This is a genomic window from Mesorhizobium sp. WSM4308, assembly GCF_002294905.1.
In the GTDB taxonomy this organism is placed as follows: Bacteria; Pseudomonadota; Alphaproteobacteria; order Rhizobiales; family Rhizobiaceae; genus Mesorhizobium.
This window is the reverse complement of sequence record NZ_NSFW01000003.1, coordinates 1-56,082: the sequence shown is the minus strand read 5'-3', so window position 1 is coordinate 56,082 and position 56,082 is coordinate 1. Positions and strand designations below refer to the sequence as shown.

At 64.2% G+C, this 56,082-nt stretch carries 53 protein-coding genes and 1 tRNA gene (1 of these 54 only partly in view); 29 read left to right on the top strand and 25 right to left on the bottom strand.

Going from position 1 to position 56,082, the window contains the following annotated elements:
- Positions 1-577: the 3' end of a PAS domain S-box protein gene (locus tag CK227_RS06005; protein WP_245318093.1), read on the top strand. Its footprint begins 1,385 nt before the window's first position; 577 of the gene's 1,962 nt are visible here — the last part of the coding sequence; the start codon falls outside the window, past its left edge; it ends in the stop codon at positions 575-577.
- Between the two features lie 96 nt (positions 578-673).
- Here CK227_RS06005 and CK227_RS06000 read toward each other — a convergent pair whose 3' ends face one another.
- From CK227_RS06000 to CK227_RS05970, 7 genes are all read right to left on the bottom strand, one after another.
- A complete protein-coding gene (locus CK227_RS06000; protein WP_015315562.1) occupies positions 674-1,552 on the bottom strand; it encodes a 3-hydroxybutyryl-CoA dehydrogenase in 879 nt (292 codons plus the stop codon).
- Positions 1,553-1,668: 116 nt separating this feature from the next.
- Positions 1,669-2,598, bottom strand: coding sequence for an electron transfer flavoprotein subunit alpha/FixB family protein (locus tag CK227_RS05995; protein WP_095772283.1), 930 nt, complete (start codon positions 2,596-2,598; stop codon positions 1,669-1,671).
- Between the two features lie 158 nt (positions 2,599-2,756).
- Complete coding sequence (locus CK227_RS05990) at positions 2,757-3,506, bottom strand: electron transfer flavoprotein subunit beta/FixA family protein (protein ID WP_095772284.1); 750 nt, start codon at positions 3,504-3,506, stop codon at positions 2,757-2,759.
- A gap of 203 nt (positions 3,507-3,709) precedes the next feature.
- Positions 3,710-4,510 carry a rhomboid family intramembrane serine protease gene (locus tag CK227_RS05985; RefSeq protein WP_095772285.1) on the bottom strand — a complete coding sequence of 267 codons (801 nt, stop codon included), beginning with the start codon at positions 4,508-4,510 and terminating at the stop codon, positions 3,710-3,712.
- Between the two features lie 39 nt (positions 4,511-4,549).
- Positions 4,550-5,131: a cob(I)yrinic acid a,c-diamide adenosyltransferase gene (locus CK227_RS05980; protein ID WP_095772286.1), complete on the bottom strand. Its 582-nt coding sequence runs from the start codon at positions 5,129-5,131 to the stop codon at positions 4,550-4,552.
- An 18-nt stretch (positions 5,132-5,149) separates the two neighbouring features.
- Entirely contained in the window at positions 5,150-5,341 is a 192-nt protein-coding gene (locus CK227_RS05975; RefSeq protein ID WP_095772287.1) for a twin transmembrane helix small protein, read from the bottom strand.
- 25 nt (positions 5,342-5,366) lie between these two features.
- Positions 5,367-6,233, bottom strand: a complete 867-nt coding sequence (locus tag CK227_RS05970; protein ID WP_095772372.1) for an SDR family oxidoreductase — start codon at positions 6,231-6,233, stop codon at positions 5,367-5,369.
- A 58-nt stretch (positions 6,234-6,291) separates the two neighbouring features.
- Here CK227_RS05970 and CK227_RS05965 point away from each other — a divergent pair, with 58 nt between their 5' ends.
- A complete protein-coding gene (locus tag CK227_RS05965) occupies positions 6,292-7,143 on the top strand; it encodes a YihY/virulence factor BrkB family protein (RefSeq protein ID WP_027047430.1) in 852 nt (283 codons plus the stop codon).
- A gap of 109 nt (positions 7,144-7,252) precedes the next feature.
- Here CK227_RS05965 and CK227_RS05960 read toward each other — a convergent pair whose 3' ends face one another.
- Positions 7,253-8,167, bottom strand: a complete 915-nt coding sequence (locus tag CK227_RS05960; RefSeq protein ID WP_095772288.1) for a DMT family transporter — start codon at positions 8,165-8,167, stop codon at positions 7,253-7,255.
- Positions 8,168-8,316: 149 nt separating this feature from the next.
- Complete coding sequence (gluQRS, locus tag CK227_RS05955; protein ID WP_095772289.1) at positions 8,317-9,192, bottom strand: tRNA glutamyl-Q(34) synthetase GluQRS; 876 nt, start codon at positions 9,190-9,192, stop codon at positions 8,317-8,319.
- A 75-nt stretch (positions 9,193-9,267) separates the two neighbouring features.
- On the opposite strand from gluQRS, the gene CK227_RS05950 reads away from it, so the two are divergent.
- Positions 9,268-9,909 carry a DNA-3-methyladenine glycosylase gene (locus CK227_RS05950; protein WP_095772373.1) on the top strand — a complete coding sequence of 214 codons (642 nt, stop codon included), beginning with the start codon at positions 9,268-9,270 and terminating at the stop codon, positions 9,907-9,909.
- 128 nt (positions 9,910-10,037) lie between these two features.
- Positions 10,038-10,595: an HNH endonuclease gene (locus tag CK227_RS05945; protein ID WP_010911702.1), complete on the top strand. Its 558-nt coding sequence runs from the start codon at positions 10,038-10,040 to the stop codon at positions 10,593-10,595.
- Between the two features lie 311 nt (positions 10,596-10,906).
- Here CK227_RS05945 and CK227_RS05940 read toward each other — a convergent pair whose 3' ends face one another.
- Together CK227_RS05940 and CK227_RS05935 are read right to left on the bottom strand one after the other, a co-directional pair.
- Complete coding sequence (locus CK227_RS05940) at positions 10,907-11,425, bottom strand: disulfide bond formation protein B (protein WP_095772290.1); 519 nt, start codon at positions 11,423-11,425, stop codon at positions 10,907-10,909.
- A gap of 28 nt (positions 11,426-11,453) precedes the next feature.
- Positions 11,454-12,038 (bottom strand): YqaA family protein, encoded by a 585-nt coding sequence (locus CK227_RS05935; protein WP_095772374.1) that lies wholly within the window; start codon positions 12,036-12,038, stop codon positions 11,454-11,456.
- Positions 12,039-12,314: 276 nt separating this feature from the next.
- On the opposite strand from CK227_RS05935, the gene CK227_RS05930 reads away from it, so the two are divergent.
- Positions 12,315-12,399 (top strand) — tRNA-Leu (locus CK227_RS05930).
- A gap of 21 nt (positions 12,400-12,420) precedes the next feature.
- On the opposite strand, the gene CK227_RS05925 is transcribed toward CK227_RS05930, so the two are convergent.
- The 5 genes from CK227_RS05925 to secA form a co-directional block, all read right to left on the bottom strand.
- Positions 12,421-13,593, bottom strand: coding sequence for a YncE family protein (locus CK227_RS05925; RefSeq protein WP_095772291.1), 1,173 nt, complete (start codon positions 13,591-13,593; stop codon positions 12,421-12,423).
- A complete protein-coding gene (locus CK227_RS05920; RefSeq protein ID WP_245318094.1) occupies positions 13,590-14,384 on the bottom strand; it encodes a creatininase family protein in 795 nt (264 codons plus the stop codon). Before CK227_RS05920 ends, CK227_RS05925 begins: the two co-directional genes overlap by 4 nt.
- Before the next feature lie 149 nt (positions 14,385-14,533).
- The gene (locus CK227_RS05915; protein ID WP_095772293.1) at positions 14,534-15,814 is read right to left on the bottom strand and encodes a GNAT family N-acetyltransferase; all 1,281 of its coding nucleotides are present in this window, start codon (positions 15,812-15,814) and stop codon (positions 14,534-14,536) included.
- On the bottom strand, positions 15,814-17,214 hold the full coding sequence (locus CK227_RS05910; protein ID WP_095772294.1) for a lipopolysaccharide biosynthesis protein: 1,401 nt from the start codon (positions 17,212-17,214) through the stop codon (positions 15,814-15,816). Before CK227_RS05910 ends, CK227_RS05915 begins: the two co-directional genes overlap by 1 nt.
- Before the next feature lie 401 nt (positions 17,215-17,615).
- Complete coding sequence (gene secA / locus CK227_RS05905; protein WP_095772295.1) at positions 17,616-20,348, bottom strand: preprotein translocase subunit SecA; 2,733 nt, start codon at positions 20,346-20,348, stop codon at positions 17,616-17,618.
- A 262-nt stretch (positions 20,349-20,610) separates the two neighbouring features.
- Here secA and CK227_RS05900 point away from each other — a divergent pair, with 262 nt between their 5' ends.
- Entirely contained in the window at positions 20,611-21,522 is a 912-nt protein-coding gene (locus CK227_RS05900) for a peptidylprolyl isomerase (protein WP_095772296.1), read from the top strand.
- Positions 21,523-21,590: 68 nt separating this feature from the next.
- Here the strand turns inward: CK227_RS05900 and CK227_RS05895 are convergent, their stop codons facing one another.
- On the bottom strand, positions 21,591-22,187 hold the full coding sequence (locus tag CK227_RS05895) for a TetR/AcrR family transcriptional regulator (RefSeq protein WP_095772375.1): 597 nt from the start codon (positions 22,185-22,187) through the stop codon (positions 21,591-21,593).
- Between the two features lie 259 nt (positions 22,188-22,446).
- On the opposite strand from CK227_RS05895, the gene CK227_RS05890 reads away from it, so the two are divergent.
- Positions 22,447-23,664 carry an MFS transporter gene (locus CK227_RS05890; protein ID WP_095772376.1) on the top strand — a complete coding sequence of 406 codons (1,218 nt, stop codon included), beginning with the start codon at positions 22,447-22,449 and terminating at the stop codon, positions 23,662-23,664.
- A 22-nt stretch (positions 23,665-23,686) separates the two neighbouring features.
- Here the strand turns inward: CK227_RS05890 and CK227_RS05885 are convergent, their stop codons facing one another.
- On the bottom strand, positions 23,687-24,916 hold the full coding sequence (locus tag CK227_RS05885; protein ID WP_095772377.1) for a caspase domain-containing protein: 1,230 nt from the start codon (positions 24,914-24,916) through the stop codon (positions 23,687-23,689).
- Between the two features lie 167 nt (positions 24,917-25,083).
- On the opposite strand from CK227_RS05885, the gene argJ reads away from it, so the two are divergent.
- The 5 genes from argJ (at position 25,084) to CK227_RS05860 (ending at position 28,345) form a co-directional block, all read left to right on the top strand.
- Complete coding sequence (gene argJ / locus CK227_RS05880) at positions 25,084-26,325, top strand: bifunctional glutamate N-acetyltransferase/amino-acid acetyltransferase ArgJ (protein WP_095772297.1); 1,242 nt, start codon at positions 25,084-25,086, stop codon at positions 26,323-26,325.
- Between the two features lie 29 nt (positions 26,326-26,354).
- Complete coding sequence (locus CK227_RS05875) at positions 26,355-27,107, top strand: GNAT family N-acetyltransferase (protein ID WP_019861363.1); 753 nt, start codon at positions 26,355-26,357, stop codon at positions 27,105-27,107.
- 8 nt (positions 27,108-27,115) lie between these two features.
- The gene (locus CK227_RS05870; protein WP_095772298.1) at positions 27,116-27,538 is read left to right on the top strand and encodes a (deoxy)nucleoside triphosphate pyrophosphohydrolase; all 423 of its coding nucleotides are present in this window, start codon (positions 27,116-27,118) and stop codon (positions 27,536-27,538) included.
- Between the two features lie 202 nt (positions 27,539-27,740).
- Positions 27,741-28,058, top strand: a complete 318-nt coding sequence (locus CK227_RS05865; RefSeq protein WP_095772299.1) for a hypothetical protein — start codon at positions 27,741-27,743, stop codon at positions 28,056-28,058.
- A gap of 107 nt (positions 28,059-28,165) precedes the next feature.
- Positions 28,166-28,345, top strand: coding sequence for a Flp family type IVb pilin (locus CK227_RS05860; protein WP_095772300.1), 180 nt, complete (start codon positions 28,166-28,168; stop codon positions 28,343-28,345).
- A gap of 24 nt (positions 28,346-28,369) precedes the next feature.
- Here CK227_RS05860 and CK227_RS05855 read toward each other — a convergent pair whose 3' ends face one another.
- On the bottom strand, positions 28,370-29,242 hold the full coding sequence (locus CK227_RS05855) for a methyltransferase domain-containing protein (protein ID WP_095772301.1): 873 nt from the start codon (positions 29,240-29,242) through the stop codon (positions 28,370-28,372).
- A 65-nt stretch (positions 29,243-29,307) separates the two neighbouring features.
- Between CK227_RS05855 and CK227_RS05850 the strand changes: the two genes are divergently transcribed.
- The 4 genes from CK227_RS05850 to CK227_RS05835 are packed head-to-tail and all read left to right on the top strand — an operon-like array spanning position 29,308 to position 31,706.
- Positions 29,308-30,108, top strand: a complete 801-nt coding sequence (locus CK227_RS05850) for a ComF family protein (RefSeq protein WP_095772302.1) — start codon at positions 29,308-29,310, stop codon at positions 30,106-30,108.
- A gap of 26 nt (positions 30,109-30,134) precedes the next feature.
- Positions 30,135-30,404, top strand: a complete 270-nt coding sequence (gene grxC / locus CK227_RS05845) for a glutaredoxin 3 (protein ID WP_095772303.1) — start codon at positions 30,135-30,137, stop codon at positions 30,402-30,404.
- Between the two features lie 10 nt (positions 30,405-30,414).
- The gene (locus tag CK227_RS05840; RefSeq protein WP_095772304.1) at positions 30,415-31,284 is read left to right on the top strand and encodes a carbon-nitrogen hydrolase family protein; all 870 of its coding nucleotides are present in this window, start codon (positions 30,415-30,417) and stop codon (positions 31,282-31,284) included.
- A complete protein-coding gene (locus CK227_RS05835) occupies positions 31,281-31,706 on the top strand; it encodes a DUF1178 family protein (protein ID WP_095772305.1) in 426 nt (141 codons plus the stop codon). The genes CK227_RS05840 and CK227_RS05835 overlap by 4 nt, the downstream gene beginning before the upstream one ends.
- Positions 31,707-31,709: 3 nt before the next feature.
- Here CK227_RS05835 and CK227_RS05830 read toward each other — a convergent pair whose 3' ends face one another.
- Positions 31,710-32,195, bottom strand: a complete 486-nt coding sequence (locus tag CK227_RS05830; RefSeq protein WP_095772306.1) for a MarR family transcriptional regulator — start codon at positions 32,193-32,195, stop codon at positions 31,710-31,712.
- Positions 32,196-32,312: 117 nt separating this feature from the next.
- Between CK227_RS05830 and CK227_RS05825 the strand changes: the two genes are divergently transcribed.
- Positions 32,313-33,221, top strand: coding sequence for a DMT family transporter (locus CK227_RS05825; protein WP_095772307.1), 909 nt, complete (start codon positions 32,313-32,315; stop codon positions 33,219-33,221).
- Between the two features lie 6 nt (positions 33,222-33,227).
- On the opposite strand, the gene CK227_RS05820 is transcribed toward CK227_RS05825, so the two are convergent.
- Complete coding sequence (locus tag CK227_RS05820) at positions 33,228-33,824, bottom strand: winged helix DNA-binding protein (RefSeq protein WP_179296397.1); 597 nt, start codon at positions 33,822-33,824, stop codon at positions 33,228-33,230.
- Between the two features lie 111 nt (positions 33,825-33,935).
- Here CK227_RS05820 and CK227_RS05815 point away from each other — a divergent pair, with 111 nt between their 5' ends.
- Positions 33,936-35,060, top strand: coding sequence for an LLM class flavin-dependent oxidoreductase (locus CK227_RS05815; RefSeq protein ID WP_095772309.1), 1,125 nt, complete (start codon positions 33,936-33,938; stop codon positions 35,058-35,060).
- A gap of 24 nt (positions 35,061-35,084) precedes the next feature.
- Positions 35,085-35,582 carry a flavin reductase family protein gene (locus CK227_RS05810; RefSeq protein WP_095772378.1) on the top strand — a complete coding sequence of 166 codons (498 nt, stop codon included), beginning with the start codon at positions 35,085-35,087 and terminating at the stop codon, positions 35,580-35,582.
- Between the two features lie 234 nt (positions 35,583-35,816).
- Here the strand turns inward: CK227_RS05810 and ubiG are convergent, their stop codons facing one another.
- The gene (gene ubiG / locus CK227_RS05805) at positions 35,817-36,566 is read right to left on the bottom strand and encodes a bifunctional 2-polyprenyl-6-hydroxyphenol methylase/3-demethylubiquinol 3-O-methyltransferase UbiG (RefSeq protein ID WP_095772310.1); all 750 of its coding nucleotides are present in this window, start codon (positions 36,564-36,566) and stop codon (positions 35,817-35,819) included.
- A 181-nt stretch (positions 36,567-36,747) separates the two neighbouring features.
- Between ubiG and CK227_RS05800 the strand changes: the two genes are divergently transcribed.
- Positions 36,748-37,317, top strand: coding sequence for a putative glycolipid-binding domain-containing protein (locus CK227_RS05800; RefSeq protein ID WP_095772311.1), 570 nt, complete (start codon positions 36,748-36,750; stop codon positions 37,315-37,317).
- Positions 37,318-37,335: 18 nt separating this feature from the next.
- Here CK227_RS05800 and CK227_RS05795 read toward each other — a convergent pair whose 3' ends face one another.
- Complete coding sequence (locus CK227_RS05795; protein WP_095772312.1) at positions 37,336-39,174, bottom strand: CHASE3 domain-containing protein; 1,839 nt, start codon at positions 39,172-39,174, stop codon at positions 37,336-37,338.
- A gap of 248 nt (positions 39,175-39,422) precedes the next feature.
- Here CK227_RS05795 and CK227_RS05785 point away from each other — a divergent pair, with 248 nt between their 5' ends.
- The 8 genes from CK227_RS05785 to CK227_RS05750 all read left to right on the top strand — a co-directional run bounded on the left by CK227_RS05785 (position 39,423) and on the right by CK227_RS05750 (position 51,175).
- Positions 39,423-40,676 carry an aspartate kinase gene (locus CK227_RS05785; protein WP_095772313.1) on the top strand — a complete coding sequence of 418 codons (1,254 nt, stop codon included), beginning with the start codon at positions 39,423-39,425 and terminating at the stop codon, positions 40,674-40,676.
- A gap of 81 nt (positions 40,677-40,757) precedes the next feature.
- Entirely contained in the window at positions 40,758-43,028 is a 2,271-nt protein-coding gene (ptsP, locus tag CK227_RS05780) for a phosphoenolpyruvate--protein phosphotransferase (protein WP_019861345.1), read from the top strand.
- 10 nt (positions 43,029-43,038) lie between these two features.
- Positions 43,039-44,118 carry a peptide chain release factor 1 gene (gene prfA, locus CK227_RS05775; RefSeq protein ID WP_095772314.1) on the top strand — a complete coding sequence of 360 codons (1,080 nt, stop codon included), beginning with the start codon at positions 43,039-43,041 and terminating at the stop codon, positions 44,116-44,118.
- The gene (gene prmC / locus CK227_RS05770) at positions 44,111-44,983 is read left to right on the top strand and encodes a peptide chain release factor N(5)-glutamine methyltransferase (RefSeq protein WP_095772315.1); all 873 of its coding nucleotides are present in this window, start codon (positions 44,111-44,113) and stop codon (positions 44,981-44,983) included. The genes prfA and prmC overlap by 8 nt, the downstream gene beginning before the upstream one ends.
- A gap of 310 nt (positions 44,984-45,293) precedes the next feature.
- Positions 45,294-46,262, top strand: a complete 969-nt coding sequence (locus CK227_RS05765; RefSeq protein ID WP_095772316.1) for a DUF4167 domain-containing protein — start codon at positions 45,294-45,296, stop codon at positions 46,260-46,262.
- A gap of 220 nt (positions 46,263-46,482) precedes the next feature.
- Positions 46,483-49,089, top strand: a complete 2,607-nt coding sequence (gene clpB / locus CK227_RS05760) for an ATP-dependent chaperone ClpB (protein WP_095772317.1) — start codon at positions 46,483-46,485, stop codon at positions 49,087-49,089.
- 59 nt (positions 49,090-49,148) lie between these two features.
- Positions 49,149-49,511 carry an MmcQ/YjbR family DNA-binding protein gene (locus tag CK227_RS05755; protein ID WP_095772318.1) on the top strand — a complete coding sequence of 121 codons (363 nt, stop codon included), beginning with the start codon at positions 49,149-49,151 and terminating at the stop codon, positions 49,509-49,511.
- Positions 49,512-49,660: 149 nt separating this feature from the next.
- Positions 49,661-51,175, top strand: a complete 1,515-nt coding sequence (locus CK227_RS05750) for a L,D-transpeptidase family protein (protein ID WP_095772319.1) — start codon at positions 49,661-49,663, stop codon at positions 51,173-51,175.
- Here CK227_RS05750 and CK227_RS05745 read toward each other — a convergent pair.
- Positions 51,149-51,781 carry a TMEM175 family protein gene (locus CK227_RS05745; protein ID WP_095772320.1) on the bottom strand — a complete coding sequence of 211 codons (633 nt, stop codon included), beginning with the start codon at positions 51,779-51,781 and terminating at the stop codon, positions 51,149-51,151. The two genes, CK227_RS05750 and CK227_RS05745, sit on opposite strands and share 27 nt — an antisense overlap.
- A 154-nt stretch (positions 51,782-51,935) precedes the next feature.
- Here CK227_RS05745 and CK227_RS05740 point away from each other — a divergent pair, with 154 nt between their 5' ends.
- Positions 51,936-53,510, top strand: coding sequence for an MFS transporter (locus CK227_RS05740; protein ID WP_095772321.1), 1,575 nt, complete (start codon positions 51,936-51,938; stop codon positions 53,508-53,510).
- Between the two features lie 100 nt (positions 53,511-53,610).
- Here CK227_RS05740 and CK227_RS05735 read toward each other — a convergent pair whose 3' ends face one another.
- Entirely contained in the window at positions 53,611-55,581 is a 1,971-nt protein-coding gene (locus tag CK227_RS05735) for a M23 family metallopeptidase (protein ID WP_179296398.1), read from the bottom strand.
- Between the last annotated feature and the right edge of the window lie 501 nt (positions 55,582-56,082).

Sequence of the window (56,082 nt, the reverse complement as noted above, 5' to 3'; positions counted from 1 at the left end):
CGCCCTGCAGCGGCAGCTTGCACACGCCGCCGCGCATGATGCGCTGACCGGCCTTGCCAATCGCTCGAGCTTCATCCGCACCATGGAGGAGCTGGTCGTTCAGGCCCGCAAGGATGCCGCCGGGGCTGGCAGCAGCCGCCATCAGTTCATGTTCATCGACCTCGACCATTTCAAGCTGGTCAACGACACCGGCGGTCACGCCGCCGGAGACGCCTTGCTGAAGCGGGTCGCACAGGCCGTGCGTGGCGTAGTCGGGCCCGAAGACCTCGTCGCGCGCCTGGGCGGCGACGAATTCGCGGTCATCCTGAAATCGGGCTCGACCGCCGGCGCCAGGGTCGCGGCGCGCTCCATCATCGATGCGATAGCGGGATTGGACTTCAGCTGGGATGACCGGCCGCATGCCATCGGCGCCAGCATCGGTGTTGCCGCAATCAACGCCAATTGCGGCGAAGCAGACGAGATCATCGCAAGGGCCGACGCCGCCTGCTATGCCGCCAAGGCGGCCGGCCGCGGGTGCGTCTGCGTGGCGCCCGACGACAAGTCGGAGCCGCAGGCGCCGCTTGCCGCGGCGTCGTGAACGGACGCGCTCTATCTCTTTGTTTTAACGCAATTCCCAAGCGAAAGCGCTTCGCGCTCTTCCCGGGAAACCGTTCACTCTTTTCGTGGAATTGGCCTAGCGCGTCGGAACGGGGTGCTCGCCGCGATAGTCGTAGAAACCGCGCCCGGTCTTGCGGCCGAGCCAGCCGGCTTCGACATATTTCACCAGCAGCGGGCAGGGGCGATACTTCGAATCCGACAGGCCGTCATGCAGCACCTGCATGATCGACAGGCAGGTGTCGAGGCCGATGAAATCGGCCAGCTGCAGCGGTCCCATCGGATGATTGGCGCCGAGCCGCATGGCGGTGTCGATGGCGTCGACGGAGCCGACACCCTCATAGAGCGTGTAGATCGCCTCGTTGATCATCGGCAGCAGGATGCGGTTGACGATGAAGGCCGGGAAATCCTCCGAGACCGTGATCGTCTTGTCGAGCTGCTTCACATAGGTCTTGGCGGCCTCGAAGGTCTGATCCTCGGTGGCGATGCCGCGCACCAGCTCGACCAGCTTCATCAGCGGCACCGGGTTCATGAAATGTATGCCGATGAAGCGCTCCGGCCGGTCGGTCTGCGCGGCGAGCCGCGTGATCGAGATCGACGAGGTGTTGGTCGCCAGTATGGCTTCGGGATTGAGCTGCGGACAGAGCTGCGCGTAGATCTTGCGCTTGACCGTCTCGTCCTCGGTCGCCGCCTCGATCACCAGATCGGCGCCGGCAAGATCGGCCATCGTCGGTGCGGAGGCAATGCGCGCCATCGCCTGGTTGCGCAGCTTCTCGTCGAGCTTGCCGGAGCCCACCTGGCGGGCCATGTTGCCGCTGATGGTGGCGATGCCCTTTTCAATGCGGTCGGGCGAAATATCGTAGATCAGCACCTTGTAGCCCGAAAGCGCGGAGACATGGGCGATACCCCCACCCATCTGGCCTGCGCCGATGATGCCGATCGTCTCGATCTTGCTCATTACACCGATCCCGTCCAAAGGCTTTTGCAGCCTGCTTTTTGTGCGGTGCAAACTAAAAGGGCGGGGCGACTTCGTCTACCCCACCCCAAGCATTTAATACGCTTTGCCAGAGAGCGTCAAAGCGCCTTCTGCAACTCCGGCAGAATGACGAAGAGATCGCCGACGAGGCCGTAGTCGGCAACCTGGAAGATCGGCGCCTCCTCGTCCTTGTTGATGGCGACGATGACCTTGGAATCCTTCATGCCGGCGAGATGCTGGATGGCGCCGGAGATGCCGACCGCGATGTAGAGGTCCGGAGCGACCACCTTGCCGGTCTGGCCGACCTGCCAGTCGTTCGGTGCGTAGCCGGCATCGACAGCGGCACGCGAGGCGCCGACCGCCGCACCGAGCTTGTCGGCGACCGGCAGGATGACCTCCTGGAACTTCTCCGACGAGCCGAGCGCGCGGCCGCCCGAGATGATGATCTTTGCCGAGGTCAGTTCCGGACGGTCCGTCTCCGAGAGCTTGTTCTCGACGAAGGTGGACAGGCCGGGATTGGCTGCGGCGTTGACCATCTCGACCTGGGCCGAGCCGCCCTCGGGCGCCGCCTGGAAGGAGGCGGTGCGCACGGTGATGACCTTCTTGGCGTCTGTCGATTGCACGGTCTGGATGGCGTTGCCGGCATAGATCGGGCGCTTGAACGTGTCCGGCGAGACCACTTCGATGATCTCGGAGACCTGCGCGACATCGAGCAGGGCCGCGACGCGCGGCGCGACATTCTTGCCCGACGAGGTCGCCGGCGCGATGATGGCGTCGTAACCGCCAGCAAGCGACACGACGAGGGCTGCCGTCGGTTCGGCGAGGCGCTCGGCGAGCTCGTCTGCTTCGGCAAGCAGCACCTTGCCGACGCCCTTGAGCTTGGCGGCAGCGTCCGCCGCACCCTTGGCGCCCTTGCCGGCCACCAGCACATGCACGTCCGAGCCGATCTGTAGGGCCGCCGAAAGCGCCTTGGCGGTCTGGTCGGAAAGGCTGGCATTGTCGTGTTCAGCGATCAGAAGAATAGCCATTGATGATATTCCTGACTTTCGTTTTCGAGGCTCCCTGAAATCCGGTCAGGCCGAGTCGAAAACGGTTGGTTTCGAGAACCGGAGCGGAGCGTACTTTTGTACGTGAGCACCGGAAGCGGAGAAACCGGCCGTTTGCAGGCCGGCCTCATCGGATTTCCTTACAAAACGCCGGCTTCGTTCTTCAGCTTGTCGACCAGTTCGGCGACGCTCTTGACCTTGACGCCCGCCTTGCGGCCGCCCGGCTCCTCGGTCTTGATGATCTTCAGCCGCGGCTTGACGTCTGCGCCGTAGTCGGCCGGGGTCTTTTCGTCGAGCTGCTTCTTCTTGGCCTTCATGATGTTGGGCAGCGAGGCATAGCGCGGCTGGTTGAGGCGAAGATCGGCGGTGACGATCGCCGGCATCTTCAATTCCACCGTCTGCAGGCCGCCGTCGACTTCGCGCGTCACCTTGGCCTTGTCTCCGTCGAGCACAACCTTGGAGGCGAAAGTGCCTTGCGCCCAGCCGAGCAGGGCCGCCAGCATCTGGCCGGTCTGGTTGGAATCGTCGTCGATCGCCTGTTTGCCCAGGATGACGAGGCCGGGCTGCTCTGCGTCGACGACGCCCTTCAGCACCTTGGCGACGCCGAGCGGCTCGGTCTGTTCGTCGGTCTTGACCAGGATGGCGCGGTCGGCGCCCATGGCGAGCGCGGTGCGCAGGGTCTCCTGCGCCTGCTGCGGGCCGATCGAGACGACAATGATCTCCTCGGCCTTACCGGCTTCCTTGAGCCGGATCGCCTCTTCCACCGCGATCTCGTCGAACGGGTTCATCGCCATCTTGACGTTGGCGAGTTCCACCGCCGAACCGTCGGCCTTCACGCGAACCTTGACGTTCGCATCCACAACCCGCTTCACGGGCACAAGGATCTTCATTTGCCTGTCACCTCTTCACGCTAGTTAGGCGCGCTATAACAGCTTGCGCCCCTTCTGAGTTGTCGAAAGCCGACATTCCGGATGGAAATTCTGGTCTTTGCCCGTCTTGGACTGCTCCTTAACAGCCTTGGGGCTCGGACGGAGACGTTTCCGTAGTTGCGGCAACCCTTGCCGTCAATACGCTGAAAGCGGCTCAAATCGGTTCAGTTTGGGCCAGGGGGGGTTCCCCGGCCCCAGCGCGTCGTGGTGGCCTGCGGTTCAGGCGCCGCTGGTTCGGCAGCAACCGGCGGCTGGTCGAGCTTGGGAGCCACGGCATCCTCGTCCGCGCCGGCAAAAAGCGGCACGCCGCGGCTGCGCAGGACCAGCACCAGCACCGCGCCGGCGATGATGCCGCCAATATGGCAGGCCCAGGAAATCTGGTCCTCGCCGCCGGCGGCGAACATGAAGACCTGGAACAGCACCCACAGGATAAGCGGGATGAAGGCCGGAATGCGCAGCGGGATGCGGGCAAAGGCCAGGACCCAGACCTTAACCCTGGGATAGAGGATCAGATAGGCGACGACCACGCCGGCGATGGCGCCGGAGGCGCCGATCAGCGGCACCTGCGAATCCCAGGCGACAAGCCCCTGGAAGGCGGCGCCGGCGATGGCGCACAGGAGATAGAAGATCAGGTAGCGGATGTGGCCGAGCGCGTCCTCGACATTGTCGCCGAACACCCACAGGAACAGCATGTTGCCGCCAAGATGAAAGATGTCCGCATGCAGGAAGGAATAGGTAAGGTAGCTCAGGCTTTCCGGAATGATGATGAACCGAGGATCAAGCTCGGCCGTGTTGTGAACCACGGACGGAATAAAGCCGAGGCCAAGCACGGCGGCATTGGTGAAGTTCTCGCCGCCGAGTGCCGTGGCGCAATAGACCAGCGCGTTGACCACGATCAGGCCGATCGTCACATATTGCAGGCGGATGTGGCGCAGCCTGTTTGTGTCGTAAAGCGGGATGAACATGCGTGCCTGGTCCCCTCCCGCCTTTTCGATCCGTTCAGCTCAGCGGTTCTTGCCGGGAACCCATAGCACGTCGGCATTTCCATTGTCATTGACCGCCCGGGCGGCGACAAACAGGAAATCCGAGACGCGGTTGATGTATTTCAACCCCTCAGGGTTGACGTGCTCGCCCGGGTCTTGAGCCAGCGCCACCATCAGCCGTTCGGCCCGCCGCGCCACCGTGCGGGCCAGATGCAGCGCCGCCGCCGCCGGCGTGCCGCCGTTGAGCACGAAGGATTTGAGCGGCTGAAGATCCTTGTTGAGGAGGTCGATGTCCTTCTCGACGCGGTCGGTCTGCGCGGCAACGATACGCAGCGGCTCGTAGCCAAGCGGCTTGCCGTCATCGGGCACGGCGAGATCGGCGCCGAGGTCGAAGAGATCGTTCTGGATGCGCGACAGCATGGCATCGATCGCCGGGTGGTTCGCTGCGGTATGCACGCGCGCCATGCCGATGCAGGCATTGGCTTCGTCGACCGTGCCGTAGGCGTCCACCCGCAGGTCGGATTTCAGCCGCCGCTCACCAGTGCCGAGACCCGTCGTGCCGTCATCGCCGGTGCGGGTGTAGATCTTGTTGAGCTTGACCATGTCGCCTCCCGAACGGCCTCACTTGCGGGTGAAATACACGGCCAGCAGGATCAGCAACAGCGCCACGGCCTGCAGCATGACGCGCGCCTGCATCAGCTTGTTCGAGGTGACGCTCGAACCGCCACGCATCATGTTGACGAGGCCTCGGATCAGCACGATCGCCACGGCGGCCATGACCAGAATGGCGAGGATGTTGAAGACGGTTGCCATTGTTGCGTTTCCAGTTGTTTCGCGTTCAGGCGCGTTTGGCCATCAGGCGGTAGAGCATCGATGCCGGCAGGATGCGTTTGAGCGCCGCGCCGATTCTGGCCGGCACAGTTACCACATAGTGCGGACGCGGGCGCGGCGACAGAAGGGCATGACGCAGAACCTTGTGGACCACTTCCGGCCCGGGCTTCAGCGCCGATTGGCTGCCGCCGGCGCGCAGCCGCTCCAGCTGCGCGGCATAGTCCGCCCTGTGCACGGAATTGTCGATGTCGATGTTTTTCAGGAACCAGGGCAGGCCGTTGCTGGCGATTTTCGATTTCACCGGCCCCGGTTCGATCAGTGAAACATGGACGCCGCTGCCGACCAGTTCCTGGCGCTGGCAGAGCATCAGCGCCTCGAGCGCATGTTTGGATGCCGAATAGGCGCCGCGAAAGCGCACCGGCACCAGACCGAGGATCGACGAGCAATGGACGAGGCGGCCGTGACCCTGACGGCGCATCATCGGAACCAGGCGGCGGGTCAAGTCATGCCAGCCGAAGAAATTGACCTCGAATTGCTGCTTGAGCGCGGCCACCGACAGATCCTCGACCGCACCGGCCTGGGCGTAGGCGCCGTTGTTGAACAGGGCATCGAGCCGGCCGCCGGTGCGCTCGAGCACCGCCGTTACCAGGGCTGCAATGGAGTCCGGTTCGCTGTAATCGAGATAGAAAGCCTCGATGCCGTCGCTTTCGAGGGCGGCGATGTCCTCGGGTTTTCGGGCTGTTGCAAAGACCCGCCAGCCTTCCGCCTTGAGTGCCCGGGCGCAATATGCCCCTATGCCGGACGAGGCGCCGGTGATGATGATGGTGCGCAATTGCTGCGCCGTCGGACTCGTGGTTTCGCCAAGGGTTGCCATTTGCCGCATTCACTTCCCATATTCGCGGCGTCGAGACAATCGAAGGGAACGCGGGTTCTTGTTGCGGAATATAGTCGCCCTGCGCCGCGTGCTCTACGACGCGCTCGGCCATTTCAACACCGATGACGGCTGGGCGATGGCCAGCCATCTGGCGATTACCTCGCTGATGGCGCTGTTTCCGTTCCTGATCTTCGCCACGACGCTGGGCAGCTTCCTCGGCGCCCAGGCCTTTGCCGACACGGCCGTGCACCTGGTCTTCGACACCTGGCCCGATCAGATCGCCAAGCCGATCGCGCATGAGGTGCTGAACGTGCTGACCGTCCGGCGCACCGACCTGTTGACCTACGGCGTGCTGCTTGCCGCCTATTTTGCCTCGAACGGCATCGAGGCGCTGCGCACTTCGCTCAACCGCGCCTATCGCGTCACCGAGACGCGCGGCATCATCTATCGCCGCGTGCAGAGCATCTTCTTCGTGCTGATCGCGACGGCCGGCTTCCTGGCGATCAGCGTGCTTCTGGTGTTCGCGCCCCTGCTGGCGCGGCTGGCGGAGGCGCATTTCGAATGGATAAAGCCCTATACCGGCACGATCACGCTGTGGCGCTACGTCATTGCCTCGGCCGTCATCATCGGCGGGCTGTTTGCCGTGCACTACTGGCTGCCGGCCGGCAAGCGCCGCTTCGTCTCGCTGGTGCCGGGCATCGTCTTCACACTGGCCGCATGGCTCATCGGCTCGACGATGTTCGCCACCTATCTCGATCATTTCTCGTCCTATGTGACGACTTACGCCGGGTTGGCCTCGATCATGATCGCGGTGGTCTTCCTCTACATCGTCTCGGCGATCTTCATCCTCGGCGGCGAGCTCAATGCCGCGATCAGTCGCTATCTCGAGGCGCGTGCCCGGGTCGGATGAGGCGGCGCCGATGAGGAATTGGGGAATTGAAGAACTGGAGAATTGAAGAAAAAAGCGGCCATATCTGGCGCCGTGTGCTTCTTCCTCAATTCCTCAATTCCTCAATTCCTCAATTCCTCAATTCCTCAGTTCTTTTCAATCCCTCAATTCTTCCCTTGGCAGGCCGCGCCGTCGCCAGGCCGACGCCGAAGGTGGTGATCGCCATGCCGACGATCTGCAGCGCGTTGAGCTGTTCGTCGAACAGGGCCCAGGCGATGACCGCCGTCACCGCCGGCACCAGGTAGAACAGCGAGGCGACTTTCGACATTTCACCGTCACGAATCATCACCATCAGCAGGAAGATGGCGCCGAGCGACAGCACCAGCACCAGCCAGGCCATGGCGAAGATCAGTTCGCCGTTGATGGTGACGGTGTGCGTTTCGAAGGCGAGCGCGGCCAGGATCATCAGCGAGGCGCCGCCGACATATTGCCACATGGTCGCGGCGACGAGGTCGCCGCCGGAAGCAAAACGCTTCTGCCAGATGGTGCCGGCGCTCATGCCGAGCACCGAGACCAGCGAGGCGGTCAGCGTCGCCGCGGTCACGCCACCACCGAGCGCGCCAAGCTTTGGCCACAGCACGATGACGATGCCGATCAGGCCAATGCCAAGGCCGAGCCAGTGGCGCGGCAGGATCGCTTCTCCCAGGAACTTGCCGGCAAGCACTGCGGTGATCAGCGGCTGCAGGCCGACGATCAGGGCCGAAAACCCGGCCGGCATGCCCCTGTGGATGGCCCAGAAGACGGCGCCGAGATAGACGCCATGCATCAGCACGCCGGCGCCGGTGGCGTGTAGCGCCTCCTTGCGGGTGGCTCGCTTCGAACCCAGAACGGGCATCAGGGCTGCCAGCAGGATGGCCGCTATGACGAAACGGGCGGCGAGGAAGGTGAACGGCTCCGCCCATGGCATGGCATAGCGCGCGCCGATGAAGCCCGTTGCCCACAGGACGACGAAGGTGGCGGGGATGAACCGCTTGATGCTTTGCATTTTCCGGAGACCGCCACGCTGGTGAAAAACTGACCGTGGCGCTGCTCTAATCCCGTTCTACCCGGCGCGCAAAACGAAACGATTGATCCATGCATCACCGGAATTCAATCGGTGGCGGATTCGTCACGCGTGCCCAGAGCTCCACCGGCTCAGAGACCGACCATCCGTCTGACGTCGTCAGGCGATGCGCCTGCCTCGCGCAGCTTGCCAAGGCCGATGTCGCCAAGGCTTTTCGACAGTTTCCGCCCGTCCGGCCCAAGGATGAGCCGATGGTGGAAATAGGCGGGTTGCGGAAGCCCAAGAAATTCCTGCAGCAGGCGCTGCACGCCGGTGGCGGAAAACAGGTCCTGCCCACGCACGACATGACTGACCGCTTGCAGGGCGTCGTCGACAATGACGGCCAGGTGGTAGCTGGTCGGGATGTCGCGGCGCGCCACGATCACGTCGCCCCAGTCGTGCGGGCGGGCCTCGACCGAGCGCGTCGCCGATAGCGTCTCATCGCTGAATTCGGTCCATGCGAGGTCCCTGCCTACGCGTGCAACAGCGGCATCGACATCAAGTCGCCAGGCGAAGGGCTCGTTTTCGGCGATACGCCGTTTGCGTTCCTTCAGCGGCAACGCCTTGTCGGACGGAGGATAGAGCGGCACGCCATCGGGATCGCGCGGCCAGTCACGCCCGCGCTTTTCGCTGTCGGCTATGAAGGCCCTGATCTCGCCACGGCTCATGAAGGCGGGGTAGACGAGGTCCTCGCGGATCAGCCGGTCGAGCACCGCCTGATATTCTGCGAAATGCTCCGACTGGCGGCGCACCGGCTCTTCCCAGCCAAGGCCCAGCCACTTCAGGTCGGCAAGCACGCCGGCTTCGAATTGCGGCGTGCAGCGCGTGGTGTCGATGTCCTCGATGCGCAGCAGCAGGCGGCCGTCGTGGGTCTGCGCGAGCTTCTGGTTGAGCAGCGCCGAATAGGCATGGCCGAGATGCAGTTCTCCGTTGGGGCTGGGCGCGAAGCGGAATGTCAGGAGCGTCATGTCTGAGGCGGCAATCGGGTTGTGCTGTGCTTTTGGCGGTTGCTACTTTGCTGCACATTGGCGGACAAGGATACCATGCAACGCATCGCGACACTGGACGACATTGCGCGGGGGCTCGATGCGCTTTGCATCATCGACCCGCGCCTGGAAAAGGTGCGCGGCATGGCCGGCGAGGTGCCGCTCCGGCTTTCGGAGCCGGGATTCAGGAGCCTGGCCTCGATCGTCGTCTCGCAGCAAGTGTCGCGGGCGAGCGCCGACGCCATCTTCGGCCGGCTGACGAAGCTCGTCGATCCGCTGACGCCGCAGGCGATCCTGGCCGCCGGCGAGGACATGTTTCGCGAGGCAGGCCTGTCGCGGCCCAAGCAGCGCGGACTGATCGCGGTTGCCCAGGCGGTGGCCGACGGGCTCGACCTCAATCACCTCTGTTCGCTCGACGCGACCGAGGCGATCACCGCGATGACGGCGGTGCCCGGTATCGGTCCGTGGACGGCGGAAGTGTACCTTCTGTTTGCCGCCGGGCACCCCGACATTTTCCCCGCGCGTGACGTTGCGCTGCAAGGCGCGGTCGGCCATGCGCTCGGTATCGACCCGCGTCCGCCGGAGAAAACACTGATCGCATTGGCCGAATCATGGAGCCCGTGGCGAGGTGTCGCATCGCGGCTTTTCTGGTCCTATTATCGCGAAACCAGGGGCAGGGATGCCGCGCCCCCGTCCTGAATCTACAAAAAAGCATAAAAATCGGGGTTTTTTGACGCTTTGGGCAAGCGACAATCCGCTTCACATCCCTGTCATGTCGGGCTTACAGTATCCGCGCCGTTCGGGTCTAGAACCAAGGAGGTAAACACGTGACGGTTGCCGTATCTCCGGATGGGCTTCCAGCACTGGTGCTGAACGCGGATTACCGTCCGCTCAGCTACTACCCCCTGTCGCTCTGGTCCTGGCAGGACGCCATCAAGGCGGTGTTCCTCGACCGTGTGAACATCGTCGCCGAATACGAGCATGCGGTGTCCTCGCCGACCTTCTCGATGAAGCTGCCGAGCGTGGTCAGCCTGAAGGCCTATGTGAAGCCGTCCAGGCACCCGGCCTTCACCCGCTTCAACGTCTTCCTGCGCGACCGCTTCCAGTGCCAGTATTGCGGCACGCCCGACGACCTGACCTTCGACCATGTCATCCCCCGCCATCGCGGCGGTGCGACGACCTGGGAGAATGTCGTCGCCGCCTGCTCGCCCTGCAATCTGAGGAAGGGCGGCATGATGCCGGCGCATGCCAAGATGTGGCCGCTGCAGAAGCCCTATCAGCCGACCGTGCATGATCTGCACAACAACGGCCGCCTGTTCCCGCCGAACCATCTTCATGAAAGCTGGATGGATTATCTCTACTGGGATGTCGAGCTGGAACCATAGTGTCGGTGAGCAGAGCCGATTGGCCGACGCATGTACAAGATCACCATCGAGTGCCATGACGTTGCGCCGACGCTAGGCCCGCGAGCCGCCGTCGATATAGAGCAAGAGTCCGCGCTGGCCGAACCTGGCACCGGCAGCCCAGCTGTACCTATGCCGACGGGAAACTTCTGCTTGTCGCAAGAAATGACTTTGACGCCGACGGAAAGGCGCTGCGCGACGAATTCTGGGACTGTCTCGCCGTGTATCTTGGAGAACACGGAGCCATGAACATCCTCAGCGTCGAGCAGGTCTGAAAATCGCCCCGATCCGCGTCAATCGCGGGCCAGCGCGCCGCGGAAGGCGACGGCGGCCAGGATGAGGCTGGCGATGGCGTTCCAGCCGGCCAGCGACAGGCCCAGGATGCGCAGAGCCGCCTTGTCGCAGGAGGGCGGCACGAATTTGTCGAGCGCGTCGAGCACGCCCTTGCCGCCGGTGTCGACCGGGCCGGCGCCCGCCGTGCAGTCGGTCGGACCGGCCCACCACTGCCATTCGACGCCGGAATGATAGACGCCGAGATAGAGGCCGTAGAGCATCAACAGGCCGCCAATGCCCAGCAAGCCGCGCGTCAGCCAGGCCGGCGCCCGCAGCATCGATGCGATCACCGCCAGCACCATCAGCGGCGCGCCGATATAATAGGGCGTGCGCTGCTCGAGGCAGAGATGGCAGGGGATATAGCCGCCAATATACTGGAAGCCGAGCGCCGAGCCGACGGTCGCGGCCATGGCGACGGCGAGAAACAGGGCGGTCCGTGTCCGCTGGCGTCCGGTGTCGGCATTCATGGTCGCTGTCATGGGTCTTTTGTCCGTTGGTCCGGCCCGCTTAGAACGCGTATTTGACGATGATATAGAGCAAAATCAGGGCAGCCGCCGCGGCGCCTGCGATCAGCCCGAGGCGCTTTTCGATAAATTCGCGGATCGATTCGCCATAGCGCCGCAGCAGCCAGGCCAGGAGCAGGAAGCGCGCGCCGCGGGCGACGATGGCCGAGATGATGAAGATCAGCAAATTGACGTGCAGGGCGCCGGCAAGGATGGTGACGACCTTGATTGGCGGCAGGTGCGCGAGACCGGAAGTAACAAGCAGCACCAGCATCAGACCGACGCCAGAATTCTGCCAGCGCTCGAAGGTCTCCAGGCCGCCGAAATGCTCCAGGATCGGACGGGCGATGGTGTCGTAGGCGAAATAGCCGATCATCCAGCCGGCGATGCCGCCCAGCACCGAGGCGGCGGTGGCGGTCAGCGCATAGCGGTAGGCGCGGTCGGGGCGTGCCAACGCCATCGGAAGATAGAGTACATCGGCCGGCACGAAGAAGAACGAGCTTTCAATGAAGGCGATGATGGCAAGCCACCATTCCGCGGATTTCCTGGCCGCCAGCGACAAGGTCCAGTCGTAAAGTCCGCGAAGCATCGGCACTCCTATGCGTGTCGCCCAAACGGTGCGCAGCGATTTCGGGGCAATGGCATGCACAAAACAAAAAACCCAAAGCGCGCCATCCATCCGCCGGGACGCGCCTCGCTTTGATGCGCCGCCTGTCTAGAAAGATTTTCCGCGACGCACAATGGCAGCGCGGTCACGAAATCAAAAGGCGAAGATTGGTCGCATCCCGGTGATCTCGAGATTTGGCCAGTTGACGAACAGGCCTCCGACCGTATAGTCCGCGCCCATCCAGGCCGCCCGGCCTGAGCCCCTATGGCGGAATTGGTAGACGCGCTCGACTCAAAATCGAGTTCCGCAAGGAGTGCTGGTTCGATCCCGGCTAGGGGCACCAATTTTTTCCGCAAACGCAACGCTACCGCATGTTGCCGGTATGGCCCTGCGAATATCTGCCGGGCTGCGGCCAGACCGTCAGGCCATGAGGCTCGACGCCGACCCGGATTTTCGTCACGGCGCCCGAGGTGGTGTCGATCATGTAGACCTCGCTGTCGAAGCGGCCGGACAACCACAATTGCCTGCCGTCGGCGCTGACATTGCCCATGTCGGGGCTGCCGCCACCGGGTATTGGCCATTGCGCGACGACCGAACGGGTGGCGAAGTCGATGACGGTCACGCTGCCCGGCCCCTTTGCACGGCCTTGCTCCATCTTGTGCGAGCCACGGTTTGAAACGTAGAGTTTTGTCCCGTCGCGGCTCACGACAAAGCCGTGCGTTCCGATGCCGGTGGCGATGAAGCCGATCTCGGAAAAGCTGTCTCCGTCGATCAGGAACACGCCGTCGTTCATCATGTCGGCGACATAGAAGACCTTGCCGTCGGGCGAAAGCCGGATGTCCTGCGGCATGCCCATCTTCGACAAAGCGAGGTGGCCGAGCACCTTCTGGTTTTTCAGGTCCACCTTCAACAGTCCGCCATCGCCGTATTCGCAGGTGAATATGGCGTAGGCATTGTCGGCGGAGAAATCGGCATGGTTGATGCCAGGGCAGGTCGGGGTCGGTATTGATGACTTCAGCGCCATGGTCTGCGGATCGCGCAGATCAAGCCGCTGATAGGCCTCATCGACGATGACGGCCGCACTTCCATCCGGCATGAAGTACATGTTGTAGGGGTCATCGACCGGGATTTCGTGACCCGGCCTGGCGGTCTTGGGGTCGATCGGCGTCACGCTGCCCTTGCTGGTGCCGCTGGCGTTGTTGGCTACCCAGAGCGTCCTGAGATCCCAGGCCGGCACGACGTGCTGCGGCTTGCGCCCGACAGGGAACCTGTCGACCTCCTTGAGCGTCGCGGGGTCGATGACCGATACGCTGTCGGACGAGCGGTTCGGAACATAGACGCGCGGCAGCGCGCCTGTCGTGGCCGGGCTCAAATGATCAGAGGTTGTCTGGTCGTAGATATTGACCGGAGAGCCGGCAGGCGGCGGCTCGCTGCAATCCTCCGGGCACGAGCCGGCCCAAGCCGATGCCGGCGAGAGGGCAAGCAACAAAACGAGCAGGGCGCGGAAGCTCGTGAACCGTGGATATGGCTTGATCATTTGGGCTGCTGTCTTGCGAATTCGCGGATCGCTTCGGTCGTCCCGTTGACGATCAGGTCGACGCCGAGTTGACCAAACTCGGCCGACGATCGTGTCGGGTCGCCACCATAGACGCCGTCGTCGGCGCCGAGCTTCGGCGCCGCCGCGAGGCGATCCTTGCGCACCATGGAAGGGTCGATGGCGAGCATCAGCGATGTGTCGGCCAATCCGGCGTGGGATCCGATCTCGGACTGCCTCGCGCCGGCCGACAGGAGCCTGTCGACATAAGCGCCCTGGGTGATCTGATAGTATTGCAGCGCCGCAAAGACCCGGACCGGGCTTTTGCTCCATTCGGCATTCAGACGATCGGCCACACGGCGCTCGTCGGCCTGATAGCCGCCATGGTCGCCGATCAGCACGATGGTCCTGAAGCCGTGCAGCTTGAAGCCGCGCGCCGCGGATTCGAGCAATTGCTCGAAAATCTTGTCGCTGATGGTAATCGTTCCGGGAAACCGCATATGGGCGCTCGGCGGGTCGATGGTTCCTTCCGGGACATAGGAGATCACCGGGGCGACCAAGGCGTTGCCGAGTTGACCGGCAATCTTCTCGGCCAGGAACTTGACCCGCACATTGTGCTTGCCCAAGGCCATGGCAGGACCGCTTTGTTCGGTGCCGCCTATCGGGACGATGATCGTCGTCGTCCCGGCGCTGATCCGATCGCGCAGTTCGGTCCAGGTCTGGTCTTCGAGGAAGACCGACGCATTGGCAGCATGGGCCGCCGAGGCAAGACCCGACAGAACCCAAAGGCCCACGATAATGCTCGCGAGCGTGAAATCGTGCCGTGCGATCAGCCTTCGGGCGATGCGTTGCACCGGACCGGATGTCGGCCGATTTCCTGCAGTCAATCCGGGGGCGGAGGTCGCGGCATGGCGTCGGCGGCCACGAAGGTTCGGGATCATGGCTATCGCCGTCTCAGCAGGCTCTTCATGCGGTTGCGCAGCAGGCGGGCCATGTTGCGGGTCTCGCGGTAGAGATGCAGCTGCGAGGCGGCCTGGCGGGCGAGCCGGTCGGCGTCCGGGGTCAGTCCGATCACCAGCGTGCCGATCGGCTTGCGTTCGGCCCACAGCCGGCTCATCACCGGATGATCCGGCACCGCGCAGGAATCGGTCATCATGATGTTGGGATCGTCGAGATGCTGCCGGGTGACCTCGATCATCAGCAGCGTGCCCGGCGAATAGGCGGCCAGCGTCTCGTCATAGGCCGTCTTCCAGGTATAGGCGACGCCGGCCTCGACGAAGACGATCAGGCAAGCGATGGAGCGGCCGTCGAGCGTCAGCGAATGGATGCGGCACATGTCCTGTTCGGCCAGCCGGTGCACTGCCTCGCGGGCAAAGGCGGCGCGGAAGCGGTCGATCGCCATGGCGGTGCGCTCACGGCCCTTCCAGCCGGAGGCTTCCAGCGTCAGGAAACCTTCGATGGCGTGGCGGATCTCCTCGGGGCCGCGCGCCACGACATGCTCCAGCCTGCCGAGGTCGGCAAGGCGCCGCTTCAGGCGGCGGAACTCGCGATAATGGTGCGGGCGCAGCGAAGCCTTGAGGTAGTCGTCGCCGTCGAGCTCGCTCTCCAGAACGGGGCGCGGGGTCTGGCCGGTGGTGACCAGCGTCAGGCCGCGCGTCTCGGCCACGGTGTCAAGCAGGCTCGCCACCGGACCGTCGAGCCTGATGTCGGGCAGCACGAAGACTTTCGGCAGCTTGAGGTGCGGGCGCGACAGCATCGAGAAGAAATCCTCGACGACGCCGACCGGATCGTCGCGGTCGATCAGCGGCGTGCCAAGCGGACCGAACGGGCTCGACCAGGTGCGCATCACCGGAACGCCGAGCGGCACCACCGGGCGTTCCACCGAGATCGGCACCAGCAGGCGCAGCCGGTTGCGGTATTCGTCGCCGTCGCGGATCACCGCCAGCCGCACCTCGCGATCCTCCAGCCGGGGCATGGCCGGCGCCAGGAAGCGCGGGTTGAAGAAGACGTTCGGCTCGACCGTGCGGGCGCACAGATAATCCAGCTCCTCGACCAGATCGAAGCCGGCGGACGCCGGGTAGATGGCAAGCTTGCGCTCCGGCCGGTTGTTGGCGAGGATTTCGATATGGGCGGGATCGGGATCGCGCGCCAGCCCGGCAAGGCCGGACACCATGGCGCCGGCGGTGCCGCCGCTGGTCTCCTCGAGCAACGGGATGGCGACCATCAGGCGGCTCCTTTGGCAGGCACGAAGATCGCCATGACGATGCCGAGCTTGCGCCAGACGGTGAAGGACAGCGCGCCGGCCTCGAAGATCATGGCGAAGGCGGTGGCCATGGCGGCGCCCCACAGGCCGAAATGCGGGATCAGCACCACGTTGAGGCCGATGTTGAAGGCCAGTGTCATGGCATAGACGGCGGCGCAGATGTTCTGGTTGCCGCTCATGGTGAGCAGGCTTTCGCACGGGCCGACAGCGGCGCGCGCCACGACGCCGAAGACGAGCAGGAACAGCAGCGGATAGCCCGACGTGAATTCGGGGCCGAACAGCACCAGCATGGGTTTGCCCAGCGCCAGCACCAGCAGCGCCATCAGCAGCGAGGGCCAGAAGGTCCACGACACCGTCTCGCGGGCAAAGACGGCAAGCTTCTCCGGGTCGCCATGGGTGAATTGCGCATAGCGCTGGGCGACACCGGCCTTGACGGCGAAATAGACGAAATGCACCAGCGCCAGCGTCTTGACCGTGGCGAAATAGACGGCGACGTCGTTGGGATCCATATAGGCGCCGACCATCAGCACGTCGGCATTGGTGAGCAGGAAGAAGAAGCTTTCGACCAGGAAGATCGGCAGCGAGACGATGAACCATTGCGCGAAATGCACCTTCATCGGCCCGGCCGGGATCTGCCTTTCCATGCGGTGCGTGACGCCGACCAGCTGGGCGAGCGTGGTGACATAGGTGGCGCCGATCGAGGCGAAGATCGCCGTCCTGGCATCGGCCGCGTAGCCGGCGAACAGCATCAGCGCCATGAACAGCAGGATCAGCACCGGCCGTATCAGATAGGTCGGCGACAGGGCAAACAGCGCCCAGCTGTTCGCCCTGGCCTGGCCCTGCAACAGATCCGACAGCGCGATCATCGGCAGGCAGATGACGCCGAGGATGAAGGGGATCACGTAATAGTTTTCGATCCAGGGTGCCGCCAGCCAGACGCCGAGCGCGCCGAGCCCGGCAATGATGGTGGAGGCGATCAGCACGAACAGGCGGCTGGCCACGACGATGCCGCGCAGTTCATCCATCAGGCCGCGCTCGCGGTATTCGGGGATGAAGCGGATGACCGAGGTGTGGAAGCCGAGGCAGGCGAGGTTGCCGACGATCACCATCGTCACCCAGACCAGCACGAAGATGCCGTATTCGAACGAGCCCATCCAGCGCGCCATCAGCACCTGGCTGATGAAGGCGATGACGGCGCTGACGATGCGGATGGAGAAGGCGATGACCGACATGCGGCCGGCCTCGCCACGCTCATCGGCGGTGAACAGCACGGCGTCGATGCGGCCAAGCAACGGCCCGACGCGCAGCGCCAAACGCTGCGGCAAGAACCGCCCGGCAGTCGTGGCCGCGGAAAAGCGCACCCCGATCTCTCTCCGTTTTCCGCCTCTTTTTCAGGCGTTGGTGTAGCGGAGACACATTAAGAAAACGTGGGTGGGCGTCCTTCGTCCCGTGAGCAGGAGAAGGTGCCGGCAGGCGGAAGAGGGGCAGCGCCGGCTTCGAGAATTTCTGCTGATGCGGGAAGTTCGGGAAGAATTATCTACGAACGCACCGGGCTTTGCCGGGCCCGGAATGTCATCTCATCAATTGGAAATTTGGGCAAATCACGGAGCTCAGCGCCGCCCCTCATCCGCCCTTCGGGCACCCGGCCCTTCGCTATCGCTCCGGGCGTTCGTCGTTCGAAAAGCCAGGCAATTGGCTTTTCGTCCGCTGCGCGGACCACGCCTCATCTCCGTTGAACGGGGAGAAGGAAAAGCGCTGCGCCTTAAGCAAAAGCGCCGTGGCAGTGCTTGTATTTCTTTCCCGAACCGCAGGGGCAGGCTTCGTTGCGGCCGACCTTGCCCCAGGTCGCCTGGTTGTTCGGGTCGCGGTCCTCGGGGGCGACGACGGCGCTCTGCTCCTGGCGCACCAGGACGGCGGTTTCGCCGCCTTCGAAATCGTTCTCGCCAGTGGTGCCGTCAATATGCGTGCCGAACATGTCGGGCGCTTCCGGCGGCGGGGCTTCGGCGGCCTGGCGGACCAGTTCGACGCGCATCAGCTGCGCGGTGACGGCCTGGCGCAGATTGCCCAGCATCGCCTGGAACAGCTCGAACGCCTCGCCCTTGTACTCCTGCAGTGGGTCGCGCTGCGCGTAGCCGCGGAAGCCGACGACCGAGCGCAGATGGTCGAGGTTGACGATGTGCTCGCGCCACAGATGGTCGAGCGTCTGCAGGACCACGGAGCGCTCGACATAGTTCATCACTTCGGGGCCGAAGCGCTCGGCGCGCTCCTTGGCGGCGGCGTCGGCGGCAGCCGTGATGCGCTCGCGGATGTCGTCCTCGGCGATGCCCTCTTCCTTGGCCCAGTCCTCGACCGGCAGGTCGAGATTGAGGAATTCGGCAACCTCGGCCTTGAGGCCGGCGACATCCCACTGTTCGGCATAGGCGTTTTCGGGGATGGCCTTGGCGACGATCTCGTCGATGACGCCCTCGCGCATCTCGGCGATGGTCTCCGACAGGCCTTCGCCGTCCATCAGCTCGATGCGCTGCTCGAACACCACCTTGCGCTGGTCGTTGGAGACGTCGTCATACTTCAGCAGGTTCTTGCGGATGTCGAAGTTGCGCGCCTCGACCTTCTTCTGTGCCTTTTCCAGCGCCTTGTTGATCCAGGGGTGGATGATCGCCTCGTCTTCCTTGAGGCCGAGCTTCTGCAGCATGCCGTCCATGCGCTCGGAGCCGAAGATGCGCATCAAGTCGTCCTGCAGCGACAGGAAGAATTTCGAACGGCCCGGGTCGCCCTGACGGCCGGAACGGCCGCGCAACTGATTGTCGATGCGGCGCGATTCATGGCGCTCGGTGGCGAGCACGTAGAGGCCGCCGGCCGCCAGCGCCTTTTCCTTCAGGCGCTCGACGTCGTCATTGATTTCCTTTTCCCGCGCCTCGCGCTCGGGCCCGGCCGGCATGTCGCCCAGCTCATCGGCGATGCGCATCTCGGCATTGCCGCCGAGCTTGATGTCGGTGCCGCGGCCGGCCATGTTGGTGGCGATGGTGATGGCGCCGGGCTTGCCGGCCTGGGCGACGATCGCCGCCTCGCGCTCGTGGTGGCGGGCGTTCAGCACCTCGAAATCCTTGAAGCCTTCCTTGCGCAGGCGCTCGGCCAGCTGCTCGGACTTCTCGATGGAGGTGGTGCCGACCAGCGTCGGCTGGCCCTTGGCGCTGGCCTCGCGGATCTCCTTGACGATCGCCTTGTACTTCTCCTCGACCGTCCGGTAGACCTCGTCGTCCTCGTCCTTGCGGATGACCGGCAGATTGGTCGGGATCTCGGTGACTTCGAGACCGTAAATGTTGCCGAATTCCTCAGCCTCGGTCAGCGCCGTGCCGGTCATGCCGGACAGCTTCTTGTAGAGGCGGAAGTAGTTCTGGAAGGTGACGGAGGCCAGCGTCTGGTTCTCCGGCTGGATCGCCACATGCTCCTTGGCTTCCAGCGCCTGGTGCAGGCCTTCCGAATAGCGGCGGCCGGGCATCATGCGGCCGGTGAACTCGTCGATGATGACGATCTCGCCGTTGCGCACGATATAGTCCTTGTCGCGCTGGAACAGCTGGTGCGCCTTCAGCGCGTTGTTGACGTGGTGGACGATGGCGACGTTCTCGACGTCATAGAGCGACTCGCCCTTCAGCAGGTCGGCATCGCGCAGCAGGTTCTCCAGCTTCTCGGTGCCTTCCTCGGTGAAGATCGAGGTCTTCTGCTTCTCGTCGATCTCATAATCCTGCGGCTGCAGCTGGATGATGAAAGTATCGATGGTGTTGTACATTTCCGAGCGGTCCTCGAGCGGACCGGAAATGATCAGCGGCGTGCGCGCCTCGTCGACCAGGATGGAATCGACTTCGTCGACGATCGCGTAATTGTGGCCGCGCTGGACCATCTGGGCGCGCTCGTACTTCATGTTGTCGCGCAGGTAGTCGAAGCCGAGCTCGTTGTTGGTGGCGTAGGTGACGTCGGACGCGTAGGCGACGCGGCGCTCCTCGTCGGACAGGCCGTGGACGATCACGCCGACCGAGAGGCCGAGGAATTTGTAGACGCGGCCCATCCATTCGGAGTCGCGGGTGGCGAGATAGTCGTTGACGGTGACGACATGGACGCCGTTGCCGGCGAGCGCGTTGAGGTAGACCGGCAGTGTCGCGACCAGGGTCTTGCCCTCGCCGGTGCGCATCTCGGCGATGCCGCCATTGTGCAGCACCATGCCGCCGATCAGCTGGACGTCGAAGGGACGCATGCCGAGCACACGGCGTGCCGCCTCGCGCGCGGTGGCGAAGGCCGGGACCAGAAGGTCGTCGAGGGTGGCGCCATTGGCGATGTCCTGGCGAAATTTTTCCGTACGCCCCGCGAGTTCGGCGTCGGAGAGCGCCCGCATCTCGTTTTCCATGGCGTTGATCGCCTCGACACGGGGCCGGGTCGATTTGACCCGACGGTCGTTGGAGGAACCGAAAACCTTACGGGCGAGACCGCCGAGACTGACCATCCAATGGTCCTTTCGATAGAATTCTCAATCTTGAGACAGGCGCCGGCCGGCCCCATCAAATCCGCGTGATCGCACCGCCTGAATACGGGCAAACACAAAAAGCGCCCGGAAAACGGTTCTGGACGCAAAGTCGTTGGACAGATAAGAGGGGGCTCAACTGATGTCAACGCCGCGCTGGCCCTGCCGGTCGCGCCAAATTCCGCCACAATCTGGCTGATCTGGAAGCCACCCCTCCTTACAATCCTCCACCGGAGTCATCCTTATGCCCTTGTTGTTCCGCCGTGCGTCGCTTGCCAGCCTTGGCCTGGCCTTCGGCCTGTCGGCTCTTTGCCTGTCGCCCGTCATGGCGCAGGAGGCCGCTCCTGCTGCTCCGGCCGCACCCGCGGCGGCGCCGGTCGACCCCAATGCCGTGGTCGCCACCGTCAATGGCCAGCCCCTGACCGAAGCAGACCTGGTGCTTGCCGAGGGCGAGCTGTCGCAGCAGTTCGCGCAGCTGCCGCCCGAACAGCGCCGCGCGGCTGCCCTTTCGGCGGCCATCGAGATCCGCGTCATGGCCGCCAAGGCCGTTACCGACGGCCTCGACAAGGATCCCGACTTCCAGCGCCGCATGGCCTTCCTGCAGCAGCGCGCGCTGCATGGCGAGATGGTCGAGAAGGGCGTCGTCAACAAGGTCACCGACGCCGAGATCCGCGCCCGCTACGACCAGGAAATCGCCAACACGCCGCCGGTCAACGAGGTGCATGCCCGTCACATCCTCGTGAAGACGAAGGAAGAGGCCGAGGCGATCATCAAGCAGCTCGACGGCGGCGGCGAATTCCAGAAGCTCGCCAACGAGCACACCAGCGATCCATCGGGCAAGTCCAATGGCGGCGATCTCGGCTGGTTCGGACCCGGCCAGATGGTGCCGGAGTTCGACAAGGCGGCCCTCGCGCTCGAGGTCGGCAAATATACCGAGCAGCCGGTGCAGACGCAGTTCGGCTGGCATGTCATCAAGCTCGAGGACAAGCGCGCCAAGCAGCCGCCGGCCTTCGACGACGTCAAGGACCAGGCCAAGCAGGCGGTCATCCGCGACAAGTATTTCGCGCTGGTCAAGTCGTTGCGCGCCGGCGCCAAGGTCGAGATCCCCGACGCCAAGCTGAAGCAGGCCGTCGACACGATGGAAGCCGGCAAGTAAGCCTGATTGAGTTTCAAAAGGGCGCGGCAGCCAAGGGTTGCCGCGCCTTTTTTTTGACCGGCATACCGCTATCTGCCGGCTGCTATGCCCTGCAGGAGATAGCGGACCATCTTGCGTATCGTTGCCTCGGGCTCGTCGAGCCGGTTGGTCAGGAGATGCCGCCAGGCGTAGGAAGCGATGAGATCGGCGACCACGCCCGCATCGATCTCGCTAGCGATCTCGCCCCGCGCCTTGGCGCGCTCGATGATCTGGCCAGTGTGGGTGCGACGCGCTCCGGCATAGCCGGCCAGGGCGGCCGCCGCGGTTTCATCCGACTGTGCCTCGGCGATCAGCGACTTGAAAACATTGCCCGACGATGTCTCGCGCCAGTGCGTGAACAGATTGACCAGGAAGCCGACGAGATCCTCCTCCAGGCTTCCCGTATCGGGAATGTCGACGCGCTTCTGGCGCTGGTAGACTTCGAGCAGCAGTGCCGCCTTGCTCGGCCACCAGCGGTAGATGGTCGGCTTGCCGGCACGGGCGCGGCGCGCCACCGCCTCGATCGAGAAGCCGGCATAGCCGGCCTCGACCAGCACGGCTTCGGCAGCCTCCAGAATGGCTTCGGCGCTGTCGGGATTGCGCCTGGCGCCAATCGATTTGCGTGCCGGATCGGCGATTTCGCCCATGAGCCGTTCCTCCTGAAGCGGTTGCGGGTCGGCTACGACAACCCAACTGCAACCGTTGCCTTCGCCCGCATTCGCCAGCTGGAGGCCGGCCATCCGGGAGCAAAAGCGGTCGTTTTCCTTGCAGCGTTCCTGCTGGCGCCAAATGAAGTCATTTGGCCGCAAAATACGCTGACGCCAAGAGACGTTCATACATCATCGCTTGACGAAACGGAACGGTTCGTTCTATTCAACGAAACGTTTCGTTCCGATGGACATCACCATGACAACCATTATCGCATCCGGCTCCGCACCCGCCGAGACGACAATTTCGAGTTGGATCACCTTCTTGCTGGCTGCCGCCTGCGGGCTGATTGTCGCCAATATCTATTACGCACAGCCATTGATTGGGCCGATCGGCGCCGAACTTGGCATGCCGCCGCATGCGGCGGGCCTGATCGTTACGATGGCGCAGATCGGCTACGGGGTGGGCCTGCTGTTCATCGTGCCGCTTGGCGACCTCGTCGAGAACCGCAGGCTCGTGCTTGGCATACTCGCCGTTGCGACGCTGGCCTTGCTGGGCGCGGCGATTTCAACGCAGCCGGCGGCTTTTCTGGCCGCGATGCTTTTTGTCGGCTTTGGCTCGGTCGCGGTGCAGACCCTTATCCCCTACGCGGCCCACCTGGCGCCGGAAGCCAGGCGTGGCCGCGTGGTCGGCAATGTCTCGGTGGGATTGTTGCTGGGCATAATGCTGTCACGGCCGTTTTCCTCCTTCATCACCGCGCTCTCGTCCTGGCATGTCGTCTACTTCACCTCTTGCGCCGTCATGATCGTGCTGACCGTGGTGCTGCGGTTCGCGCTGCCCAGGCGCGTGCCGACGGCGCGTCTGAGCTACGGCGCGCTTTTGGCGTCCATGGTACAGATTGCGCGCTCGACGCCGGTTCTGCGGCGGCGGGCTCTCTATCAGGCCTTCCTGTTCGCGGCCTTCAGCCTGTTCTGGACGACGACGCCGCTGCTGCTGGCCGGACCCGATTTTGGCTTGACGCAACGCGGCATAGGCCTGTTCGCTTTGGCCGGCGTCGCCGGCGCAATCGCCGCGCCGCTCGCCGGAAGGGTCGCCGACCGCGGATGGAGCCGCCCGGCGACAGCCTTTGCCATGGTGTGCGTCGCCGCCGCCTTTCTTGTAACCCATATCGCCCATAGCGGTTCGACGCTTTCGTTGGCGCTGCTGGTCGCCGCCGCCATCGTGCTCGACTTCGGCGTGCAGACCAACCTTGTCCTCGGCTATCGGGACCTGTTCGCGCTCGGCGCCGCGCATCGCAGCCGCCTGAACGGACTCTACATGGCGACGTTCTTCATCGCCGGCGCGATCGGCTCGGGCGTCGGCGGTTGGGCCTATGCGCAAGGCGGCTGGCCACTGGTGTCCTGGATCGGCCTGGCGCTGCCGGTTGCTGCACTGCTCAGTTTCGGCACCGAATTCATGTCGCGCCAAAGCCCGTGAATTCGCGCCCCGGGTCAGCGCATCATTGCGTCGCCTGCGAGGTTTCGGATTCGATGCGCCATCCCTCCACGGCCTTGACCAGCCCGAGCGTGACGCGCGCCTTGCCGGTCAGCCGTGCCGCCGACTTGTCCTTCGGCACGTAGTCGTAGCGCATGGCAAAGGCGGCGTCGGCGCGGTCCTCGCCATGCGGCGTGATCTCCAGGCTGCCGGGTTCCAGCCCGAGCGACCACGAGGCCCACTGCGCGAACCAGTCGGTCTTCACCTTGACGATGGCATCGGCGTCGTAGCGTGTGCCGAAAATGGTGGCCGACGCGCCGTAGATCCGCTTGACCGTTTCAGCCATCGTCTTGGTGTCCGGCGTCAGATAATCCCGGCGCAGGAATTGTTCGATCGAAGCCTTGTCGTCACCCACGGAGCGTTCAAGTGCAGCGACCTGTGGAGCCGGCGCCGGCTCGGCCGCCGGCTTGGGTTTCGGGGCAGGGCCTTCACCCGGGACGAATTCGAAGCGTTCGAGCAGCGAGCCCTGCTCCCAGGGGCGCTGGCCTTCGCGGGTTTGCGAAACGACGTCGCGGCGCACCGCGATCATCATGTCGTTGATGCTCTGGCCGGGCTCGGCGATGTGCCGCAACAGGGCGGCGGCAAAGGGCGAGTTGCGCCCGGTGCCGTCCATGGCGACCGCGCCCGGCGCCGTCGAGAAGGCGATGAAGGAGCCGCGCGTCGAATCGAACTGCGCCAGGCCGGCGAGCGCCGTCGCCGAGCGCGTGGTGGCGGTGCGGCTCAGGCTGCGCGCAAACGGGTTGTTGCGGCAGGCATCGAGAAACACCAGGCTGACCTTGGTCTGCTGTTCCATGATGTCGAGGACTTCGTCGATCGGCACGGCTTCGAGCTGCAGTTTCACCGGCATGTCGAGCCTGGCGTCGACCGGCACGATGTAGTTGCGCCCGTCGACCTGCAGGCCGTGGCCGGCATAGTAGAAAAGCCCGACGCCCGCGCCTTGGAGCGCATCGGAGAATTCGCCGATGCTGCGTTCGAGCTCGCGCTTGCCGAGATCGTTGCCTTCGATGACCTCGAAACCGATGGAGCGCAGCTTGTCGGCGATGTCGAGCGCGTCGTTGACCGGATTGGCCAGCGTGCCGGCCTCGGCATAGGTGCCGTTGCCGATGACGAGAGCCACGCGCCGCGCCGGCTCAGCGTCGGCGCTCAGCAGCAACAGTCCCAGAAATGCCCAAGCGAGGATCGCGAGCCTGCCCATGGGTGCGATCATAGCGTCACAGGGCCCGGCGATGCCAACAGATTTGAAATGCAGGCTTAATCCGGCGTGGTTCGCCGCCCCGGCAGGCGCGGCGAAAACGCCCTTGCGCCCGCGCGCCGTATCGGGCAAACCGGCCTTCCCTTGCGATTTTCCCGCCCGAGGTCCCCATGTCCACGACGATTTCGCCGCTCGCGCCGAAGAAGTACCCCAAGATGCCTGTCATTGAAGGGGTGCGCATCGCCACCGCCGAAGCGGGGATAAAGTACAAGAACCGCACCGACCTGCTGGCCATGGTGTTCGATGCCGGCACCGCGGTCGCCGGCGTGTTCACCAGGTCGAAATGCCCCTCGGCGCCGGTCGATTTCTGCCGCCAGAACCTTGCCGCCGGCAAGGCGCGGGTGCTGGTCGTCAATTCCGGCAATGCCAACGCCTTCACCGGCAGGAAGGGCCGCGAATCCACCGCGCTGACCGGCGAGGCGGCGGCAAAGGCTGCCGGCTGCACGGCAGGGGAGGTCTTCCTGGCCTCGACCGGTGTCATCGGCGAGCCGCTCGACGCGACCAAGTTCAGCCACCTGCTCGCCGGACTGGTCAGCGTTGGCAAGCCCGACCTGTGGACCGAGGCGGCGAAGGCCATCATGACCACGGACACCTATCCGAAAGTGGCGACGCAGACCGTCAAGCTTGGCGATACCGAGGTCACCATCAACGGCATCTCCAAGGGCGCCGGCATGATCGCGCCCGACATGGCGACGATGCTGTCCTTCATCGCCACCGACGCGCCGATCGCGGCCGCTGTGCTGCAGGATCTGCTGTCGCGCGGCACGGCCAAGACCTTCAACGCGGTGACTGTCGATAGCGACACCTCGACCAGCGACACGCTGCTGATCTTCGCCACTGGCAAGGCGGCGAAGCGCGGTGCGCCCGAAATCACCGACCCGAAAGACGCACGGCTCGGTCAGTTCCGCCGGGCGCTCGGCAAGGTGCTGAAGTCGCTAGCGCTGCAGGTGGTGCGCGACGGCGAGGGCGCCCGCAAGCAGGTCGAAGTCACCGTCACTGGCGCGAAATCGGCCCGCTCGGCCAAGCGCATCGCGCTGTCGATCGCCAATTCGCCCCTGGTCAAGACGGCGGTCGCCGGCGAGGACGCCAATTGGGGCCGTGTCGTGATGGCCGTCGGCAAGGCCGGCGAGCCCGCCGACCGCGACCGGCTGTCGATCTGGTTCGGTGACAACCGGCTGGCGCATGAGGGCGAGCGCGATCCGGCCTATTCGGAAGAAGAGACCTCGGCCTACATGAAGCGCGACGATATCCGCATCCGTGCCGATATCGGCATTGGCCGCGGCAAGGCGACGGTGTGGACCTGCGACCTCACCAAGGAATATGTCGCCATCAACGGCGATTATCGGAGCTGACGGTTTTGGCTTCCAGGCATCCGGCAAGCATGCTTGCGATCGTGCGCCGCTACGAGGCGGCCGGCTTTCGCGCCTGGCCGGCGGCCGCCGTCCATTATGACGGCACCTGGGTGGTGCGGCTCACCGCCGGCCATCCGGCGAAGCGGTTGAATTCGGTCAACCCGCTCGATCCCGGCGACATCCAGCACATAGCCGACCGCATCGGCCGCGCCAGCCGCCGTTTCGACGCCTATGGCAGGCCGCTGACGTTCCGCATGTCGCCGCTGTCGGGTCCCGATCTTGCCGGCCATCTCGACAAGGAGGGCTGGAGCCGGTTCGACGAATCGCTGGTCATGCGGCTGCCGCTGGCCGACGCCCAGCTCGATGCCGCCATGGATCAGATTCCGCTCAAGGACATCAGCCGCTTCATCGGCGCGTCGCTCAAGGTCAGCGGCTCGGATGTTTCGCTGCGGCCAGGCCTGTCGGAGATCATCGGCGCCATCCAGCCCGAGGCCGGGCTGTTCGCACTGGAAGATGGGGCGGAGGCGCTGGCGACGTTGATCTGCGTGCATGACGGCGATCTCGCCGGCCTGTTCGAAGTCGCCACCGACAAGGCGGCGCGCAACAAGGGCCATGGCCGCAACCTGATCCGGTCGGCGCTGAAATGGGCGCGGCTGCGCGGCGCGCGGGAAGCCTGGCTGCAGGTCGAGGCCGGCAATGTGCCGGCTCTGGCGCTCTATCGGTCGCTCGGCTTCGAGGAAGTCTATCGCTACCACTATCGCCGGCCGCCCGGTCATGAGTGAAATTGGGCATGAATGATCCGGCCAATACCGGCAAGCGCCTGCTCCTGGTCGCGGCCTGCGCGCTTGTCGATACCGACGGCCGCGTGTTGCTTGCGCAGCGGCCCGAGGGCAAGCAGCTTGCCGGCCTGTGGGAATTTCCCGGCGGCAAGGTCGAGCCCGGCGAGACGCCGGAACAATGCATCATCCGCGAATTGCACGAGGAGATCGGCATCGAGACCGAAATCCCGTGCCTGGCGCCGCTTACCTTCGCCAGCCATTCCTATGACGGCTTCCATCTGTTGATGCCGCTGTTTGTCTGCCGCCGCTTCCGCGGCATCGCCCAGCCCCGGGAAGGACAGGCGCTGAAATGGGTACGGCCGAAGCAGATGCGTGACTATCCGATGCCGCCGGCCGACGCGCCGCTGATTCCGTTCCTGATCGATCTGCTCTGAGGATTTGTCTTGACGCGATTCCCAAGGGAAGCGCTCCGCGCTTTGCCGGGAAAACCGCTCCACAAGTTTTCCTGGAGTTGCTCTGAGGAGCGGGCCACCGCCCATATCAGCCAGCGTTAATGGAAGATTTATCTCATCATGAAAAATTGATGCATGGCCGTGTCGTCGCGGCCGCGTCGCGGATTGGCTGGGGAGCGATAGGATGAGCCTGGACAGGGATTGGGATTCGATCCGGCCCGACCGCGGCTTTCGTGCCGCCGATGCGGGCATGGGCATCCTGCGCGTGACACTGCTGTTCGGCTCGGCCGCGGTGGCGCTGGCGCTGATCGCGACCCCATACCTCGACAGCCAGACGCGCTCGCAATCGGCGCGCGATGATTTTCCCGGTGGTCTCGACATGACGGCCACCGGCTCGATCGGCCATCGCACCACCTATACGGTGCGCCGCAGCGTGCTGCAGGCGCAGCCCGGTTCGGTCTGCATCATCGGCTCCGATGGCAGAACCAGCGGCGACTGCTGACATGGTTGGAATTTGCAAGAGGTGGCGGTTTCACCGCCTGTTAAGGCTTTGCCGTTAACCTTTCTTAACAGGTCGGCGGTAAGGTCCTCGGCGAGGGGATCGAGGTGATGAAACCAGTGCTGCTGCATTTTCTGAAAGACGAATCCGGCGCCACGGCGGTCGAATATGGCTTGATCATCGCTGTGTTGTCGCTGACCATCGTCGCCGGCATCGGTCAGGTGTTCAACTCGATCACCTGGCTGTTCAGCGACAATGGCAGCCGGCTTGCGAACGCGTTCGCACCCTGATGCGGCTGTCCGCGGCTGACCCGATCATTGCCCGTCGGGAGCTTCCAGTATCGTCTTCAGCGAGACTCTGGCGGAACCCGGCTTCAGCGGTTTCTGCTGCGATGCATCGGGCGCCCAGCCGGACATCCAGACCATCGAGAAACTTGCGCGGATCCGGCCGTCGGCGTCGGAAAACCGCTCGGCGTAGATTTCCGCGGCACGCGCAAACAGTCTGCGTGTGCCCGGCCGCCGGCTGCGATCGGTGAGGGCGCTGGTTTCGCCCATGGCGCGCAGATCGGCCATCAAGGCAAACAAATTGGCATAGCGCACCGTCACGGTCTCGACATCGGCGACCGGCAGGGCAAGACCGGCGCGCTGCAGCAGCGCACCGGCGTCGCGCACGTCGGTAAAGGGGATGACGCGGGGGCTGGCGCCGCCGTAAAGCTCGGTCTCGGCGGCAAGCAGGCTCTCACGCAACTCGCCGAGCGTGCCGGCGCCGGCGAAGGCGCCGAGAAAGAGCCCGTCCGGTCGCAGCGCGCGACGGATCTGGATTAGCATGCCGGGAATGTCGTTCATCGCCTGTAACGACAGAAGCGATACCGCCAGATCGAGGCTTGCCGGCTCGAACGGCACGGTTTCCAGCGGCGCGACCAGGCCGACGGCACCCATCAGGAAGACGGCGTCCGTCTCGACGCGGACGATCTCCGCCACCTTGCCGCTCGCGGCGAGCACATCGGCCACGGCCGGCGTCTGGCAAAACAGCACCGCCGCCTTGCCGAACCGCCGCTCGACGGCACCCAGCCGGTCGGCAAGGTCCTCGGCGGCACGGTTCATCAGGAAATCGGCGCCGTCGACAGGATGGCTGAGCGCGCGCCGCTTGTGCGCCAGCCACAAAGAGGTATCCATAATAGGCTGCAACGGGTGGATCCTTGTTTGTCCACGCCCTGATATACTTGGTACACTCGGTGCGGAGAACCAACCACGTGGCCGATCCGATGCCAGAGATCAAGTCCATCGGGATCAGGAACCTCGCCCGATCGGCCCTGGGCTGGCCGGCGCGCATGCTGTTTCCGCCGGTCTGTGCCGGTTGCCGCCGGCATGTCTCGCAGCCGGGCGTGCTGTGCGGCGCCTGCTGGCCAAAGCTGCGGCTCTTGGAACGGCCCTGGTGCCCGGTGATGGGCACGCCGTTCACCCACCATATGGGCGAGGGTTTTCTGTCGGCCGAGGCGATCGCGGATCCGCCGCCCTTCGAGCGGGCGCGGGCAGCCGTCGCCTATTCCGGCGTTGCCCGCCAGATGGTGCAAGGGCTGAAATACCAGGATCGCACCGATCTGGCGCCTTGGATGGCGCGCTGGATGGTGCGCGCAGGCGCCGATCTCATCGCCGAAGCCGATGTGGTGGTGCCGGTGCCGTTGCACTGGCGGCGTTTTTTCCGGCGGCGCTTCAACCAGTCGGCGGAACTGGCGCGTGCGGTTTGTGAGCTCAGCGGCCTGTCTTTCGCGCCTTCCGCCATGCGGCGCGTAAAACTCACCCGCCAGCAGGTCGGGCTCGAGCGGCAGGAGCGCGAGGAGAATGTGCGAGCCGCCTTCCGCGTGCCTGCCGAGGCGGAGATCGAGATCGCCGGCCGCAGGGTGCTTCTGATCGATGACGTCTACACCACGGGCGCCACCGTGCGCGCGGCCACCAAGGCGCTGAAAAAGGGAGGTGCCGCCGCCGTCGACGTGCTGACCTTCGCGCGTGTGCTGCCGGGGGACTTCCGGGCGGACGAGTCCGTGACTATATAAGTCGGCAACGGAAGCGGAAATTCGTCATGGTCGATGTCACGATCTATACGCGCATGATGTGCGGTTACTGCACGGCGGCCAAGCGGCTGCTGGAGCGCAAGGGCGTCACCTATACCGAGCATGACGCCTCGTTTTCGCCGGAACTGCGCCAGGAGATGATCTCGCGAGCCCACGGCCGAACGACCTTTCCGCAGATTTTCATTGGCGACACGCATGTCGGCGGCTGCGACGATCTCCACGAGTTGGAGGCCGAAGGCCAGCTGGACAGGCTGCTCGCCAACGGCGCGACGATCTAAGGGTGTGACGATGGGTGTTTTCAAGGCTGCGGCGGTCCAGATGCGTTCCGGTGAAAGCCCCGAGCGCAATGCGGTCGATCTCGAACGGCTGGTGCGGGAGGCGGCCGGTCAGGGCGCGACCTATATCCAGACGCCGGAAATGACCGGGGCGCTGATCCGCGACAAGCAGGCGCGCGCCGCCTCCTTCACCTCCGAAGACAAGGACATCATCGTCGCGACTGGGCGCGGACTGGCGCGCGAACTCGGCGTCTTCCTGCATATCGGCTCGACCGCCCTCCTGCGCGCCGACGGCAAGCTCGCCAACCGGGCGCTGTTGTTCGGTCCGGACGGCGCGACGCTCGCCACCTATGACAAGATCCACATGTTCGACGTTGACCTCGACAATGGCGAGAGCTGGCGCGAATCTGCGGCCTACGAACCAGGCACCGAGGCCGTCGTGACCGAGGTAGCGGGCGCCGCGAAGCTTGGCTTTGCGGTCTGCTACGACCTGCGTTTCCCGCAACTGTTCCGCACCGAGGCGCTGGCTGGCGCCGATGTTTTGACCGTGCCCGCCGCCTTCACCCGACAGACCGGCGAGGCGCACTGGCATGTGCTGCTCAGGGCCCGTGCCATCGAGAACGGCGCCTTTGTCGTCGCCGCCGCGCAAGGCGGCCTGCACGAGGACGGCCGCGAGACGTTTGGGCATTCGTTGATCGTCGATCCCTGGGGGCGCATCATCGCCGAAGCCGCGCATGACGAGCCAGCGGTCATCGTCGCCGAGATCGACCCGGCGCAGTCGCTTGCGGCGCGCAAGAAGATCCCCAATTTGAAGAATGCGCGGGATTTCACCATCAATGCCGGCGCGGTGGACGCGCCGCGTCTCAGGGGTGCTGCCTCTTGATCCGCTTTACCCTGATCTGCGAGAACGAGCACGAGTTCGAGGGCTGGTTCCGCAGCAATGACGATTTCGACACCCAGAAGAAGCGTGGCTTTGTCGATTGCCCGAGCTGCGGCTCGCACAAGGTAGAGAAGGCCCTTATGGCGCCCGCCGTTTCCACGGCGCGCAAGCATGAGACCATAGCGCTCGCCATGGGTGAGGCGCAGAAGCAGGCCCTGGCACAACTGAAGGCAATGGCCGAGAAGGTGCGCGAGAATGCCGACTATGTCGGCGACAAATTCGCCGAGGAAGCGCGAAAAATCCATTTCGGCGAAACCGACCCGCGCGGCATCTATGGCGAGGCGACGCTGGAAGAGGCCAAGGGGCTGGCCGAGGATGGCGTCGATTTCATGCCGATCCCGGTGTTTCCGGACGACCGCAACTGAGGTTCAGCTCACGCTGCCTATCAATTTCTCAAGCAGGTGCGCGAGCGTTTCCCGTTCCGCAGGCGTCAGGCCCGCGAGGATCTCGTGCTCATTGGCGGCGTGGGCGGTCAGGGCCTCGTCGATCAAGGCGAGACCCTTCTCGGTAAGCTGCACGACGATGCCGCGCCGGTCGTTGGGGTGCGGGCCGCGCAGGATCAATCCGGCCTTTTCCAATCGGTCGAGCCGGTTGGTCATGGCGCCTGAGGTTACCATGGTCGCTTCGTAGAGATCTGTCGGCGTCAGCGCGTAAGGTGAGCCTGAGCGGCGCAGCGTTGCCAGCACGTCGAACTCGCCGGCTTGCAATCCGAATTGCGCAAACAGCGGAGCCAGGCGATCACGCGCGATCAACGACGAGGCTTCGTTCAATCGCCCAAGCACGCCCATCGGCGAGACATCAAGGTCCGGCCGCTCCCGTTTCCACTGCTCGATCGCCTTCGCCGCGCGATCCATCTGTCTCACCGTTAAATATCTTGACGTTAAGAATCTTTGCGTTATCTTATCTTAAGGTACAGCACCGGCCAAGCGCCGCAAGTGCCAAATTTTACGATTGAGTGACGGGACCATCCGATGGAATTTCTCTGGGATTCGGCGCTCAGCCTGCTGGTCGTCACCGGCGGCCTGCTCGGCCTGACACTGCCCTTCGGCAAGCTCGCCACGGCAGCCGGCGTGCCGGCCATGGTCTGGGCTTTCGTCATTTCGCTCGGCGCCGGCGGCGTGCTTTTGTGCGTGCTTTTGCTGCGCGGGCAGCGTATCCGGCTCACCGCGCACAAACTGCGCTATTTCTTCGTCACGGCCGCCGTGTCCTATGCCGTCCCCAATCTCTTGATGTTCTCGGCCATCCCGCATCTGGGCGCCGGCTATACCGGCATCATGTTCACGCTGTCGCCTGTCGTCACGCTGGTGTTCTCGATCCTGCTGCGCGTCCGGCGCCCCAACATGCTGGGCATCATCGGCATAGCCGTCGGTTTCGTCGGCGCCGTGATGGTGGCGGCGACGCGCGGCGAGGCCGGCCAGCCGGCCGATCTGTTCTGGGTGGTGTTGGGGCTGCTGATCCCGGTCAGCCTTGCCGCCGGCAACATCTACCGCACCGTCGACTGGCCGGAAGGCACCGGCCCGATCGAGCTTGCCGTCGGCAGCCATCTGGCGTCGGCGACGCTGCTGCTCGCCGGCATTCTCGCTCTGTTCGGCATCAAGGCCTTCGCGCCGCTCGGAGGCGTGCCGCTGGTCGTCATCGCGCAGGTAGCATCGGCGTCTGCGATGTTTGCCTTCTTCTTCCGGCTGCAGGCGGTCGGCGGCCCGGTCTATCTCAGCCAGATCGGCTATGTGGCGGCCGCGGTCGGCCTGTTTGCCGGCACGATCTTCCTTGGCGAGCACTATCAGTTGCTGACCTGGGCCGGCGCCGCCATCATCACCGCCGGCGTCTTCATCACCACGAAGGCGCAGAGCCAGGTCGTCGCGGAGCCGCAGCCTGCGTAAACGTCGTCAGAGTTTTCCGCCGCCGTCGGCGTCGCCGCCGGGCTCCGGCCTTGGGTTCCGGCGGCGGTGCGTGGCGGCGGCCCGCGCCGCCTGTTCGTAGATGCCGGTCATCAGTTCGAGCGTGCGCGCGACATCTTCAAGCTTGTCGGCCATTTCGGGAATGCGCGTCACCGCATCGATGAGCAGGACGGAGCGGATGTCGGCATAGCGCTCGGTCACGCGTTGCCCGAGCGGCGTCACTTCGTAGGTGACGCCGGCCCTGCCGCTGCCGGTGCGGGTGATCAAACCGCCCTTCAGCAGTTTGCGCAGGCTGTACTGGATGTTGGGGATGTCGTCGCGGTTGGTCATCTGGGCAAGATCGCGCACGCTTTTCGGGCGGTCGTTCATGCGGATGATGTGCAGCAGCGCGTTCTCGGGTCCGCTGGCGGAAAATTCGATGACCGTGGCTAGGCATTCAGCCTGCCAATGGCCGAACGCCTCGTAGGAGCGCATCAGCGCGTACTCGACTTCGGTGACGTCGATCTCCAGCGGCGTGCGCGCCAGATGCCAGCCGCGATCCAGCAGTTCGGCCTGTGTTTCCAAAGATTTGCGCCGTTCGTTCATCTGCCTGTCCCCTGCCATCACCATGCGCTGATCCCGGTGATTGCGTCCACATGAATTTATGATAGACTTTCTATTATAAATTATAATCAAAAAATGAGGAGAACACCGCCGATGAGCATGCTCGACAAGACCGCGCCTCACGCGCAACCCTTCTTTCTCGGCACTTTCGCGTCCAATTGTTCCGGCGGCATGACCGTCACCAAGGTTCCCGAGCGCTGGGCCAGTTCCTGGGACAACAATCTGCGGCTGGCGCATCTGCTCGACGAGGCCGGCATCGACTTCATGCTGCCGATCGCGCGCTGGATCGGTTATGGCGGCGAGACGAATTTCCACGGCAATGTGCTGGAGACGATCACCTGGGCGGCCGGGCTCCTGGCGCTGACCCGCAACATCACGGTCTTCGCCACCACCCACACGGCGGCCAACCATCCGGTGGTCGTCGCCAAGCAGCTGGCGACCATCGACCAGATCAGCCGCGGGCGCATCGGCCTCAACATCGTCGCCGGCTGGAACAAGCCGGAATATGAGGCGCTAGGGCTGACACTGCCCGATGACCATGTCACGCGCTACGGCTATGCCCAGGAATGGTTCGATATTGTCCAGGCGCTGTGGGAGCGCACGGAAGCCTTCGACTGGGACGGCACCTGGTTCAAGCTCAAGAATGTGCTTGGCGACCCGCGTCCGTCGTCTCGGCTGCCGATCCTCAATGCCGCCGGGTCGGAGGAGGGCCGCAAATTCGCGGTCCGCAACGCCGATTTCCTGTTCACGCCGGCAATCGACCTGGCGCGCTCCAAGGATGAGATCATTGCGCTGAAGGAGCAGGCGAGGGCCGCCGGCAGCAATGTCGACGTGCTGACCTTTGCCCATGTCGTCTGCCGGCCGACCGAAAAGGAAGCCAAGGACTATCTCGAACATTTCGGCCGCGCCAACGCCGACTGGGCGGCGGTCGACAATCTGGTTCGGCTGCAGTTCGCCCATGCGCAGTCGTTCCCGCATGATCTTCTGGCGCTCATTCGCGACCGCATGGCGGCGGGCCATGGCGGCTTCCCGCTCACCGGCACGCCCGAGCAGGTCGCCGACGGGATCACCGCCTTGCACGCGGCAGGCTTTCGCGGCTCGACACTGTCCTTCGTCGATTATGTCGAGGAATTCCCCTATTTCCGCGACACCGTGCTCCCCATTCTCGAAGAGAGAGGCATCCGCATCGCACCGACCGCGATGCAGTCGGCGGCTTAGCAAAAAAGCGAAGAGGCAATGTCCATGACAGAAGCTTCGGTCAGCGTCGCCGACTTCCGCGCCGCCATGCGGCTCATCGTCGGCAATGTCAGCGTCATCACCGCCGGTGTCGGCGACGACCGGTCCGGCCTTGTCGTCATTTCGGTGGTCTCGCTGTCGGCCGAACCGCCAAAGGTGATCGCTTGCGTCAACCGATCGTCATCGACCTGGCCGGTTATCGAGCGCTACCGGCATTTCGGCGTCAATTCGCTGGGGCCCCGGCATCAAGCCGTGGCGGAGCGTTTCTCCGGCTTTGGCGGCATCAAGGGCAAGGACCGCTATGAGGGCGCCGAATGGGTGACGCTGAAGACCGGAGCCGCGCTGCTTTCGGACGCGGTGGCCACCTTCGACTGCAGCCTCGACGAGATGATCGACCGCGGCACGCACTCCATCGTCATCGGTTCGGTCGAGGCAGTGCGCACCCGCGATGCCGGCCAGGCGCTGATCTACTGGCGCGGAGGCTATCGGCCACTCGACGCCTGAGGTGTGGTGATATTCAGGTGATGCCGGCCTGCAAATGGCGGCTTCCTGCGCTTCCGGCCTCGCCGGCCGAAGCACTCGTGAATGGCGCGGCAGCTAAGGCTACGGCCCGCGCAGGCCGGTGCTCGCGTAGCCAAAAATGCGCTCCGCTCCGGTTCTCGGAAGCCACCATTTTCGACTCGGCCTGACCTCAATCCCGACACACCTTGGAGGAAATTCCAGGAAAAGTGCGCCGGATCAGACGGATCCCTTCTCCGCCAGCACCATGTAGTTGACGTCCATGTCCTTCGACCGCGCCCAGCGGTCGGCAAGCGGATTGTAGGTGACGCCGGTGCGGTCGATGACCGTCAGGCTGGCGCCGTCGAGCGCCTTCTCCAGTTCTTCCGGGCGCACCAGCTTGCCGAACTGGTGAGTGCCGCGCGGCAGCCAGCGCAGCACATATTCAGCACCGATGATGGCGAGCCCCAGCGCCTTCAGCGTGCGGTTGATGGTGGCCACGAACATGATGCCGCCGGGGCGGACCATCTGGCCGCATTTGGCGACGAACAGATCGATGTCAGCGACGTGCTCGACCACTTCCATGTTGAGGATGACGTCGAATGTTTCGCCGGCGTCGGCAAGATCCTCGGCAGTTGTGGCTCGGTAGTCGACGATCACATTGCCCTCGGCTGCGTGCAGTTTCGCCACTTCGATGTTTGTCTCGGAGGCGTCCGCTCCCACGACCTCGGCGCCAAGACGCGCCATCGGCTCGCACAAAAGACCGCCGCCGCAGCCGATATCGAGGATGCGCAGCCCCTCGAACGGCCGCGCGGCACGCGGGTCACGGCCGAAGCGCGTCGCTATCTGGTCGCGGATATAGGAAAGCCGGACCGGATTGAATTTGTGCAGCGGACGAAACTTGCCGTTCGGGTTCCACCATTCGGCGGCAAGGGCGGAAAAGCGTTCCACTTCTCCGGCATCGATCGTCGATCGTCGGGCTTCTGGCATTGGTTGGTCTCCTCGAACGCTAGGAAGTCGGGCGTGTAGGCGGGAAAGTCAAGGCAACAATTTTCCTCTGCCGACAGGGCGGAGCATCCTGTCAGGGCATGTCAGTTGTCGACCGCGGCGGTGAAACACAATTGGCCGGCTGGCGAATGAGGGGCATCGTTTGGATTCGAAGGAGTGCACGATGAAGGTCATGACGGCTTCGATCCTTTGGCGCAGGCTGGATGTGGAGGGCCACGACGCCTGCCTGCTGTCGCAAGCCGATGGCGGGCACAGCCTCCAGGGACAGGCCATCTTCGTCCAGGACGGCAAGCCATGCTGCCTTGCCTATGAGGTGATTTGCGACGCCGGCTGGTGCACGCGATCGGCGCGGGTCGATGGTTTTCTCGGCATGCGCGAGCTGCACTATGCCATTGAACGACGTGCCGACGGCGAGTGGATGCTGAACGGCGAGCCTCAGCGGGGCGTTGCCGGCCTTGTCGACGTCGACCTCGGCTTCACGCCGGCATCGAACCTGCCGGCGATACGCCGGTTCGACCTCGGCATCGGCGAGGCGACGCCCGCTCCAGCCGCCTATCTGAGCTTTCCAACGCTCGACATGGTGCTTCTCGAGCAAAGCTATCGGCGTCTCGACGAGACCCGCTACGCCTACAGCGCGCCCGTGTTCGGCTATGACGAGATCCTTGGTGTCTCGCCGCACGGCTTCGTCGCCGACTATCCCGGCCTGTGGACAAGCGTGACTGCCTCAGGCTGAAGGACGTTCTGGCGCGGCCTATTTTGCGTCCAGCACGTCGCGCAGCTTGGCTTCGAGTTGCTCGATGGTGAACGGCTTGGCCAGGAAGTGCACGTCATGGTCGAGCACGCCGTTATGGACGACGGCATTCCTGGTGAAACCGGTGGTGAAGATGACCTTCAGACCGGGTTGGCGTGCGACCGCTTCCTCGGCGAGCTTGCGGCCGTTCATCGCAGGCATGACGATATCCGTGAAAAGCACGGCGATGTCCGATGTCGCCGCCAGCTGCTGAAGGGCTTCCTGGCCACTTCCAACGTGGATGACCGTGTAGCCGAGTTCGCGCATGGCCTCTGTCGTGGCGGCCCGTACGCGGGCGTCGTCCTCGACGACGAGGATCGTTCCGGTGACCCTGGCGGCGCTCTTGCCGCGCCCGGCGGGTGCCGCCGGCTCCTCCGGTCCGAAAAACCGGGGCAGATAGATCCTGATCGTCGTGCCTTGGCCCGGTTCGGAGTAGATCTTGACGTGGCCGCCCGACTGCTTGACGAAGCCGAACACCTGGCTCAGCCCAAGTCCCGTGCCCTTGTTGACCGGCTTGGTCGTGAAGAAGGGTTCGAACGCCTTGGCGATGACCTCGGGTGACATGCCGGTGCCGGCGTCGGTTACCGCGATCATCACATATTGGCCTGGCGTGACTTCGGCATGCGTCGCGGCGTAGGCGTCGTCGAGGTGGCTGTTGGCGGTCTCGATGGTCAATTGGCCGTCATTGTCCATGGCGTCACGGGCATTGACGGCAAGGTTGAGGATGGCGTTCTCGATCTGGCTGGGGTCGGCGTAGGTTTTCCACAGGCCCGCCGCCAGCACGGTTTCGACGCGGATGCCTTCGCCGAGCGCGCGGTGCAGAAGGTCGGACATGCCGGTCAACAGCCGGTTGGTGTCGACCACCTGCGGCGCCAGCGGCTGCAGGCGCGAGAAGGCAAGCAGCCGGGAGGTCAAATTGGCGGCACGGTTGGCCGCATCCGTCGCGGCCTCGATGAATTTCTCGATGTCATTCTCGCCGCGCTTCAGCTTGCGCTGGGCAAGGTTCATCGCGCTGAGGATGACCGCCAGCATATTGTTGAAATCGTGGGCGATGCCGCCTGTCAGTTGGCCGACCGCCTCCATTTTCTGCATCTGGCGAATCTGGGATTCGGCCTTCTCGCGCGTGTCGATCTCGTTGCCGAGCTCGATGTTCTTGCGCATCAGCTCTTCCTGGGCGGTGGCGACCTCGCGGAATCGGCGGCGGGATTGGCGGATGGTATAGGCGCCGAGCAGGAAGATCGCGACGAGGGCCGCAAGCGAACCGACACGCAGCCAGGCCTCGGCCTGGTCCGTGTGTTCATCGCGCGCGGCGATGTCGGCGGCGCCGATGCGCCGGATCGTGTCTATGCTGGCGCGGATATCGTCCATGGCGGCCTTGCCCTGGCCGCCGCGGACGAGTTCCAGCGCCTTTGACGCATCGCCCTTGTCGTAGAGGGCGATGGTCTCGGACATTTCAGCCAGCTTTTGCGCCAGCGCATCCTTGATGTGGCTGATCTGCGGGGCGAGCTGATCATTGGACGATGTCATGGCATCGATGTGGGCAAGTTGGCCCGGAATTGCGTCGACAGCCTTCTGGTACGGTTCGAGATAGGATTTCTCGCCGGTCAGCAGATAGCCGCGCTGGCCTGCCTCGGCTTCCTGCGCCAACGAAAGCAGCCCTGAAAGCTGTTGCTGGTATTCGATTGTCTCGCGCGCGGCGGCACGATTGGCCCTTTGTCCCTCGACGAGCAGCGCGCGGGTGCCGACGATCAGCGTCAGCACAGCAAAGCCGGCGACAAGCGGCAGCGATTGCAACCGCATGGCGCGCCGAAGACGAGCAATCATCTGTTATGCCGAGCCAAAAGGAAATCCCCCGCGGGCAGCATTTGGTACGCGGCGCTGGCCTGGATGGCAATATGCCGTCTTCTTGAAGCCGGCATTCCGCCGCCAGCCTTGCGAAACCCAAAGCATTTGGCTAAGGAGGCCGCGCATTCAGCGGCCGGCGCCAGCCGGGCGCTTTCCTTCGTTTTCGGCTCCTGGCCGGCTTCAGTCAAAGGCATTTCGCTTCCATGGCGCGTATCGTGATGAAATTCGGCGGAACCTCCGTCGCCGACATCGCCCGCATCCGCAATGTGGCGCGTCACGTCAAACGCGAGGTCGATGCCGGCCATGAGGTGGCGGTGGTGGTTTCGGCGATGGCCGGCAAGACCAACGAGCTGGTCGGCTGGACGCGCGAGGCCTCGCCGATGCACGACGCACGCGAATATGACGCGGTCGTCGCTTCCGGCGAACAGGTCACCGCCGGCCTGCTGGCCATCACCTTGCAGAACATGGGCGTACATGCCCGCTCCTGGCAGGGCTGGCAGATCCCGATCAAGACCGACAACGCGCATGGCGCGGCGCGCATCCTCGACATTGACGGCGCCTTCCTGATCAAGCGCTTCGGCGAGGGCCAGGTGGCCGTCATCGCCGGCTTCCAGGGCATCGGGCCGGACAACCGCATCGCGACCCTCGGCCGCGGCGGTTCCGACACCAGCGCGGTCGCCATCGCCGCGGCGGTCAAGGCCGACCGCTGCGACATCTACACCGACGTCGACGGGGTCTACACCACCGATCCGCGCATCGAGCCCAAGGCGCGGCGGCTGGCCAAGATCTCCTTCGAGGAAATGCTTGAAATGGCCTCGCTCGGCGCCAAGGTTCTGCAGGTGCGTTCGGTCGAGCTTGCCATGGTGCACAGGGTGCGTACCTTCGTGCGGTCGTCCTTCGACGATCCCGACGCGCCCGGAATGGGGGATTTGCTCAATCCTCCGGGAACGCTCATTTGCGACGAGGAAGAGATCGTGGAACAGCAGGTCGTCACCGGAATTGCCTACGCCAAGGACGAGGCCCAGATTTCGCTGCGCCGCGTCGGCGACCGCCCTGGCGTCGCCGCCGGCATTTTCGGGCCGCTGGCCGAGGCCAACATCAATGTCGACATGATCGTCCAGAACATCTCCGAGGACGGCAAGTTCACCGACATGACCTTCACCGTGCCTTCGGGTGACGTCGACAAGGCGCTGGCCGTGCTCGACGGGCTGAAGGCCGAGGTCGGCTACGATGTCGTGCAGTCGGAAGCCGGCATGTCGAAGGTTTCGGTCATCGGCATCGGCATGAGGAGCCATGCCGGTGTCGCCGCCACCGCTTTCAAGGCGCTGGCCGAGAAGGCGATCAATATCCGCGCCATCACCACCTCCGAGATCAAGATTTCGATACTGATCGACGGTCCATACACCGAACTTGCGGTTCGCACTTTGCATTCCGTCTACGGTCTGGATAAGCAGTAGCAAGACTGAATCAGTTGTTGCGCGCATGCCGGCAGCGGCGGAAACTGCGCCGGCAAGTGTTTCATTGGAGAAGAAGCCGCGATGCGTGACCAGGCCAGCGGCCCGCGCGTTTTGCTGAAACGGCTCCGCGAGCTCATGCAAGAGCCGCTGGAGCCGCAGGAGCGGCTTGACCGGATCGTGCGCGACATCGCTTCCAACATGGTCGCGGAAGTGTGCTCGCTCTATGTGCTGCGCGCCGATTCGGTGCTTGAGCTCTACGCCACCGAGGGTCTGAACCCGAACGCCGTCCACCTGGCGCAGCTGCGGCTCGGGCAAGGCCTGGTCGGCACCATCGCGGCCAGCGCGCGGCCGCTCAATCTGTCCAATGCGCAGGAACATCCGGCTTTCGCCTATCTGCCGGAGACCGGGGAAGAGATCTACAATTCCTTCCTCGGCGTGCCGGTGCTCAGGGCCGGGCGCACGCTGGGCGTCCTGGTCGTGCAGAACAAGACCATGCGCCATTATCGCGACGACGAGGTCGAGGCGCTGGAAACCACCGCCATGGTCATCGCCGAGATGATCGCCACCGGCGATCTGGCGCGGCTGACCCGGCCTGGGCTGGAACTCGACCTGCGCCGGCCCGTCAGTTTCACCGGCCTGTCCTTCAACGACGGCGTCGGGCTAGGCCATGTCGTGCTGCATGAGCCGCGCATCGTCGTTACCAATCTGTTCAATGAGGACAGCGAGGAAGAGGTCCGGCGGCTGGAGAGCTCGCTCGGTTCGCTGCGGCTCTCCATCGACGACATGCTGGAGCGCCGCGACGTCGCCTTCGAGGGCGAGCATCGCCAGGTGCTGGAAGCCTACCGCATGTTCGCCAACGACCGCGGCTGGGTGCGGCGCCTGGAGGAGGCAATCCGCAACGGCCTGACGGCCGAGGCGGCCGTGGAAAAGGTGCAGAGCGACATGCGCGCCCGCATGCTGCACATGACCGACCCCTATCTGCGCGAGCGGATGAGCGATTTCGACGACCTCGCCAACCGGCTCTTGCGCCAGCTGATGGGCCGCGGGCCGGAAGATGTCGCGGCCTCGCTGCCAAAGGACGCCATCATCGTCGCCCGCTCGATGGGCGCGGCAGAGCTGCTGGACTACCCCAGGGAGAAAATGCGCGGGCTGGTGCTCGAGGATGGTGCCGCCACCAGCCACGTCGTCATCGTCGCGCGCGCCATGGGCATTCCGGTCGCCGGCCAGATGAAGGGCGCCGTTTCCATGGCGGAAAACGGCGACGCCATCATCGTCGACGGCGAGGAAGGCACGATTCATCTGCGGCCGCAGTCCGATCTCGAAGCGGCCTATGCCGAAAAGGTGCGGTTCCGCGCCCGACGGCAAGAGGTCTATCGCGAACTGCGCAAGAAGCCGTCGACGACCAGGGACGGCGTGCAAGTCGATCTCCTGATGAATGCCGGGCTTGCCGTCGACCTGCCGCAACTGGCCGAATCGGGCGCTGCCGGCATCGGCCTGTTCCGCACCGAACTGCAGTTCATGGTCGCCTCGACGTTTCCGCGCGCCGAGGCGCAGGAGAAGCTCTATCGCGACGTGCTGGAGGCCGCGCGCGGCAAACCTGTCACCTTCCGCACCATCGACATCGGCGGCGACAAGGTGCTGCCCTATTTCAAGGGCGCCATCCAAGAGGAAAACCCGGCGCTCGGCTGGCGGGCGATCCGGCTGACGCTCGACCGGCCCGGGTTGCTGCGCACCCAGATCCGCGCCCTGCTGAAGGCCAGCGGCGGGCGCGAGCTCAAGCTGATGCTGCCGATGGTGACCGAGCTTGGCGAGATCGCCCAGGCGCGCGAAATCATCGACCGCGAGGTGCGGCATCTCTCGCGTTTCGCCCATCATCTGCCGACCAGCCTCAAGCTGGGCGCGATGCTGGAAGTGCCGTCGCTTCTGTTCCAGCTCGACGAATTGATGAAGGCGGTCGATTTCGTCTCGGTCGGCTCGAACGATCTGTTCCAGTTCGTCATGGCGGTCGACCGCGGCAACACGCAACTGGCCAACCGCTTCGACACGTTGTCGGCGCCGTTCCTGCGCGTGCTCAAGCAGATCGCCGACGCCGGCATCCGCAACCACACGCCGGTGACGCTGTGCGGTGAACTGGCCGGCAAGCCGATCTCGGCGATGGCGCTGATCGGTCTTGGCTTCCGCTCGATCTCGATGTCGCCGGCCTCGATCGGACCGGTCAAGGCGATGCTGACGGAACTGCCGCTGGATGAGTTGACGGCGTTCTTCGACGACAATCTGATGGCGCCGGCACAGGGGTTGCCGATGCGGGCGCTGCTGCAGGCCTTCGCCGACGACCGCTCGATTCCGTTGTAGCGTCTCCCTCATGGTCAATTTGCCCCGCGATCGTATGGATCAAGTCGTCAAGCGTTTCGAGATGCTCGAAGCGCAGATGTCGGCCGGCCCGGCGCCGGATGCCTATGTGAAGATGGCATCGGAATATGCCGAGTTGCAGGACATGGTGGCCAAGGTCAGGGAATTGCGCTCGGCCGAGCATGAGCAGGCCGACCTCGAGGCAATGCTTGCCGACAAGGGCACCGACGCCGAGATGCGGGCGCTCGCCGAGGCGGATCTGCCCGGCGTGGAGGAGCGTATCGAAACGCTGCAGAAGGATATCCAGATCCTGCTCCTGCCCAAGGATGCCGCCGACGACAAGAACGCCATCCTCGAAATCCGTGCCGGCACCGGCGGTGACGAGGCGGCGCTCTTCGCCGGCGACCTGTTTCGCATGTATGAGCGCTATGCCGCCGAACGCGGCTGGCGGTTCGAAACCGTGTCGGCCAGCGACGGCGATGCCGGCGGGTTCAAGGAAATCATCGCCACCGTCTCGGGCAAGGGCGTGTTTGCCCATCTGAAATTCGAATCCGGCGTTCATCGCGTGCAACGTGTGCCGGCGACCGAGGCCAGTGGGCGCATTCACACCTCGGCGGCGACCGTGGCCGTTCTGCCGGAAGCGGAAGAGGTCGACATCGAAATCCGCGCCGAAGACATCCGCATCGACACGATGCGTGCCTCGGGCTCCGGCGGGCAGCACGTCAACACCACCGATTCGGCGGTGCGCATTACCCATTTGCCGACCGGCATCATGGTGGTGCAGGCGGAGAAGTCGCAGCACCAGAACCGGGCGAAGGCCATGCAGATCCTGCGCGCCCGGCTCTATGACCTGGAGCGCGGCAAGGCAGATGAGGAACGCTCTGAATCGCGCAAATCGCAGGTCGGCTCCGGCGACCGTTCGGAGCGCATCCGCACCTACAATTTCCCGCAAGGCCGCGTCACCGACCATCGCATCAACCTGACGCTCTACAAGCTCGACCGGGTGATGATGGGCGAGCTCGACGAGATCATCGACGCGCTGATCGCCGATCACCAGTCGAAGCTGCTGGCCGATATCGGCCTTGATGGCTGACCCTCTGCCCGAGGCGCTGGGGCCGCTGCTGCGGGCAGCGCGGGCCAGGCTTATGGCGGCCGGGGTCGGCGATCCGGCGCTCGATGCGCGGCTGATCGTCGAACATTTTTCCGGCACGACGCGCACGCAGGCCATTGCCGATCCTGAACGCATGATCGACAGCAACACCATCGCCGCGATCGATGCCGCCCTGAGACGCCGGGCGGGTGGCGAACCGGTGCACCGCATCCTCGGCTACCGCGAATTCTACGGTTTGCGCCTGTTGCTGTCGCCGGAAACGCTCGAGCCGAGGCCGGATACCGAAACGCTGGTCGAGGCGGTGCTGCCTTTCGTCAAGGCAATAGCCGCGCGGGAGGGGGCCTGCCGCATCCTTGATCTCGGCACCGGGACGGGAGCGATCGCGCTGGCGCTGCTGAGTGCCGTGCCGGCCGCCACCGCCACCGGTGTCGACATTTCCGCCGGTGCGCTGGCGACGGCGGCGCGCAATGCCGGGGAACTCGGACTCGAGGCCAGGTTCGCGACGGTGCAGTCGGACTGGTTCGAAAAAGTTTCCGGCCGATACCATGTAATTGCCGCAAACCCTCCCTATATACCGTCAGGAGACATTGGAAATCTGCAGGACGAGGTCCGCGATTTCGACCCACGCCAAGCCTTGGATGGCGGCGTGGATGGGCTGAACCCCTACAGGATCATTGCCGCCGAGGCGGCACGGTTTCTAGAAGCCGAAAGCAGGATTGCGGTCGAGATCGGCCATACGCAACGCAATGAGGTTACGGATATATTCAAGGCGGCTGGTTATGCATCGGCTGCTGCTTTGCGTGATCTCGGCGGAAACGACAGGGTTCTTGTCTTTCAATGGGGATAAGCCTTGACGCAGTGCGAAAAAACCGCTTGGCAATACCAGGGAATGCGGCTAGGGTCGCCTCAACCGGATGAGACGAAGCAGGCAGTGCTCTTAGCGATTCGGTCCTCCTTGGAAATAGCTGCCTTCTTGCGCAAACGACGCCCAAGCTTCGTGCGGGAATCGTCCGGCAAGTGATGTAACCGGAACAGGATGGCACGTGGCGCCAACGCAATTGATGCGGGCGAACGCCGGTGAAGAAACGAAACGGCTGGCTGCATGAGCGCCTCCGTTCGTAACGAGTTTTCGAAAATTTCAAGATGAAGAGAGTCGAATGAGGCCACAACAGCAGAACAGGCGCATGCGCGGTCGCAACAACAATGGCGGCGGCGGTGGCAACAACAATAACAACAACAACAACCGCAAGGGCCCGAATCCCCTGACGCGCAACTACGAGAGCAACGGCCCGGATGTGAAGATCCGTGGATCGGCTCAGCAGATCGCCGAGAAATACGCTACCCTGGCCCGTGACGCGCAAAGCTCCGGCGACCGGGTCATGGCGGAGAACTATCTCCAGCACGCCGAACACTACAATCGCATCATTGCCGCCGCGCAGGCGCAGATGCCGATCCAGAACGTCCAGCAGAACCGTGACGATTTCGACGATGACGGCGATGAAGATCGCGACGATTTCGACAATGCCGGCAACAATGGCGCCGGCAATGGCGGCAACACCGTCTCCGATCCGCAAATTCCTGTCATCAACCATGGCGCCGGTCCGCAGCCGGTGATCGAGGGCATGCCGGCCGAGGTCGCACTGAACCGTGACGGCCGCGACAATCGCGACAATGGTGGGCGCGACAATGGCGGGCGCGACAACAACGGGCGCAACAATGGTGGCCGCGACAACAATGGCGGGCGTCACCGCGATCGCCGCCCAAATGGCGGCTATGGCCAGCGTGATTACCCGTCACCGACCGAGCAAGGCGGCCAGCAGCGCAACGAAGCCCCGGCACAGGCGGAGGTGCAGCTAGAGCCTGGTTCACCGGCCGAGACCGTTGCCGTCGCCGAGCCGGCGCCGCTGTTCGAGAGTTTTTCGCCGGCGGCTCTTGCCGCCCAAGCCGAGCTCAACGAGGCGGCCGCCGAGAGCGGCGCTGCCCGTCGCCCGCGCCGTCCGCGCCGTCCGCGCGCCAGTGCCGACCAGGTCGATGGCGGCAGCGACAATGCGGATGCCGGCGAGGTGGCCGCGGCCCCGGCCGATAGCGGCAATGCCGAGCCGGCGATCGTCGACATCGACAACTGATCGAACGGCATTTCAAGACGTTGAACGGCGGGGAGAAATCTCCGCCGTTTTCGTTTCGGCTGACGTGGAATATTATGCATTGACCGACATCAAGGCGCCTTGAGACGGCATGGCCTATGCACCATATCTCGGCTGAACAGGATCCGGCTCGAATGGGCGGGTCCGTCACCGCAATCTGATCCGGTGCCGCAAAGCGGGCCGGTGATGGAAGGAGACAGATATGAACCTTGAGAAGTACTCCGAGCGCGTGCGCGGCTTCATCCAGTCCGCGCAGACCATGGCGCTCTCCCGCAATCACCAGCAATTCACCCCCGAACACATTCTGAAGGTGCTCGTCGACGATGACGAGGGCTTGGCCGCGTCGCTGATCGAACGCGCCGGCGGCAATGTCCGCGACGTCAAGCTCGGCGTCGAAACGGCGCTCGAGGCAATGCCGAAGGTGGAGGGCGGCAATGGCCAGCTCTATCTGGCGCAGCCGCTGGCCAAGGTGTTCTCGACGGCCGAAGAACTGGCCAAGAAGGCCGGCGACAGCTTCGTCACGGTCGAACGGCTGCTGCAGGCGCTCACCATGGAAAAGTCGGCCAAGACCGCCGACATACTGGCAAAGGCCGGCGTCACCGCGCAGGCGCTGAACCAGGTCATCAATGATGTCCGCAAGGGCCGCACCGCCGATTCGGCGAGTGCCGAGCAAGGCTATGACGCGCTGAAGAAGTACGCGCGCGACCTGACCGCCGACGCGCGCGCCGGCAAGCTCGACCCGGTCATTGGTCGTGACGACGAGATTCGCCGCACCATCCAGGTGCTGTCGCGCCGCACCAAGAACAATCCGGTGCTGATTGGCGAGCCGGGCGTCGGCAAGACAGCGATCGCCGAAGGCCTGGCGCTGCGCATCGTCAATGGCGACGTGCCGGAATCGCTGAAGGACAAGCAGCTGATGGCGCTCGACATGGGCGCACTCATCGCCGGTGCCAAATATCGCGGCGAGTTCGAGGAGCGGCTGAAGGCCGTGCTCTCCGAAGTCACGTCGGCCAATGGCAACATCATCCTGTTCATCGACGAGATGCACACGCTGGTCGGCGCCGGCAAGGCGGACGGCGCGATGGATGCGTCGAACCTGCTGAAGCCTGCGCTGGCGCGCGGTGAACTGCACTGCGTCGGCGCGACCACGCTCGATGAATACAGAAAACATGTCGAGAAGGATCCGGCACTTGCCCGCCGTTTCCAGCCGGTCTTTGTCGATGAGCCGACGGTGGAGGACACCGTCTCGATCCTGCGCGGCCTGAAGGAAAAATACGAGCAGCACCACAAGGTGCGTATCTCGGACTCGGCGCTGGTGGCGGCGGCGACGCTGTCCAACCGCTATATCGCCGACCGCTTCCTGCCGGACAAGGCGATCGACCTGGTCGACGAGGCCGCTTCGCGGCTGAGGATGCAGGTCGATTCCAAGCCCGAGGCGCTGGACGAGATCGACCGCCGCATCATGCAGCTCAAGATCGAGCGCGAGGCGCTGAAGGTCGAGACGGACGATGCCTCGAAGGACCGGCTCGCCCGCCTGGAGAAGGAACTTGTCGGCCTTGAGGAGGAATCGACCGAGATCACAACCAAGTGGCAGGCCGAGAAACAGAAACTCGGGCTTGCGGCCGACTTGAAGAAGCAGCTCGACGAGGCACGCAACGAGCTTGCCATTGCCCAGCGCAAGGGCGAGTTCCAGCGCGCCGGCGAGCTTGCCTATGGCAAGATCCCGGAACTCGAGAAGAAGCTGAAGGAAGCCGAAGCCCAGGACGGCAAGGCCGGCATGGTCGAGGAAGTGGTCACCCCGGACCACGTCGCCCATATCGTCTCGCGCTGGACCGGCATTCCAGTCGACAAGATGCTGCAAGGCGAGCGTGACAAGCTGCTGCGCATGGAAGACGAGATCGGCAAGCGGGTCGTCGGCCAGGGCGAGGCGGTGCAAGCCGTTTCCAAGGCGGTGCGGCGTGCCCGTGCCGGGCTGCAGGATCCGAACCGGCCGATCGGCTCGTTCATCTTCCTCGGGCCGACGGGCGTCGGCAAGACCGAACTGACCAAGGCGCTGGCAAGCTTCCTGTTCGACGACGACAGCGCCATGGTGCGCATCGACATGTCGGAGTTCATGGAAAAGCACTCGGTCGCCCGGCTGATCGGCGCGCCTCCCGGCTATGTCGGCTATGAGGAAGGCGGCGCGCTGACCGAAGCGGTGCGGCGCCGGCCCTATCAGGTCGTGCTGTTCGACGAGATCGAGAAGGCGCATCCCGATGTCTTCAACGTGCTCTTGCAGGTGCTCGATGACGGCCGGCTCACCGATGGGCAGGGCCGCACGGTCGATTTCCGCAACACGCTGATCATCATGACGTCGAACCTTGGCGCCGAATATCTGGTCAATCTCGGCGAGGACCAGGATGTCGATGCCGTGCGCGACGAGGTGATGGGCGTGGTCAGGGCATCGTTCCGGCCGGAATTCCTCAACCGCGTCGACGAGGTGATCCTGTTCCACCGGCTGCGCCGCAAGGACATGGACCGCATCGTCGAAATCCAGCTCAAGCGGCTGGAAAGCCTGCTCGTCGATCGCAAGATCACGCTGTCGCTGGATCACGAGGCGATTGAGTGGCTGGCGGCCAAGGGCTACGACCCGGCCTATGGCGCGCGGCCGCTGAAGCGGGTGATGCAGAAGGAACTGCAGGATCCGCTGGCGGAGAAGATCCTGCTCGGCGAGATTCTCGACGGTTCGACCGTCAAGGTCACCTCCGGTTCCGACCGGTTGAACTTCCGCTCGAAGCCGACGGTCGTCGCGACCGAAGCGGCGGCCTGATTTCAACGCCGCGCGTCCATCCTGGACGCGCGGTGTTTCATGTTGAGGGTGGAGGGCGGATGACGCTGGACGATTACAATGGCTTCTGCGCCTCACTGCCCGCGGTAAACCACGTCGTCCAGTGGGGTGGCGCCCATGTCTGGAAGGTCGGCACCAAGGTGTTTGCGATCGGCGGTTGGGATCAGGGCCAACAGCTCTTCGTCACCTTCAAATGTTCCGACATCGCCTATGACGTGCTGAGGGAGCAGCCGGGTTTGCGGCCCGCGCCCTACCTTGCCTCGCGCGGCATGAAGTGGATCCAGCGTCGGACAAGCCAGAGCATGGATGATGCTGCGCTGGAGGATTATTTGCGCGAGAGCCATCGCCTTGTCGCCCTGAAGCTGACCAAGCAGGCGCGCAAGGAATTGGGGCTCGCAACCTAGCGAGTATTCGTCGGTGCGCCGAAAAACCGCCATCTTCATGCCCGGTTCATATTGGAACCATAGGGTGGGGTAACTGGTTTGCTGGCGAAGGGGTTCGCCCAGTGTACAATGCCGGGCGGCGGCAATTAGGGACCGGAGAGTTGGCCACGATGTTCCGCACGATCTTTGCCCTTTCGGCGCTTGCCACCGGGCTTGTGTCTTTCGGTGCGCTTGCCGCGCCGGCGCAGGACAGTGCACCAAAGGTTGCCCGCGCCACCGATGATGGCGGCATTCTTGTGGCCCAGGACGGAAATCTGGACATCTATTACGACGCCCGCGGCAACCGCGTCATCGTCGATGCCGACACCGGCAAGGTCATCGCCATCCAGCCGCCGCAGACGCGGCTTGACCGGCGTGCACTGCGCCGCGAGACAAGGTTGCGCGAATTGGGCCGGGCTCCCACCGATGATGACCGCTACTATCTCGACGATCCACAAGACATGGCGCGCTTCCGCCGCAAGCAGTTGGAAGAGGAAGGCCGGGTCATCCCGCCGCCGGCGGACGAATACGACCCCTATGGCGACAATTCGGTCGAAGCCTATCCGCCGGCGCCGCAGGACGACGGCAATTACGACAACAGCTATCCCGATGCGCCAACGGCAAAGCCGGGCGTCATCAAGCGCCAGCCGCTAGACGAGGCCGCGATAGACCCTGCGCAGCCGGACGTAGAGCAGGTCAATCCGGATACGCAGGCTTCCCTGCCGCCGGATACTGGCGGCAAGGCCGCCGTCGATCCGTCGCTGTCGCTCGGCGTGCGCCAGGACGTGGCGGCGCTGCAGGTGCTGCTCGACCGCGGCGGCGCTTCGCCGGGCGTGATCGATGGGCGTTTCGGCTCGAATGTCGATAAGGCCCTGGCCGCCTATAACCAGATCACCGGCAGCAATCTGAAATCGACGGACACAGTCGGCATCCAGGCAGCGCTCGCGCAATCGGGCGGCGATGCTTTCGCCAGCTACACCATCACAGCGGAAGATGCGGCTGGCCCCTATGTCGCCTCGATCCCGGAAGATTACAGCCAGAAGGCGCAGCTCGACCGCATGGGCTACACCTCCGTCACCGAGGCGCTGGCCGAGCGCTTCCACATGGACGAGAACTATTTGAAGTCGATCAACAAGGGCCTCGACTTCAACCGTCCCGGCACGATCATCAAGGTCGCCAATTTCGGCAAGCTGGTCTCGACGCCGGTCGCGCGCATCGTCGCCGACAAGACCAGGAAGGAAGCGTACGCCTACGATGCGGGCGGCAAGCTGGTCGCTGCCTATCCCGCGACCATCGGTTCGTCCGACACGCCGTCGCCCACCGGCATCCACGCGGTGTCGCGCATCGCGCTCGACCCGAACTACACCTACAATCCGAACATCAACTTCAAGCAGGGCCAGAACGACAAGATCCTGACCATTCCGCCAGGCCCCAACGGCCCCGTCGGCTCGGTGTGGATCGCCCTGGACAAGCCGACCTACGGCATCCACGGAACGCCCGAGCCGTCGAAGATCGGCAAGACCGAAAGCCATGGCTGCGTGCGCCTGACCAACTGGGATGCGCGCGAACTCGCCAAGCTGGTGTCGCCAGGCGTCACCGTGGAGTTTGTCGGCGGACCTTCAGCCGATGACTTTGCGCAGCAATGAGCCGCGCGGCGCGGCGGCATAGATCAGCTGCACCACCAGGATGAAGCCGACGCTGAGCAACGGCGTGACCAGGCAGAGCAGCGCGCCGACCGCCCACAGGATCTGTGCCTTGACGATGCGCAGATAGACCGTGCGCTTCGTTTCGGCATCGACATCTTCTGCGACAAAGCCGTTCTTTTCCGCATAGCGCCAGCTGGCGAACAGCGTGACGCCGAGCATCAGTAGGTTGAGCCAGTAGACCAGCACCGCCGTCCTGAATTCGAGGAAGTCCGCCAGAAGGTCGGTCGAGAACGGCAAGAGCGCGATGAAGGCGAGAAAGCAGAGATTCAGCGTGGCAAGACGCCTGTCGGATTTGGCGATCAGCCCATGCTGAGCCTGCTGGCCGAACCAGAAGATGGTCAGCGTCAGGAAGCTCAAGGCATAAGTCAGGAAGCGCGGTGCCAATGAGGCGATGGCGACGAGCAGATCGTGCTCGGAATGCACGCTCTCATGCGCCGGCACCCTGATCTCGAGCACGATGAGCGTGAGCGCGATGGCAAAGACGCCGTCGGTGATGCCGACAATGCGGCCGCGTCCTTCCGCCGACGCTTCAAGTGGACGTTTCATTGATTGCCCCCCGGCTGCCGTTCTTCCGGAAAACTTAGCATGACTGCCGGCGTTTGCATCAGCACGGGACGCATCCTGGCCAATTGGCTGGTTTCAAGGACTGCAAGCTGCTGGCCGGTTGTTGCCGGCGCGCTTGGGGTCTAAGTGAGGTGGCATGCATTCGCCCAATGAAGCCGCCGCCGTCCCGCTGACCAGCCCGATCACGAACGGAACCTTTTGTCCGCAATCGCAGCGGCGATTCGTCTTGATCGCGGCGATCCTGGCCTCGGCGCTCGGCTTCATCGACGGCTCGATCCTGGCCATCGCCATGCCGGCGATCCGTGTCAACCTCGGCGCCAGCCTTGCCGAGGCGCAGTGGATCTCCAATGCCTATGCATTGACGCTTTCGGCGCTGATCCTTGCCGGCGGCGCCGCCGGCGACCGGTTCGGGCTGCGCCGTGCCTTCGTGGCCGGCATCGCGCTGTTCATCGTTGCCTCGCTCGCCTGCGCGCTGGCGCCGAATGCTGTCGTGCTGATCGGGTTTCGCGCTGTCCAGGGTATTGGTGCGGCGATCATGGTGCCGGGCAGCCTCGCCATCATCGCCAAGGCCTATCCAAAAAAGGAGCGCGGCCGTGCAATCGGCATCTGGGCCGCCGCCTCGGCGCTGACCACGGCCCTCGGGCCGGTGCTCGGCGGCCTGGTGCTGTCGGCTTTCGGCGCCGGCATCTGGCGGGCGATCTTCGCCGTCAACCTGCCGCTCGGGCTGATCTCGATCTACTTGCTGCTCGTCAAGATCCCGGCCGATGCGGCGACGGAAAAACGCAGCCTCGATCTCGGCGGGGGTGCGCTCGCGACATTGGCGTTCGGCGCACTCGCCTATGGGCTGACCTCGATGAGTTCGAGCGGCGAGGGCAATATGGCGGGGCCGAGCATTGCCGCCGGCGCGGTACTGCTTGTGGTCTTCATCCTGTTCGAACACCGGCGACGCGAGCCGATGATCGACCTCAGCCTGTTTCGCATCGGCGCTTTTGCCGGTGCCAATGTGGCGACCTTCTTCCTCTATTTCGCGCTGTCGGCCAATCTTTTCTATCTGCCGATGCTGCTGATCGCCGGCTGGGGACTGAGCACGGCGGAGGTCGGCTTCATCTTCCTGCCGCTGTCGGCATCGATCGCGCTTCTGTCGGGACCGGTCGGGCAGTTGTCGGACCGGATCGGACCGCGTTTTCCGATCGCCTGCGGCAGCCTGATCGTGGCTTTCGCCTTCGCCGGACTTGCCTTGCTCGCCCGTGCCGGCATCCACCATTTCTGGACCGGAATATTTCCGCTGATGGCGCTGATGGGCCTCGGCATGGCGCTGGTCGTCTCGCCACTGTCCACCGCGATCATGACGGCGGTGGAAGACAAGGATACGGGGGCTGCCTCCGGCATCAACAATGCCGTCTCGCGCGTTGGCGGCCTGATCGCGGTGGCGGCAATGGGCTCGCTTGCCACCGGGGTCTATTCAACGATGCTCGACACCAGGGTCAGGCCAGGCATTCCGGGGTTTGGCGAACCGGTATCGACAGGCCTGCCGCCCGAACTCGAAGCAACACGGCTTGCTGCCAGCGACATGGCCTTTTCAGCCATATCCTTGACGACCGCCGTGCTCTGCCTGCTTGCCGCGATCATCGCATGGATTACCGTTTCGGGTCAGACGCTGCCCTGGCCGCGCCACACCGATGAATCGTCAGCTGATTCGTCGCGAAACTGATTCGCCGATGCCGGGCTGGCCAGGGTTCAGAGCATTCCAGTGTGAGCGGTTTTTCCGGGCAAAGCGCGTAGCGCTTTCCCTCGGGAAACGGTGAATCGCTCTAGCCGTCGATCTTGGCGCTCGCGACCTTGAGCGAATTGCCTTCTTCCTGCTTCAGCAGGTCGTCGATGCGCTCGCGCTCGCGCTTGAAGGCGACGAGGTCGTCGCCCTTCAGCACCTTGCCGACCGGCAGCCGAACACGCATCGAGTCGACTTTGGTGCCGTTGACGATCAACTCGTAGTGGAGATGCGGACCGGTGGAAAGACCAGTCTGGCCGAGATAGCCAATGACTTGGCCCTGGCGAACCCGAACGCCCGGCTCGATGCCTTTTGCAAAGGCGCTCTGGTGGTTGTAGGAGGTTTCGTAGCCATTGGCATGGCGCAGGATGATCTGCTTGCCATAGCCGCCAGCCCAACCGGCCTTCTCGACGACGCCATTGCCGGCGGCGATGATCGGGGATCCGATCGGGGCGGCCCAGTCGGTGCCCGTGTGCATACGGACATACCCCAGGATAGGATGCTTGCGCGCGCCAAAGCCGGAGGTGAATCTTCCGTTGGGCAGCGGGTTGCGCAGCAGGAACTGCTCGGCGCTCGATCCATCCTCGTCGAAATAGTCGGTGCTGCCGTCTTGCATCTGGAAGCGATAGAAGTTGCGCGTCGTACCGCCGAAGTTCGCCGAGACATAGAGGAGCTCCGAATCGTCTGAGGTCTGGTCGTCCCCGTCCGGCTGCGAGAACAGCACTTCGAGGCGATCGGACGGATTGAGTCGTGACTGGAAGTCGACGCCAGATGCCAGCAGCTTGATCAGCCGCTGGGTCATTTTCTTTGACATGCCGTAGGAATAGGCGGTGCGGTAGATACCGTCATAGACAGTGGGCAGGTTGCCGCGCACCACCACCGGCGCCGACGAATCGTCAAATGCCGTCAACAATTCGGGATTGGGATCCGGCTCCTGCGCCGGCACATACTGGCCGCGGTCATCGAGCGCGATGGTAACGATATGGGTGGTCCTGTCGTAGACGCTGGTGCGCACGACCTTGGCGGCGTCGCCATGGACTTCGAGACCGACGCGCAGCACGGTTCCGGCTTTCAGCGTCGGCGCGTTCAACAGCTTGGCGATCGCTTCGGCCATGCCGGTGGCGTCGTCGCCCGTATAACCCGAATCGGCAAAGGCCTCGGTGAGGTCGGTGTCCTTGGTGAAGGGAATGATTTCCTCGGCGAAAGCCGGCGCCTGGTCGTCAGTGGCAGCACGCGGCGACACCGAGACGTTTTCCGGCACGATCTTGACGTCATAGGAGCCGGCCATGCTCTCGGCGAAGGCTTCGCCGAATCGCTGCGGATCGACATAGTGGAGTGAAGCGACCTGCACGGCGCCGTCGCTAAGGTCGGTGCCGGCGTCGCGCACCACCTTTTCCACCTCGTCGGCGGACAGATCGCTCTTCTCGTCGAAGGCCGCCGTCTCGATCGGGAAGTCGACGGTCTTCAGGCTCATCTCGCTTTCGACCTTGGCGCCATAGATCTGGCCGGAGGCGGCGGAGGCCGCCGCCGGTTGCGCCGGAGCGTCGTCACCGTCGTCGCCGAACACCTGCATCGGGTCGAAAGGCGGGTAGGGCCGGCTGGTGGTGTGGCCTGCGGCGAGCGCCATCTTGATCTGCACGAAAGGCATTGTGTGGATGACGTCGCGGTCGCCGACCTTGGTGACCATCGACACTTCCATGCGGCGGCGGTCCTTGGCCTTGGCGATCTGACGCGGTGCCACAAGCCTCGTTGTCTTGGCCACCTCGCCGGAATCGCCATTGCTGGAAAGGCCGATCAGTTCCGCGATTTCGGGTGGCGTCGCCAGTTGCTGGCGCCCGTCAAGGGCGGCGAACAGCGCCACGCCCATCAGCACGCTTGAGGTCACGCCCGTCAGGAATGTTCCCGACAGCCAGCGCGCAGAAACCTCGCGCCGATCGGGCGGGCCACTGCGGCCATCCGCGATAAGCGGCGGCTCATTGCCGAGTTCGGCTATGACATCTTCCGTATCTGGCATCCAGAAAGGCTGCTTCTTCCCCGGGCGGAACGGCTTGTCGCTTTTGTTGTGGCCATGACATTTGCCTGTCACGGCAGGTTAAGTCAACGAAGCCTCAGGCCCCGGTCGAATTCCCCCCAGGCACTTCTTCTATAGAGCGCTCTGCAAAGAGGGCGGCGTGCCTTCTCTATAAGGCTCATCGCGCGCTGGCTTGCGTTGCTCTTAAAGGAGGGCATTGCACGGCTGTGCCATGGCCTCTTTTGTTGGCCTTGGTGTCGAACGGCAATGCGGCGGCAATAGGGCTCCTTCGTGGCCGGCGCCCGTCTTGTCCGCTGTTCCCCTGGGGCAGCCGGCTATCGACAAAGCGGGCCCGAAATTTCTGTCGCAAAAAGTTCAAAAACTTTGGTGAAGTGTGTTGACAGTTTGGATTGGTGGCGACTATATACGCCTCACGAACGAGGGCGGTGCGCCGCTGGCGACGAAGAAGTTTGCTTCTAAGACTGCCCTCTGCGAAATTCAAGA

What these genes read in the sequence shown, in the direction of transcription:
- CK227_RS06000 (WP_015315562.1), bottom strand. Translation starts at nt 1,552, where the DNA reads ATGAGCAAGATCGAGACGATCGGCATCATCGGCGCAGGCCAGATGGGT.
- CK227_RS05995 (WP_095772283.1), bottom strand. Translation starts at nt 2,598, where the DNA reads ATGGCTATTCTTCTGATCGCTGAACACGACAATGCCAGCCTTTCCGAC.
- CK227_RS05990 (WP_095772284.1), bottom strand. Translation starts at nt 3,506, where the DNA reads ATGAAGATCCTTGTGCCCGTGAAGCGGGTTGTGGATGCGAACGTCAAG.
- CK227_RS05985 (WP_095772285.1), bottom strand. Translation starts at nt 4,510, where the DNA reads ATGTTCATCCCGCTTTACGACACAAACAGGCTGCGCCACATCCGCCTG.
- CK227_RS05980 (WP_095772286.1), bottom strand. Translation starts at nt 5,131, where the DNA reads ATGGTCAAGCTCAACAAGATCTACACCCGCACCGGCGATGACGGCACG.
- CK227_RS05975 (WP_095772287.1), bottom strand. Translation starts at nt 5,341, where the DNA reads ATGGCAACCGTCTTCAACATCCTCGCCATTCTGGTCATGGCCGCCGTG.
- CK227_RS05970 (WP_095772372.1), bottom strand. Translation starts at nt 6,233, where the DNA reads ATGGCAACCCTTGGCGAAACCACGAGTCCGACGGCGCAGCAATTGCGC.
- CK227_RS05960 (WP_095772288.1), bottom strand. Translation starts at nt 8,167, where the DNA reads ATGCAAAGCATCAAGCGGTTCATCCCCGCCACCTTCGTCGTCCTGTGG.
- gluQRS (WP_095772289.1), bottom strand. Translation starts at nt 9,192, where the DNA reads ATGACGCTCCTGACATTCCGCTTCGCGCCCAGCCCCAACGGAGAACTG.
- CK227_RS05950 (WP_095772373.1), top strand. Translation starts at nt 9,268, where the DNA reads ATGCAACGCATCGCGACACTGGACGACATTGCGCGGGGGCTCGATGCG.
- CK227_RS05940 (WP_095772290.1), bottom strand. Translation starts at nt 11,425, where the DNA reads ATGACAGCGACCATGAATGCCGACACCGGACGCCAGCGGACACGGACC.
- CK227_RS05935 (WP_095772374.1), bottom strand. Translation starts at nt 12,038, where the DNA reads ATGCTTCGCGGACTTTACGACTGGACCTTGTCGCTGGCGGCCAGGAAA.
- CK227_RS05925 (WP_095772291.1), bottom strand. Translation starts at nt 13,593, where the DNA reads ATGATCAAGCCATATCCACGGTTCACGAGCTTCCGCGCCCTGCTCGTT.
- CK227_RS05915 (WP_095772293.1), bottom strand. Translation starts at nt 15,814, where the DNA reads ATGGTCGCCATCCCGTTGCTCGAGGAGACCAGCGGCGGCACCGCCGGC.
- secA (WP_095772295.1), bottom strand. Translation starts at nt 20,348, where the DNA reads ATGGTCAGTCTCGGCGGTCTCGCCCGTAAGGTTTTCGGTTCCTCCAAC.
- CK227_RS05900 (WP_095772296.1), top strand. Translation starts at nt 20,611, where the DNA reads ATGCCCTTGTTGTTCCGCCGTGCGTCGCTTGCCAGCCTTGGCCTGGCC.
- CK227_RS05895 (WP_095772375.1), bottom strand. Translation starts at nt 22,187, where the DNA reads ATGGGCGAAATCGCCGATCCGGCACGCAAATCGATTGGCGCCAGGCGC.
- CK227_RS05890 (WP_095772376.1), top strand. Translation starts at nt 22,447, where the DNA reads ATGACAACCATTATCGCATCCGGCTCCGCACCCGCCGAGACGACAATT.
- CK227_RS05885 (WP_095772377.1), bottom strand. Translation starts at nt 24,916, where the DNA reads ATGGGCAGGCTCGCGATCCTCGCTTGGGCATTTCTGGGACTGTTGCTG.
- argJ (WP_095772297.1), top strand. Translation starts at nt 25,084, where the DNA reads ATGTCCACGACGATTTCGCCGCTCGCGCCGAAGAAGTACCCCAAGATG.
- CK227_RS05875 (WP_019861363.1), top strand. Translation starts at nt 26,355, where the DNA reads ATGCTTGCGATCGTGCGCCGCTACGAGGCGGCCGGCTTTCGCGCCTGG.
- CK227_RS05870 (WP_095772298.1), top strand. Translation starts at nt 27,116, where the DNA reads ATGAATGATCCGGCCAATACCGGCAAGCGCCTGCTCCTGGTCGCGGCC.
- CK227_RS05865 (WP_095772299.1), top strand. Translation starts at nt 27,741, where the DNA reads ATGAGCCTGGACAGGGATTGGGATTCGATCCGGCCCGACCGCGGCTTT.
- CK227_RS05860 (WP_095772300.1), top strand. Translation starts at nt 28,166, where the DNA reads ATGAAACCAGTGCTGCTGCATTTTCTGAAAGACGAATCCGGCGCCACG.
- grxC (WP_095772303.1), top strand. Translation starts at nt 30,135, where the DNA reads ATGGTCGATGTCACGATCTATACGCGCATGATGTGCGGTTACTGCACG.
- CK227_RS05840 (WP_095772304.1), top strand. Translation starts at nt 30,415, where the DNA reads ATGGGTGTTTTCAAGGCTGCGGCGGTCCAGATGCGTTCCGGTGAAAGC.
- CK227_RS05830 (WP_095772306.1), bottom strand. Translation starts at nt 32,195, where the DNA reads ATGGATCGCGCGGCGAAGGCGATCGAGCAGTGGAAACGGGAGCGGCCG.
- CK227_RS05825 (WP_095772307.1), top strand. Translation starts at nt 32,313, where the DNA reads ATGGAATTTCTCTGGGATTCGGCGCTCAGCCTGCTGGTCGTCACCGGC.
- CK227_RS05820 (WP_179296397.1), bottom strand. Translation starts at nt 33,824, where the DNA reads ATGAACGAACGGCGCAAATCTTTGGAAACACAGGCCGAACTGCTGGAT.
- CK227_RS05815 (WP_095772309.1), top strand. Translation starts at nt 33,936, where the DNA reads ATGAGCATGCTCGACAAGACCGCGCCTCACGCGCAACCCTTCTTTCTC.
- CK227_RS05810 (WP_095772378.1), top strand. Translation starts at nt 35,085, where the DNA reads ATGACAGAAGCTTCGGTCAGCGTCGCCGACTTCCGCGCCGCCATGCGG.
- ubiG (WP_095772310.1), bottom strand. Translation starts at nt 36,566, where the DNA reads ATGCCAGAAGCCCGACGATCGACGATCGATGCCGGAGAAGTGGAACGC.
- CK227_RS05800 (WP_095772311.1), top strand. Translation starts at nt 36,748, where the DNA reads ATGAAGGTCATGACGGCTTCGATCCTTTGGCGCAGGCTGGATGTGGAG.
- CK227_RS05795 (WP_095772312.1), bottom strand. Translation starts at nt 39,174, where the DNA reads ATGCGGTTGCAATCGCTGCCGCTTGTCGCCGGCTTTGCTGTGCTGACG.
- CK227_RS05785 (WP_095772313.1), top strand. Translation starts at nt 39,423, where the DNA reads ATGGCGCGTATCGTGATGAAATTCGGCGGAACCTCCGTCGCCGACATC.
- ptsP (WP_019861345.1), top strand. Translation starts at nt 40,758, where the DNA reads ATGCGTGACCAGGCCAGCGGCCCGCGCGTTTTGCTGAAACGGCTCCGC.
- prfA (WP_095772314.1), top strand. Translation starts at nt 43,039, where the DNA reads ATGGTCAATTTGCCCCGCGATCGTATGGATCAAGTCGTCAAGCGTTTC.
- prmC (WP_095772315.1), top strand. Translation starts at nt 44,111, where the DNA reads ATGGCTGACCCTCTGCCCGAGGCGCTGGGGCCGCTGCTGCGGGCAGCG.
- CK227_RS05765 (WP_095772316.1), top strand. Translation starts at nt 45,294, where the DNA reads ATGAGGCCACAACAGCAGAACAGGCGCATGCGCGGTCGCAACAACAAT.
- clpB (WP_095772317.1), top strand. Translation starts at nt 46,483, where the DNA reads ATGAACCTTGAGAAGTACTCCGAGCGCGTGCGCGGCTTCATCCAGTCC.
- CK227_RS05755 (WP_095772318.1), top strand. Translation starts at nt 49,149, where the DNA reads ATGACGCTGGACGATTACAATGGCTTCTGCGCCTCACTGCCCGCGGTA.
- CK227_RS05750 (WP_095772319.1), top strand. Translation starts at nt 49,661, where the DNA reads ATGTTCCGCACGATCTTTGCCCTTTCGGCGCTTGCCACCGGGCTTGTG.
- CK227_RS05745 (WP_095772320.1), bottom strand. Translation starts at nt 51,781, where the DNA reads ATGAAACGTCCACTTGAAGCGTCGGCGGAAGGACGCGGCCGCATTGTC.
- CK227_RS05740 (WP_095772321.1), top strand. Translation starts at nt 51,936, where the DNA reads ATGCATTCGCCCAATGAAGCCGCCGCCGTCCCGCTGACCAGCCCGATC.
- CK227_RS05735 (WP_179296398.1), bottom strand. Translation starts at nt 55,581, where the DNA reads ATGCCAGATACGGAAGATGTCATAGCCGAACTCGGCAATGAGCCGCCG.